At 73.3% G+C, this 56,317-nt stretch carries 49 protein-coding genes and 1 tRNA gene (2 of these 50 only partly in view); 23 read left to right on the top strand and 27 right to left on the bottom strand.

Annotated elements, in window-relative coordinates; translation table 11 throughout:
* From ACWEJ6_RS14755 to topA, 5 genes are all read right to left on the bottom strand, one after another.
* Nucleotides 1–728, bottom strand: the 5' portion of a protein-coding gene (locus ACWEJ6_RS14755; RefSeq protein ID WP_387671600.1) for a DNA polymerase III subunit delta'. The gene continues 451 nt to the left of window position 1, outside the view; 728 of the gene's 1,179 nt are visible here — the first part of the coding sequence; its start codon is at nt 726–728; its stop codon lies off the left edge, out of view.
* 9 nt (nt 729–737) lie between these two features.
* Nucleotides 738–2,774 (bottom strand): dTMP kinase, encoded by a 2,037-nt coding sequence (tmk, locus tag ACWEJ6_RS14750; protein ID WP_452424005.1) that lies wholly within the window; start codon nt 2,772–2,774, stop codon nt 738–740.
* A 141-nt stretch (nt 2,775–2,915) separates the two neighbouring features.
* On the bottom strand, nt 2,916–3,488 hold the full coding sequence (locus ACWEJ6_RS14745) for a helix-turn-helix transcriptional regulator (RefSeq protein ID WP_452424003.1): 573 nt from the start codon (nt 3,486–3,488) through the stop codon (nt 2,916–2,918).
* A 72-nt stretch (nt 3,489–3,560) separates the two neighbouring features.
* On the bottom strand, nt 3,561–4,790 hold the full coding sequence (locus ACWEJ6_RS14740; RefSeq protein ID WP_452424001.1) for a metallophosphoesterase: 1,230 nt from the start codon (nt 4,788–4,790) through the stop codon (nt 3,561–3,563).
* Nucleotides 4,791–4,803: 13 nt separating this feature from the next.
* Complete coding sequence (gene topA, locus ACWEJ6_RS14735; protein WP_452423999.1) at nt 4,804–7,488, bottom strand: type I DNA topoisomerase; 2,685 nt, start codon at nt 7,486–7,488, stop codon at nt 4,804–4,806.
* A gap of 189 nt (nt 7,489–7,677) precedes the next feature.
* Here topA and ACWEJ6_RS14730 point away from each other — a divergent pair, with 189 nt between their 5' ends.
* On the top strand, nt 7,678–7,863 hold the full coding sequence (locus ACWEJ6_RS14730; RefSeq protein ID WP_125641854.1) for a DUF5703 family protein: 186 nt from the start codon (nt 7,678–7,680) through the stop codon (nt 7,861–7,863).
* A 122-nt stretch (nt 7,864–7,985) separates the two neighbouring features.
* On the opposite strand, the gene ACWEJ6_RS14725 is transcribed toward ACWEJ6_RS14730, so the two are convergent.
* Entirely contained in the window at nt 7,986–10,148 is a 2,163-nt protein-coding gene (locus ACWEJ6_RS14725) for a chaplin family protein (protein WP_452423997.1), read from the bottom strand.
* Between the two features lie 197 nt (nt 10,149–10,345).
* Nucleotides 10,346–10,873 carry a hypothetical protein gene (locus ACWEJ6_RS14720; RefSeq protein WP_358291479.1) on the bottom strand — a complete coding sequence of 176 codons (528 nt, stop codon included), beginning with the start codon at nt 10,871–10,873 and terminating at the stop codon, nt 10,346–10,348.
* Nucleotides 10,874–11,246: 373 nt separating this feature from the next.
* Here ACWEJ6_RS14720 and ACWEJ6_RS14715 point away from each other — a divergent pair.
* Both ACWEJ6_RS14715 and ACWEJ6_RS14710 read left to right on the top strand, forming a co-directional pair.
* Nucleotides 11,247–11,332: transfer RNA gene (locus tag ACWEJ6_RS14715), tRNA-Leu, on the top strand.
* 330 nt (nt 11,333–11,662) lie between these two features.
* Entirely contained in the window at nt 11,663–13,147 is a 1,485-nt protein-coding gene (locus ACWEJ6_RS14710; RefSeq protein ID WP_452423994.1) for an MDR family MFS transporter, read from the top strand.
* On the opposite strand, the gene ACWEJ6_RS14705 is transcribed toward ACWEJ6_RS14710, so the two are convergent.
* From ACWEJ6_RS14705 to ACWEJ6_RS14695, 3 genes are all read right to left on the bottom strand, one after another.
* Nucleotides 13,144–13,797, bottom strand: a complete 654-nt coding sequence (locus tag ACWEJ6_RS14705; protein ID WP_358291475.1) for a response regulator transcription factor — start codon at nt 13,795–13,797, stop codon at nt 13,144–13,146. The two genes, ACWEJ6_RS14710 and ACWEJ6_RS14705, sit on opposite strands and share 4 nt — an antisense overlap.
* The gene (locus ACWEJ6_RS14700; RefSeq protein ID WP_452423992.1) at nt 13,782–15,113 is read right to left on the bottom strand and encodes a sensor histidine kinase; all 1,332 of its coding nucleotides are present in this window, start codon (nt 15,111–15,113) and stop codon (nt 13,782–13,784) included. Before ACWEJ6_RS14700 ends, ACWEJ6_RS14705 begins: the two co-directional genes overlap by 16 nt.
* Before the next feature lie 80 nt (nt 15,114–15,193).
* A complete protein-coding gene (locus ACWEJ6_RS14695) occupies nt 15,194–16,081 on the bottom strand; it encodes a LysR family transcriptional regulator (RefSeq protein ID WP_452423990.1) in 888 nt (295 codons plus the stop codon).
* Between the two features lie 111 nt (nt 16,082–16,192).
* Here ACWEJ6_RS14695 and ACWEJ6_RS14690 point away from each other — a divergent pair, with 111 nt between their 5' ends.
* The 6 genes from ACWEJ6_RS14690 to ACWEJ6_RS14665 all read left to right on the top strand — a co-directional run bounded on the left by ACWEJ6_RS14690 (nt 16,193) and on the right by ACWEJ6_RS14665 (nt 22,395).
* Nucleotides 16,193–17,071, top strand: a complete 879-nt coding sequence (locus ACWEJ6_RS14690) for an NmrA family NAD(P)-binding protein (protein ID WP_452423989.1) — start codon at nt 16,193–16,195, stop codon at nt 17,069–17,071.
* Nucleotides 17,072–17,150: 79 nt separating this feature from the next.
* Nucleotides 17,151–17,810 (top strand): TetR/AcrR family transcriptional regulator, encoded by a 660-nt coding sequence (locus ACWEJ6_RS14685; RefSeq protein WP_358291469.1) that lies wholly within the window; start codon nt 17,151–17,153, stop codon nt 17,808–17,810.
* A gap of 9 nt (nt 17,811–17,819) precedes the next feature.
* Nucleotides 17,820–19,022: a cytochrome P450 gene (locus ACWEJ6_RS14680; RefSeq protein ID WP_452423986.1), complete on the top strand. Its 1,203-nt coding sequence runs from the start codon at nt 17,820–17,822 to the stop codon at nt 19,020–19,022.
* 151 nt (nt 19,023–19,173) lie between these two features.
* Nucleotides 19,174–19,860 carry a hypothetical protein gene (locus tag ACWEJ6_RS14675; protein ID WP_452423984.1) on the top strand — a complete coding sequence of 229 codons (687 nt, stop codon included), beginning with the start codon at nt 19,174–19,176 and terminating at the stop codon, nt 19,858–19,860.
* Nucleotides 19,861–20,014: 154 nt separating this feature from the next.
* Nucleotides 20,015–20,257, top strand: a complete 243-nt coding sequence (locus ACWEJ6_RS14670) for a hypothetical protein (protein ID WP_387671624.1) — start codon at nt 20,015–20,017, stop codon at nt 20,255–20,257.
* Nucleotides 20,257–22,395: a peptidase domain-containing ABC transporter gene (locus ACWEJ6_RS14665; RefSeq protein ID WP_452423982.1), complete on the top strand. Its 2,139-nt coding sequence runs from the start codon at nt 20,257–20,259 to the stop codon at nt 22,393–22,395. The genes ACWEJ6_RS14670 and ACWEJ6_RS14665 overlap by 1 nt, the downstream gene beginning before the upstream one ends.
* A 5-nt stretch (nt 22,396–22,400) precedes the next feature.
* Here ACWEJ6_RS14665 and ACWEJ6_RS14660 read toward each other — a convergent pair whose 3' ends face one another.
* Genes ACWEJ6_RS14660 through ACWEJ6_RS14650 form a run of 3 tightly spaced genes read right to left on the bottom strand, consistent with a single transcriptional unit; the run spans nt 22,401 to nt 26,688 of the window.
* Nucleotides 22,401–24,632: a polysaccharide lyase 8 family protein gene (locus ACWEJ6_RS14660; protein ID WP_452423980.1), complete on the bottom strand. Its 2,232-nt coding sequence runs from the start codon at nt 24,630–24,632 to the stop codon at nt 22,401–22,403.
* Between the two features lie 40 nt (nt 24,633–24,672).
* Complete coding sequence (locus ACWEJ6_RS14655; protein WP_452423978.1) at nt 24,673–25,647, bottom strand: zinc-binding dehydrogenase; 975 nt, start codon at nt 25,645–25,647, stop codon at nt 24,673–24,675.
* A gap of 60 nt (nt 25,648–25,707) precedes the next feature.
* Nucleotides 25,708–26,688 (bottom strand): AsnC family transcriptional regulator, encoded by a 981-nt coding sequence (locus ACWEJ6_RS14650; RefSeq protein ID WP_452423976.1) that lies wholly within the window; start codon nt 26,686–26,688, stop codon nt 25,708–25,710.
* Nucleotides 26,689–26,773: 85 nt separating this feature from the next.
* Between ACWEJ6_RS14650 and ACWEJ6_RS14645 the strand changes: the two genes are divergently transcribed.
* Nucleotides 26,774–28,153, top strand: a complete 1,380-nt coding sequence (locus ACWEJ6_RS14645; RefSeq protein WP_452423974.1) for an MFS transporter — start codon at nt 26,774–26,776, stop codon at nt 28,151–28,153.
* Nucleotides 28,154–28,171: 18 nt separating this feature from the next.
* Here ACWEJ6_RS14645 and ACWEJ6_RS14640 read toward each other — a convergent pair whose 3' ends face one another.
* The 5 genes from ACWEJ6_RS14640 to ACWEJ6_RS14620 all read right to left on the bottom strand — a co-directional run bounded on the left by ACWEJ6_RS14640 (nt 28,172) and on the right by ACWEJ6_RS14620 (nt 37,873).
* Nucleotides 28,172–29,362, bottom strand: coding sequence for an alpha/beta hydrolase (locus tag ACWEJ6_RS14640; RefSeq protein WP_452423972.1), 1,191 nt, complete (start codon nt 29,360–29,362; stop codon nt 28,172–28,174).
* 45 nt (nt 29,363–29,407) lie between these two features.
* On the bottom strand, nt 29,408–32,194 hold the full coding sequence (locus tag ACWEJ6_RS14635) for a BTAD domain-containing putative transcriptional regulator (RefSeq protein WP_452423970.1): 2,787 nt from the start codon (nt 32,192–32,194) through the stop codon (nt 29,408–29,410).
* Nucleotides 32,195–32,284: 90 nt separating this feature from the next.
* The gene (locus tag ACWEJ6_RS14630; protein ID WP_452423968.1) at nt 32,285–34,000 is read right to left on the bottom strand and encodes an acetolactate synthase large subunit; all 1,716 of its coding nucleotides are present in this window, start codon (nt 33,998–34,000) and stop codon (nt 32,285–32,287) included.
* 67 nt (nt 34,001–34,067) lie between these two features.
* Nucleotides 34,068–37,358 carry a BTAD domain-containing putative transcriptional regulator gene (locus tag ACWEJ6_RS14625; RefSeq protein WP_452423966.1) on the bottom strand — a complete coding sequence of 1,097 codons (3,291 nt, stop codon included), beginning with the start codon at nt 37,356–37,358 and terminating at the stop codon, nt 34,068–34,070.
* Between the two features lie 47 nt (nt 37,359–37,405).
* Nucleotides 37,406–37,873: an ATP-binding protein gene (locus ACWEJ6_RS14620; RefSeq protein WP_358291444.1), complete on the bottom strand. Its 468-nt coding sequence runs from the start codon at nt 37,871–37,873 to the stop codon at nt 37,406–37,408.
* 195 nt (nt 37,874–38,068) lie between these two features.
* On the opposite strand from ACWEJ6_RS14620, the gene ACWEJ6_RS14615 reads away from it, so the two are divergent.
* A complete protein-coding gene (locus tag ACWEJ6_RS14615; protein ID WP_452423964.1) occupies nt 38,069–38,317 on the top strand; it encodes a hypothetical protein in 249 nt (82 codons plus the stop codon).
* Between the two features lie 35 nt (nt 38,318–38,352).
* Here the strand turns inward: ACWEJ6_RS14615 and ACWEJ6_RS14610 are convergent, their stop codons facing one another.
* Nucleotides 38,353–39,036 (bottom strand): DUF2267 domain-containing protein, encoded by a 684-nt coding sequence (locus tag ACWEJ6_RS14610; RefSeq protein ID WP_452423962.1) that lies wholly within the window; start codon nt 39,034–39,036, stop codon nt 38,353–38,355.
* Between the two features lie 61 nt (nt 39,037–39,097).
* Nucleotides 39,098–41,377 carry a xanthine dehydrogenase family protein molybdopterin-binding subunit gene (locus tag ACWEJ6_RS14605; RefSeq protein WP_452423960.1) on the bottom strand — a complete coding sequence of 760 codons (2,280 nt, stop codon included), beginning with the start codon at nt 41,375–41,377 and terminating at the stop codon, nt 39,098–39,100.
* Nucleotides 41,378–41,465: 88 nt separating this feature from the next.
* Here ACWEJ6_RS14605 and ACWEJ6_RS14600 point away from each other — a divergent pair, with 88 nt between their 5' ends.
* A complete protein-coding gene (locus tag ACWEJ6_RS14600; protein WP_387671646.1) occupies nt 41,466–41,948 on the top strand; it encodes an MSMEG_6728 family protein in 483 nt (160 codons plus the stop codon).
* Here the strand turns inward: ACWEJ6_RS14600 and ACWEJ6_RS14595 are convergent.
* On the bottom strand, nt 41,937–42,974 hold the full coding sequence (locus tag ACWEJ6_RS14595; RefSeq protein WP_452423958.1) for a carboxymuconolactone decarboxylase family protein: 1,038 nt from the start codon (nt 42,972–42,974) through the stop codon (nt 41,937–41,939). The genes ACWEJ6_RS14600 and ACWEJ6_RS14595 overlap by 12 nt on opposite strands.
* 166 nt (nt 42,975–43,140) lie before the next feature.
* Between ACWEJ6_RS14595 and ACWEJ6_RS14590 the strand changes: the two genes are divergently transcribed.
* The 3 genes from ACWEJ6_RS14590 to ACWEJ6_RS14580 all read left to right on the top strand — a co-directional run bounded on the left by ACWEJ6_RS14590 (nt 43,141) and on the right by ACWEJ6_RS14580 (nt 46,484).
* Entirely contained in the window at nt 43,141–44,271 is a 1,131-nt protein-coding gene (locus ACWEJ6_RS14590) for a sensor histidine kinase (protein ID WP_358291432.1), read from the top strand.
* The gene (locus ACWEJ6_RS14585) at nt 44,268–44,927 is read left to right on the top strand and encodes a response regulator (protein WP_397155305.1); all 660 of its coding nucleotides are present in this window, start codon (nt 44,268–44,270) and stop codon (nt 44,925–44,927) included. The genes ACWEJ6_RS14590 and ACWEJ6_RS14585 overlap by 4 nt, the downstream gene beginning before the upstream one ends.
* 147 nt (nt 44,928–45,074) lie before the next feature.
* A complete protein-coding gene (locus ACWEJ6_RS14580; RefSeq protein WP_387671653.1) occupies nt 45,075–46,484 on the top strand; it encodes an LCP family protein in 1,410 nt (469 codons plus the stop codon).
* A 77-nt stretch (nt 46,485–46,561) separates the two neighbouring features.
* On the opposite strand, the gene ACWEJ6_RS14575 is transcribed toward ACWEJ6_RS14580, so the two are convergent.
* Nucleotides 46,562–47,128 carry an NADPH-dependent F420 reductase gene (locus tag ACWEJ6_RS14575; RefSeq protein ID WP_352318322.1) on the bottom strand — a complete coding sequence of 189 codons (567 nt, stop codon included), beginning with the start codon at nt 47,126–47,128 and terminating at the stop codon, nt 46,562–46,564.
* Nucleotides 47,129–47,244: 116 nt separating this feature from the next.
* Here ACWEJ6_RS14575 and ACWEJ6_RS14570 point away from each other — a divergent pair, with 116 nt between their 5' ends.
* Entirely contained in the window at nt 47,245–48,072 is an 828-nt protein-coding gene (locus ACWEJ6_RS14570) for an alpha/beta hydrolase (RefSeq protein ID WP_452423955.1), read from the top strand.
* Between the two features lie 149 nt (nt 48,073–48,221).
* Here ACWEJ6_RS14570 and ACWEJ6_RS14565 read toward each other — a convergent pair whose 3' ends face one another.
* Nucleotides 48,222–48,392 (bottom strand): DUF3073 domain-containing protein, encoded by a 171-nt coding sequence (locus ACWEJ6_RS14565; protein ID WP_358291422.1) that lies wholly within the window; start codon nt 48,390–48,392, stop codon nt 48,222–48,224.
* Nucleotides 48,393–48,478: 86 nt separating this feature from the next.
* Here ACWEJ6_RS14565 and ACWEJ6_RS14560 point away from each other — a divergent pair, with 86 nt between their 5' ends.
* Nucleotides 48,479–48,811 carry an ArsR/SmtB family transcription factor gene (locus tag ACWEJ6_RS14560; protein WP_090938046.1) on the top strand — a complete coding sequence of 111 codons (333 nt, stop codon included), beginning with the start codon at nt 48,479–48,481 and terminating at the stop codon, nt 48,809–48,811.
* Here ACWEJ6_RS14560 and ACWEJ6_RS14555 read toward each other — a convergent pair.
* A complete protein-coding gene (locus ACWEJ6_RS14555; RefSeq protein WP_352366202.1) occupies nt 48,804–49,367 on the bottom strand; it encodes a hypothetical protein in 564 nt (187 codons plus the stop codon). The two genes, ACWEJ6_RS14560 and ACWEJ6_RS14555, sit on opposite strands and share 8 nt — an antisense overlap.
* Before the next feature lie 76 nt (nt 49,368–49,443).
* Between ACWEJ6_RS14555 and ACWEJ6_RS14550 the strand changes: the two genes are divergently transcribed.
* The 3 genes from ACWEJ6_RS14550 to ACWEJ6_RS14540 are packed head-to-tail and all read left to right on the top strand — an operon-like array spanning nt 49,444 to nt 51,797.
* Entirely contained in the window at nt 49,444–49,956 is a 513-nt protein-coding gene (locus ACWEJ6_RS14550; RefSeq protein ID WP_357702057.1) for a PadR family transcriptional regulator, read from the top strand.
* Between the two features lie 10 nt (nt 49,957–49,966).
* On the top strand, nt 49,967–50,845 hold the full coding sequence (locus ACWEJ6_RS14545; protein ID WP_352366206.1) for a 1,4-dihydroxy-2-naphthoyl-CoA synthase: 879 nt from the start codon (nt 49,967–49,969) through the stop codon (nt 50,843–50,845).
* Nucleotides 50,846–50,879: 34 nt separating this feature from the next.
* Complete coding sequence (locus tag ACWEJ6_RS14540; protein WP_452423952.1) at nt 50,880–51,797, top strand: aminoglycoside phosphotransferase family protein; 918 nt, start codon at nt 50,880–50,882, stop codon at nt 51,795–51,797.
* Between the two features lie 4 nt (nt 51,798–51,801).
* Here ACWEJ6_RS14540 and ACWEJ6_RS14535 read toward each other — a convergent pair whose 3' ends face one another.
* Together ACWEJ6_RS14535 and ACWEJ6_RS14530 are read right to left on the bottom strand one after the other, a co-directional pair.
* A complete protein-coding gene (locus ACWEJ6_RS14535; RefSeq protein ID WP_452423950.1) occupies nt 51,802–52,452 on the bottom strand; it encodes an HPP family protein in 651 nt (216 codons plus the stop codon).
* A 12-nt stretch (nt 52,453–52,464) separates the two neighbouring features.
* Nucleotides 52,465–53,325 (bottom strand): alpha/beta fold hydrolase, encoded by an 861-nt coding sequence (locus ACWEJ6_RS14530; protein ID WP_387671665.1) that lies wholly within the window; start codon nt 53,323–53,325, stop codon nt 52,465–52,467.
* A gap of 97 nt (nt 53,326–53,422) precedes the next feature.
* Here ACWEJ6_RS14530 and ACWEJ6_RS14525 point away from each other — a divergent pair, with 97 nt between their 5' ends.
* A complete protein-coding gene (locus ACWEJ6_RS14525) occupies nt 53,423–53,944 on the top strand; it encodes a CGNR zinc finger domain-containing protein (RefSeq protein ID WP_452423947.1) in 522 nt (173 codons plus the stop codon).
* A 78-nt stretch (nt 53,945–54,022) separates the two neighbouring features.
* Here the strand turns inward: ACWEJ6_RS14525 and ACWEJ6_RS14520 are convergent, their stop codons facing one another.
* Nucleotides 54,023–54,937, bottom strand: a complete 915-nt coding sequence (locus ACWEJ6_RS14520) for an NADP-dependent oxidoreductase (RefSeq protein WP_452424080.1) — start codon at nt 54,935–54,937, stop codon at nt 54,023–54,025.
* Between the two features lie 155 nt (nt 54,938–55,092).
* Between ACWEJ6_RS14520 and ACWEJ6_RS14515 the strand changes: the two genes are divergently transcribed.
* Nucleotides 55,093–55,644, top strand: coding sequence for a hypothetical protein (locus ACWEJ6_RS14515; protein WP_358291410.1), 552 nt, complete (start codon nt 55,093–55,095; stop codon nt 55,642–55,644).
* Nucleotides 55,644–56,317, top strand: the 5' portion of a protein-coding gene (locus ACWEJ6_RS14510) for a flotillin family protein (protein WP_452423945.1). 1,423 nt of this gene lie beyond the right edge of the window; the window shows 674 of its 2,097 coding nt (coding positions 1–674); its start codon is at nt 55,644–55,646; the stop codon falls past the right edge of the window. Before ACWEJ6_RS14515 ends, ACWEJ6_RS14510 begins: the two co-directional genes overlap by 1 nt.

Here is a 56,317-nt window from a genome sequence, read left to right as displayed (position 1 = left end):
CGTTCGGCGGCGGACACGCACTCGCCCACCCCGGTCAGCGTGCGTGGGATGCCGAGCACGGCCTCCCGCCGGTGGCGGGCGCCTTCGTCGAGGGCCAGTGACCGTGCCCTGCTGATGTGCCCCTGCGCGGCCCGCGCGGCGAACGCGGCGGTCTCCCACGGCACGCTGTCGCGGGTGGCCAGCACGTGCGCGACGGCCTCGGTGGACGGCGTGGTCAGCGTGACCTGGCGGCAGCGCGACCTGATGGTGATCATGAGGTCGTCGGGGGCGGGCGCGCACAGCAGCCAGACCGTGCGCGGCGGCGGCTCCTCGATGGCCTTGAGCAGGGCGTTGGCCGCCGACTCCGTGGCGCGGTCGGCGTCTTCGAACAGGATGACCCGCCAGCGGCCCTGGGTGGGCGCGCCGGCAGCCCGCAGGATGAGCTCGCGGGTCTGCTTGACGCTGTAGGACAGGCCCTCAGGACGTACGGACTCCAGGTCGGGGTGAGAGCCGATGAGCACCTGGTGGCACTGGTCGCAGTGGCCGCAACCGGCGTCGGGGCACAGCAGCGCGGCGGCGAAGGCGCGCGCGGCCTCCTCCCGGCCCGAGCCGGGCGGGCCGGTGAACAGCCAGGCATGCGTCATGCCGGCGCCGCGACCGCCCTTGACGGCCTCGCCGGCCGCCGCAGCGGCCCGCGACAGCACGGAGATCGCCTGGTTCTGCCCGACGAGGTCATCGAAAACTGTCACGGCGTAAGGCTAGTCGCGGATGGCGGGCATCGTGCCCGTGGCGTCTTCGGACTCCCGGGGCACCGGATCGGGCAGGATCTCGCGGATGCGGTCCTGGATCTGGCGGGTCAGCACCTCGGGCGGCATCGTGCCGTCGACCACGAGGTAGCGGCCGGGATCGGCGGCGGCCAGCGCGCGGAACTCCTTGCGCACCCGCTGGTGGAACTCCAGCGGCTCGGACTCGATGCGGTCGGCCGCCCCGCCCAGCCGGGTGAGCCCCACCTCGGGCGGCGTGTCGATGAGCACGGTCAGATGCGGCACGAGGCCGCCCGTCGCCCACGCGTTGATCTTGGACACGTCTTCGGGGTCGAGCGCCCGGCCGGCGCCCTGGTAGGCCAGGGACGAGTCGACGTAGCGGTCGCTGATCACCAGCGAGCCCCGGTAGAGCGCCGGGCGGATCACCTTCTCGACGTGCTCGGCCCGGTCGGCCGCGTAGAGCAGGGCCTCCGAACGGGCCGACAGACCTCGCTCGGCCGCGTCGAGCAGGATGGCCCGCAACCGCATGCCGATCTTGGTGGAGCCGGGCTCCCGCGTCTGGACCACGTCGTAGCCCTGGTCGCGCAGCCAGATGGCGATCAGCCGCGACTGGGTGGTCTTGCCCGAGCCCTCGCCGCCCTCGAACGCCATGAACAGCCCCGGCACGTGCTCGGCCGGCTCGGCGGGATAGCGCTCGCCGCGCACCGCCGCGAGAAGGTCGGCCGACAGCGAGACGCCCTGCCTGTCGTCCATGTGGCGCAGCGCCAGGATCCCGACGGCCATCGCGAGCCCGCCGCCGATGACCAGCACCAGGTTGGTGCCGTCGAAGCGGTAGGCGATGGCGCCGAGGCCGAACTCGTGGGCGCCGAAGAGCGCCGCCAGCGGGTTGGCCACCGCCACCACGAGCAGCAGGGTGACCCGCGCCGTGGACTGCAGGAACGAGAACGTGCGCCCGCGCAGCGCGTCTTCGACCTCCAGCCCGATCAGGGTGTAGCCGATGATCCACGCGATGCCCGCGCACGCCCCGAGCAGCACGGTCAGCATGACGACGATCGGCAGGTTGTGGATCAGCGCGATGGCCACGAGCACCACCCCGGCCACGGTGATGGCCAGGCCGAACAGCCGCCGCCGCGACAGCCCGCGCAGCAGCCTGAGGCCGACGAACATGCCCAGCGCCATGCCGACGAAGACCGCGCCGAACACGACGCCGTAGGCCGCGTCGCCGCCGCCGAGGGCCACCACGTAGATCTTCGCCACGCCGACCACGGCCCCGCCCGCGGCGAACGCGCCGAGCATGCCGATGATCAGGCCGCGCACGAGCCGGTTGCCGCCCACGAAACGCCAGCCCTCGACGACCTGCTTGAGCACCGAGGGCGTCGAGATCGCGCCGTCGCGCTTGGGGATGCCGCGCAACGTGAAGATCAAGAAGGCCGACACCAGGTAGGCCAGGGAGTTGACGATCAGCGCCGGAGCGGTCGGGTCCATGCCGTTGAACAGCGGCAGGACGCTGCGCCCCATGTCGCCGGCCAGGGACAGCGCGGCGAACAGCAGGGCCGCGATCGGCGCGCTGCCGTAGGTGACCAGCAGGTTGAGCCGGTTGGCGGATTCGAGCTGGTCCTTGGGCACCAGGTTGGGCACCGTGGCGTCCTTGGCCGGGACCCAGAACAGGTTGACGCACTCGACCAGGACGGTCGCGACGATCACCCACTGGTAGGTGCCGATGACCGGGATCGACAACACGACCGCGAACCTGGCCAGGTCTGCGGTGAACATGGTCAGCCGCCGGTCGAACCGGTCGGCGAACACCCCGGCCAGCGGCCCGAGCAGCACCGCCGGCAACATCTTGGCGATGAACACGCCGCCCACGGCCAGCGACTGCATGCGGTAGTCGCCCTGGTTGAGGTTTCCGGCGAGGGCGGTCAGGGCCAGGATGTTGAGCCAGTCGCCCAGACTGCACACCGACATGGCCGTCCAGAGACGGCGGAACGGCGCATGGGCCAGCACATGTGCAGCGCGCCTAGGGGCAGTCATGATTTCAGCGTATCCAGGTGTCGGCCGGACATGGGAAGGCGGGAGACAACGCGGAATTACCCGCTTGTCCGTGGCTGAGGGTATTACGTTCGCGGGTCGGCGTGCAGGTTACCCGCATGGAATAGGCCCTCGAAAACGTCGTCAATTCATTACTCCGGCCTCTTGCCTGATCTGCTCCACCAGAGGCCTCCAGGCGGCGCGGACGGCGGCCGGCAGGGCCAGCTCGCCCCAGAGCTCGACCAGCAGCGCGCCGTCGACGTGATCGAGCAGGTCGGCGGGGCCGCCCTCGCTCAGCAGCGCCGAGTAGGCCGCCCGGCGCTGGTCGCGGTCGGCCAGGTCGTAGACCCGGCCGCCGAACCGCAGGACGCCCAGCGCCGCGGCCACCGGCAGCCGCCGCAGGCGGCTCGGGACGTGGAAGCTGCGCCCGCCCGCCGACTGCACGGCGAACTCGACCTTGGGCTCAAGGGCCAGCCGGAACCCGGCCGCGTCGAGGATGCGCCCGGCGGTCTCCAGCGTCGGCGACTTCCTGCCGTGCTCGTAGGCCGACAGCGTGGTGCGCGAGGTGCCGCTCCTGCTGGCCAGCGCCTTCTGGTTCATGCTCGCCGCGTGGCGCGCCTGCCTGAACAGCAGCCCGCCGCGCCTGGCCCAGAAGGCGACGTCGGGCGCGAGCGAAGCCGCCTGACGCAACGCCCCTTCGGCCGGGGAGGACACCATGCTCACCTCCTGCGAGTATCCGGTCGGATACTACGCCAAGATGACACCACGTGGCGACCGCGTCGCGCAAAGTCAGGAGTGCAGCTCCAGCATAGTGATCTCCGGCGGCGCGCCGACCCGTACCGGCGGCCCCCAGAACCCCGCGCCCCTGGTGACGTACACCTGCACGCCGTCGACCGTGGCCAGCCCCGACACGACGGGCTGCTGCAGGCCCACCACCAGGTTGAACGGCGCGATCTGGCCGCCATGCGTGTGCCCCGACAGCTGCAGGTCGACGCCAAAGCCGGCCGCCTGGTCCACCTGTACGGGCTGGTGCGCGAGCAGCACGGTGGAGCGTCCGGGCGTCCGTCCGCCGAGCGCCTTGGCGAAGTCGGGCCCGTCGCCGACGGCCTCGCCGTTGAGGTCGTTCACCCCGGCCAGGTCGAGCACGGCGCCCTGGTGGCTGATCTCCACGCGCTCGTTACGCAACGAGCGAACGCCGAGCTGGTCGAGCTCCTCGATCCATTCCTGGGGGCCGTTCTGGGTGTAGTACTCGTGGTTACCGGTCACGAAATATGCCCCGTAGCGGGACTCAAGGCTTTTGAGGGGCTTGGCGAGGGCGCCCAACTGCGCCACGGACCCGTCCACCAGGTCGCCGACGATGGCCACCACGTCGGGACGCAGGCCGTTGATCATCCTGACGATGCGCTCGGTGTGGCCGACGCCCGTGAGCGGGCCCAGGTGGATGTCGCTCACCACGGCGAAGCGCAGGCCGTTCAGCCTCGGGTCGAGCTTGGGCAGCCGGACCCGCACCGGCTCCAGCACCGGGTCGCCCAGAGCGCTGGTCATGCCGTAACCGACCGTGCCGAGCGCGCCGACCCCGGCCACCACCGCGGTGGTGCGCCCCAGGAAGAGCCGCCTGCTCATGGGCGGCACGGTAAGGGGAACAGGCGCAGCGGCGGGCCCGGACGGCGCGGCGGCGGACGCCACCGCCGCCACCGGAACCGGCTCCTTGACCGCCACCGACCCGCGCTCGCCCCTGCGGATGATCATCGACGCGACGGCCCGCGGCACCTCCAGCACCAGCAGGAACACCACCAGGTAGAACATCAGCGCCACCCACAGGTAGCCCGGCCAGGCCAGCCAGTTGCCCAGCTCCATCCGCGTGCCCGCGAACGCGGCCACCACGAGCAGGACGAGCCCGACCAGGCCCCAGGTCAGCGCCTTGCGGGCGCGCCCGGGGCGGGTCGCGGAGCGCACCATCCGATGCCACAGATAAAGGTGCGCCACCACGACGAGAGCGACGAAGACCAGCACGATCACACGTCGATGCTACTTACGATTTGGCCGCCGGCTTCTTCGCGGTCGTCTTCTTCGCCGGGGCCTTCCGCGTGGTCTTCTTCGGCGCGGGCGCCCGATCGCGGCGCTCGGCCAGCAGCTCGGCGGCCCGTTCGATGGTGATGTCCTCGACCGTGTCGCCCTTGCGCAGCGACGCGTTCGTCTCGCCGTCGGTCACGTAGGGACCGAAACGCCCCTCCTTGACCACGACCGGCTTCTTCGAGGCCGGATCGTCACCCAGCTCCCGCAGCGGCGCCGCCGCCGCGGCCCGCCGCCCGCGCTGCTTGGGCTGCGCGAACAGCTCCTTGGCCTGCTCGATCGTGACCGTCAGCAGGTCCTCTTCCGAGGAGAGCGAGCGGGAGTCGGTGCCCTTCTTGATGTACGGCCCGAACTTCCCGTTGTGCGCCACGACCTCCTCGCCGTCGAGCTCGCCCACCACCCGGGGGATGGCCAGCAGCTTGAGCGCGTCGTCGAGGGTGATCGTGTCGAGCGACATCGTCTTGAACAGGGAGCTGGTGCGCGGCTTGGGGGCGTCTGCCTTCTTCGTCCGCTTCTTCGGCGTCTCGTCCTCGGCCGGCTCGGGCAGGATCTCCGTCACGTACGGCCCGTAACGGCCGTCCTTGGCCACGACCATGTGGCCGCTCACGGGGTCGCGCCCCAGCTCGCGGTCGCCGGTCGGCCGCGAGAACAGCTCCTCGGCCTTCTCCGCCGTCAGCTCGTCGGGCGTGGTGTCCTCGGGCACGTTGACCCGCGCGCCGTCTCTGTCCAGGTACGGCCCGTAACGCCCGACTCGCAGGACAATGTCCGTCCCCTTGATCGGGAACGAGCTGATCTCCTTGGCGTCGATGTCACCGAGGTCGGTGACCATCTCCTTCAGTCCCTCGTCGCCGTCGCCCGCGCCGTAGTAGAAACGCTGCAGCTCGGGCACCCGCTCGGCGCGGTCGTTGGCGATGTCGTCGAGCACCTTCTCCATCTCGGCCGTGAAGTCGTAGTCGACCAGGTTGCCGAAATGCTGCTCAAGCAGGTTGACCACGGCGAAGGCCAGGAAGGACGGCACCAGCGCGGTGCCCTTCTTGAACACGTAGCCGCGGTCGAGGATCGTGCCGATGATCGACGCGTACGTCGAGGGCCGCCCGATCTCGCGGTCTTCCATCTCCTTGACCAGCGAGGCCTCGGTGTAACGGGCGGGCGGCTTGGTGGAGTGGGCGGCCACGTCGAGCCGCGACACGGTCAGCGCGTCGCCCTCGGCCAGGTTGGGCAGCCGCTTCTCGGAGTCGTCGCGGTCGGTCGAGGGGTCGTCGGCCCCCTCGACGTACGCCTTGAGGAACCCGTAGAAGGTGATCGTCCGGCCCGAGGCGCTGAACTCGACGTCTTCGCCGGAAGCCGAACGGCCGCCGACCTTGACGCTGATCGACTCGCCGACCGCGTCCTTCATCTGCGAGGAGACGGTGCGCTGCCAGATCAGCTCGTAGAGGCGGAACATGTCGCCGGACAGCCCGGTCTCGCCCGGCGTGCGGAACTCCTCGCCGGAGGGCCGGATCGCCTCGTGGGCCTCCTGCGCGCTCTTGACCTTGCTGGTGTAGACGCGCGGCTTGTCGGGCACGTACGCGGCGCCGTAGAGCTTGATGGCCTGCGAGCGGGCGGCGGCGATCGCGGTCTCCGACAGCGTGATGCTGTCGGTACGCATGTAGGTGATGAAACCCTGCTCGTACAGCCGCTGGGCGACCTGCATCGTGTACTTGGCGGAGAAGCCCAGCTTCCGGCTGGCCTCCTGCTGCAATGTGGTCGTCCGGAACGGCGCGTACGGCTTGCGCGTGTACGGCTTGCGCTCGACGGACTTGACCGAGAACAACGTGCCCTGGAGCCGGCCGGCCAGCTCACCGGCGGCGGCCTCGGACAGGTGCAGCACGTCGGCCGTCTTGAGCTGCCCGGTGCTGGCGAAGTCGCGCCCCTGGGCCACCCTCTTGCCGCCTACCGAGGTCAGCGTCGCGGTGAAGTCACGCGGCCGCTCCTCGGGCTTGCCCGAGTCGAACAGCGCCTGCAGGTCCCAGTAGTGGGCGGAGGTGAACGCCATGCGCTCCCGCTCGCGCTCCACCACCAGCCGCGTCGCCACCGACTGCACCCGGCCGGCCGACAGCCGCGGCTTGACCTTCTTCCACAGGACCGGGCTGACCTCGTAACCGTAGAGCCGGTCGAGGATGCGGCGGGTCTCCTGGGCGTCGACCAGGCGGAGGTTGAGGTCGCGCGGGTTCGCGACGGCGTCGCGGATCGCCTGCGGCGTGATCTCGTGGAACACCATGCGGTGGACGGGCACGGTCGGCTTGAGCACCTCGCGCAGGTGCCAGGCGATCGCCTCGCCCTCCCGGTCCTCGTCAGTGGCCAGGTAGAGTTCGTCAGCACCCTTCAACAGCTGCCGCAGCTTGCTGACCTGCGCCTTTTTGTCGGGGTTGACGACGTACAGCGGCTCGAACTCGTGCTCGACGTTCACGCCAAGGCGCGCCCAGGACTCCTTCTTGAAGGCCTCGGGGATGTCGTCGGCCCGCTCCGGCAGGTCACGGATGTGGCCGATGCTGGACTCGACCGTGTAGCCGGCGCCGAGGTATTTCTCGATCGTCTTCGCCTTGGCGGGCGACTCGACGATCACCAGGCGTGTTCCGCCGGAGCTGCCGTTCTTGGCTGGCACGCTGCTTCCTACCTCACTGTTCGCTTGCAATCCCCCTGCCGGGAGTCGGCATAGATCTGAAAGGTAACCCGACTCGCGGAAATTTCCTTCCCCCGGGCTACCCACTAGCTTCCGGGTCCACCCACAAGCACGCAGAATAAGCCCCATCGAGCGGCATGGCGCCCTGACTCACCCTGGAGACTAATCGTTGTGCTCGACTACTCCTACATGGATATCTTCATTCCGCGCGACCTCACTCGCGAAGCCGCACGTCAACTGCTGACCGAACACGCAGAGTACGGCCAGTGGGAGCTCGCGCGGGTGCGGGTGCACCCCGACGGGAGCCGGCACGTACGGCTGCGACGCAAGGTCATCCGTGTCCGCAGCACGCTCTGAGCCTGGACATGGCTTTGCCCGCTCCGGGCCGCGCCCCCGGAACGGGCAAAGCATCTATCGCCTACCGCTCCCAGGCGGTGGAGCGGTAGCGGTATCTGTGGTTACCGACCTATGCCGTATATCTACTTACGGCCGAACCGGAACCGGCGGGCGGTCGCGAACAGCGTGGCCGACGCGGCGAACATCGAGCCGAGCAGCAGCGCGAGCAGCGAGCTGGAGTTCATCCCGGTGAGACCGGCGGGCTGGGCGGCGCTCATCAGGCCCAGGTTGCCGACCGGCAGGCCGCCGGTGGCCGAGGTCACGGCGCCGCCGACCGGGGTGGAGGAGAGCAGGTCGGTGGCCGGGGAGAGCGGCGAAGAAGGACGGGCCGGCGCCCTGCGCACGTGGTCGGTCCTGTCGGCCATGTGACGCTTGCCGGGCCGGACGGGCACCCGCTTCTCCCAGGACTTGGCCGGCGTGTCCACCTCGCCGGGCCTGGCCTGCGCCGGACCCTGCACCGGAGCCTGCGCCTGGCCGGGAAGGCCGGGCAGCTCGGGCAGGGCGGGCAGGCCCAGGGTCTTGGACGCGTCGTCCACGAGCGGCAGCGAGGACAGGCCGCCGCCGACCGGCAGGCCCGAGCCCTCCAGCTGCTGCGTCACGTTGCCGGGGAGCGGCAGGCCCGAGCTCTGGAGCTGCTGCGTCACGTTGCCGGGAACCGGCAGGCCGCCCGCCTTCGGCAGGCCGCCGACGTCGGGCAGACCGGGCACGGCGCCGGTGCCGTTGACACCGTTGAGCGCCGGGACGGCGGGCACCGCGGGCAGCAGCCCGCTCTTGGCCGCGGCCTGGTGGCCGGTGGACCGCAGGAACTGGCCGTAGCCGCCCGGGTTGCCGGGCTTGCCGACGTGCGCGCCGCCCAGGCAGCCCGCCGCGGCGTCGCCCAGCACGGCCACGGCGTTGCCGCAGACGTTGACCGGGGCCGTGATCGGCGCGATCACCTGGTTGCCGCTCAGCACGCCCGAACGCCCGGAGGTCGAGTTGCCGCCGCCGCCCACGCCGTTGTGCGGCCAGACGGCCGCGCCGCCCTTGCAGTGGGCGCTGGAGGCGCCGAGCACCGCGGCCGCGTTGCCGCAGACGTTGAGCGGCGCGGTGATCGGCGCGATCACCTGGTTGCCCGCCCCGACGCCCGACTGACCGGAGGTGTGGTTGCCGCCGGCGCCCCGGCCGCCGTTCTTGACCGAGACGACGCCCCGGCACCCGGCGAACGCCTTGCCGAAGGCGGCCACGGCGTTGCCGCAGACGTTGAGCGGAGCCGTGATCGGCGCGATCACCTGGTTGCCGCTCAGCACGCCCGAACGCCCGGAGGTCGTGTTGCCGCCCGCCCCGGAACCGGCGCGGGTGTTCAGCACCGTCGCGCCGCCCCGGCAGTTGGCCACCGCGTTGCCGACGGCGTTGCCGCAGGCCGTGATGGGCAGGTTGACGGGGGCGATCACCTGGTTGCCGCTGCCTGCGCCGTAACGCCCGTCGGTGTCGTTGCCCGTGGAGCCCGGCGCGGCCATGTGGTGCAGCCAGCCGCCGCCCGAGTTGGTGACGCTGGCGCCGCCCTGGCAGCCCGCGAACGCCCGCCCGAACACCGCCACCGCGTTCCCGCAGATGTTGATCGGCCCGTTGACCGGCGCGATCACCTGGTTGCCGCCCAGCGCGGACGAGCGCCCGGACGTCCGGTTGCCGCCCGCGTTGCCGACGCCGCTGTTGTGCACGGAGGCGCCGCCCTTGCAGCCCGCGGTCGCGTCGCCGAAGATGGCCAGCGCGTTGCCGCAGGCGTTGATCGGAGCCGTGATCGGCGCCGTGAGCTGGTTCCCGCCGATGAGGCTGGAGTCGCCCGAGGTCGTGTTGCCCCCGGCGCCGCCCTTGCCCTTGTTGTGGACGGTCGCGCCGCCCCGGCAGCCCGCGTCCGACTTGCCGAACAGGGAGACCGCGTTGCCGCAGGCGTTCAGCGGCGCGGTGATCGGGGCGTTGACCTGGTTGCCGCCCAGCACGCTGGAGTTCCCCGAGGTGCGGTTGGGGATGTCGCTCGGGCCGGCGTTCTCGACCGAGGCGCCGCCGTGGGACCCGGCGGACGACTGGCCGGCCGCGCCGACGGCGTTGCCGCTGATGTCGATGGGCAGGTTGATCGGCAGGTTGACCTGGTTGCCGCCGCCGACCGAGGAGTTGCCCGAGGTGTCGGCGAAGGCCGCACCGCTGCCGAACGACATGACCGCGACCGCCAGAAGGGCCGCAGGAGTAGATGCTCTAGCCCACGTACGCATGGTGAATGCTCCTAGTGGTTCTTGGGGGGATACCTGAAACGGTTCGCGGGCAGCCGAGGCCGTGCGAGGTCGCACACAACGGTGGCCTCGGTTCGCGAACAGGTTGACTGACGTCTCACCCGCCGGCGGAGGGGATCTGACCACGCTCCGCCGTCGCTCTCCGGACGGGACGTCCGGGGCGTGTGGAGATGGCGGGATCAGTCAGGTGAGAAGGAAGGGTCGTCCGCCGCTGTGCGGACGACGGGGGGCAGCACACGCGCCATGACGGCGGACTGGTACTGCAGCCGCGGGTCGACACCGGACCTCGCGACATCCCCCATACCGGGCCCGAACGGGCCGCTGCCACCACCGTTGGGCACCAGTCCATCGGTGTCCAAGATCTTTCCGGCGGAGGATGGTGGTGGCAGACCAGGATCCTGCTGGCTGTTGAGACCGTCCACGGTGCGGCCGGCCATCGCCTCGGCGTTGTCCGACGCCGAGAGGTAGCCGGGGACCGAAAGGGGAGCGGGGGCCGCGTCGGCGGCTCCTGTGGTGGCCGCGGTGGCATCCGCGGCCGCCGGAGCGGCGGACATGGCTCCGAACACGACGGCGAGCAGCCATCCGGCCGCCACGAGGGCGCCCATCGTGACTGCCCGCACGACAACCCTGCGGGCACCGGCCGCGAACCGCGCCATCCGGTCGGCCCGCTCGGCGGTCGTGTCCTGCTCCGGGAGCGTCGTGGGCACGCGGCGCACAGCGAGGGACGACGCCCTCGACTGCCCGACCTTCGTGCGTGCCACGTGACCTCCCAGCTTCCGGAACCGGCCTCACGTCGTGAGGCCGGTCCGTGGACTCACCCCTCAACGATCCGTAACCGTAGCAGCACCCAAAGTTGCCGCAAGGGCTTTTCAGCAGAGACCCCGAAAAAGGCCAAGGACACGCTGGTCCGCTTCACGGAAGACACCTGGGAGGGTCATCAGGACGGTCCGGCGGGTCCGCCGGCGGGCCACCGGAGAGTCGGCGCCGCTCCCCTGTGCCGATACTTGGTATGACTCACCCCCCAGAGTTTGCTAACCTTACGGAGCCGACGCGAGATGACGTCCCGCGTGCAGGCACCAAGTCCGGGTGGCGGAATAGGCAGACGCGCTAGCTTGAGGTGCTAGTGCCCAGTGATGGGCATGGGGGTTCAAGTCCCCCCTCGGACACACCGCACACATGTGGAGGCACCGGTAAACCGGGCCTCCACATTCTGCTTTCCGGGGCAGTACGTGAATCAGCCGGGGACCCCGAGCTCGCAGACTCCCTTCTCCATGACGGTGCTGCGCTGCGCCACCGTGAGCACGTTCACCTTCTCGTGAGCCAGGTCGTGGGGCGGTGAGGGCCTGGGGAGCGGAGGAGGAGGGGGCGGTTCCCGGGGGCGGCGATGAGTTTCGTCGGTGGGGGTGGTCAGTATGGGGGTGACGAGGACTGCTGAGGAAACCCATGACCGCCAGGCCGGCCGTGACGAGGTCGGGCCCGAGACCGATAGAGGTACCGTGTCCAGCCCACAACTCGAATCATCCGCCAAGGGCGTGTCCGCCGGGTCGGGCCGTACGCCCGCCGTGATCCGGTTGCTGGTGCTGGCGACGTTCGTGGTCGTGCTCAACGAGACGATCATGATCAACGCGATCCCCCGGCTGATGGACGCCATGCACATCACCGAGCAGACCGCCCAGTGGCTCTCCACGGCCTTCATGCTGACCATGGCCGGGGTCATCCCGATCACCGGCTGGTTCCTGCAGCGGGTCACCACCCGCACGGCATACACCACCGCCATGGGGCTGTTCCTGCTGGGCACGGCGCTGGCCGCGGTCGCGCCGGTGTTCGGGGTGCTGCTGGGGGCCCGGATCGTCCAGGCGTCCGGCACGGCCGTGATGATGCCGCTGCTGATGACCACGCTGATGCAGGTCGTGCCGGAGAAGGACCGGGGGCGGGTGATGGGCAACGTGACGCTGGCGATCTCCGTCGCCCCAGCCATGGGTCCGGCGATCTCCGGGGTGATCCTGCACTTCGGGTCGTGGCGGCTGCTGTTCGCGGTGGTGCTGCCGATCGCCGGGCTGATCACGTGGAGCGGCCTGCGGCAGCTCAGGAACACCGGCGAGCCCGAGGTCAGCACGATCGACTGGTTCAGCGTGGTGACGGCGGCGGCCGGGTTCGGCGGGCTGGTCTACGGGCTCAGCCGGTTCGAGGGCGGTGACGTGCGCGTCGCCGCCGCGATCACGGCGGCCGGGCTGGTCACCATCGCCGTCTTCGTGGTGCGCCAGCTCGTGCTGCAGAGGCGCGGGGCGCCGCTGATGGACCTGCGCACGTTGCGCCACCGCACGTACACGGTGGCGCTGGTGCTGATGTCGGTGGCCTTCATGGCGATGCTCGGGTCGATGATCCTGCTGCCTCTCTACCTGCAGAACGTCCGGGCGCTCAGCCCGCTGGAGACCGGGCTCCTGGTGATGCCGGGCGGGCTGGCGATGGGCCTGCTCGGCCCGGCCGTCGGCCGCGTGTTCGACAACCACGGCGGCCGGGTGCTGGTCATCCCCGGCGCGATCGGGATCATGCTCGCGCTGGCCGGGTTCACCCAGGTCACGATGACGATGCCGTACTGGCAGCTGCTGGGCCTGCACGCGCTGCTCATGGTGAGCCTGGCCGCGACCTTCACCCCGGTCTTCACGCTCGGGCTCGGGGCGGTCCCGCCGCACCTGTACCCGCACGGCAGCTCGATCCTGAGCACGCTCCAGCAGGTCGCCGCGGCGATCGGCACCGCGCTGGTGGTCACCGTGATGAGCGCGCGGGCCGACACCCTGCGGGCCGAGGGCCTCACGCAGGCGCTGGCGACCCTCGGCGGCATGCGGCTGGCGTTCGTGGTGGGCGCGGTCCTGTCGGTGGCGGTGGTGGTGACCGCGCTGCTGCTGCCGTCCCGGGCGGAGCGCGCCGTCGAGCACCAGGAGCGCGCCGTCGAGCACCAGGAGCGCGCCGTCGAGCGCTAGGGGGCGGTGGCGCCCAGGTAGGTGAGGACGGCGCGCACCCGGCGGTTGGTGTCGTCGTCGGCGGCGAGGCCGAGCTTGGCGAAGATCGTGGTCGTGTACTTGCTGATGGCGCCCTCGCTGAGGAACAACCGGGCCGCGATCGCCGCGTTCGACAGGCCCTCGGCCATCAGTTCGAGCACCGAGCGTTCGCGTTCGGTGAGGGTGGCGAGGGGGTCGGCGTGGGCGGGGCGGCCGAGCAGCTTGGCGACCACCGTCGGGTCGAGCGCCGTGCCGCCGTCGGCGACGCGGGCGAGCGCGTCCATGAACTGGCCGGCGTCGAGTACGCGGTCCTTGAGCTGGTAGCCGATGCCGCCCTGGCCGTCGGCCAGCAGTTCGCGGGCGTAGAGCTGCTCCACGTGCTGGGAGAGGATCAGCACGGGCAGGCCCGGCACCTCGCGGCGGGCGGCGAGCGCGGCCTGGAGCCCCTCGTCGGAGAAGGTCGGCGGCAGCCGCACGTCCACGACGGCCACGTCGGGACGGTGGCCGACCAGCGCTTCGAGCGCCGCGGGGCCGGAGTCGACGGCCGCGACGACGGTGTGCCCGTACGCCTGGACGAGACGGACGAGCCCATCGCGGAGCAGGAAGAGATCCTCGGCTATGACAATTCGCACGGCACCGCCACTGAGACGCGGGTGGGCCCCCCGAGGGGGCTGTCGATGTCCAGACGGCCGCCGAAAGCGGCCATCCGGCGTCTGACGCCGTCCAGCCCGGAGCCGGCGGACGCGCTCGCCCCGCCGGCGCCGTCGTCGGTGACGGTCGCGGTGAGGGTCCGCGCCTGCGGCTGGTAATCGAGCTCGACGGTCGCCCGGGTGGCGTGGGCGTGTTTGGCCACGTTCGCCAGCAGCTCGGCGACGGCGAAGTAGACCGCGGACTCGACCGGACGCTCGGGCCGCGCGGGCACGGAACTGCGTACGGCGACCTCGACGGGCGCGTCGAGCGCCAGGGCCCGGACGGCGTCGACCAGGCCGCGCTCGGTGAGCACCGGCGGGTTGATGCCGCGGACCAGTGAGCGCAGCTCGGCCAGCGCCGCGATCGACGAGGCGCGGGCGTCGGCCAGGATGGCGCGGGCGGCGGCGGGGTCGGTCTCCAGGAGATGTTCCGCGGCCTGCATCGACATGCCCATGCCGACCAGCCGCGCCTGGGCCCCGTCGTGCAGGCCGCGCTCGATGCGTTCGAGCTCGGCGGCCTGGGTCTGGGTCAGGTCGGCGCGGACGGCCTCCAGCTCCGCCACCCGTCGGCCGAGCCGCGAGTCCGGGATCGGGCCGAGGAAGCGGCCGGCCAGGGGGCCGAGGACGCGCCAGGCGAACGGCGCGGCGGCCAGCCCGGCGACGATCAGTGCCAGGCCGAGGCCGCGGAAGTCCGGGACGAGCGTCAGGTAGGCGCCGCCGGTCAGGCCGACCAGCGGCAGGGCGGCGACCGGCAGCACGGTCAGCCCGGCGAGCACGCACCACAGCCCGTCCCAGTGCAGCTGGGGGTCGTGGAAGCGGGCGTTCATCCGGGCGCGGCGGCGGGCCTCCCGTTCGGACTTGTGGTACTCCTCGCCGTCCCACCAGTGGCCGGTGGCCATGCGGGTGACCGGCGAGGGGGTGCGGTAGGCGACCTCGATGCGCAGGCCGAGCCAGCGCGCGGCGAGCCGGCGGGCGGCCTGGCTGAAGGTGCGGCTGGTCAGCGGGTGCACGACCCACAGGGCGACGGCGATCCACAGGATCACCACCAGCGTCTCGCCCAGCAGCGCCAGGGCCACGACGAACGGGGGCGCGGTCAGGTTCGCCGACCAGGAGTAGGCCAGCTCGGCGCCGAAGTGGCCGACGACGACGCCGACGACCGGCATCAGGCAGGTCAGCAGGACCAGGACGGCCGAGCGGCAGAGCCCGAGCACGATCTCGGCGCCCCAGCGCAGGGGCCCGCCCCTCGCGGGCGGTCTCACCTGCCAGCGTCCTTCGGCACGGCGCCAATTGTGCCAGGCTGCCCCTTTTGGCGAGGGCCGGGCCCTCCCCCGGTATCCCGCTACGCCCCCGTACGAAGGGGGCCCCGACCCACCGCGACGGCGACGGCGGCGCGGACGAACGCGGCCACGGCCGGCGAGCGGGACCCCTGCGGCCACCCCACGGCCAGCTCGGACGGCGACAGGTCGGCGACCTCCCGGTAGGCGATGCCCGGCCGGGGGTGCCGCCGCGCCACCGAGACGGGGACGAACCAGATGGCGCTCCCCAGTTCCACCAGGTTGCAGACCTGGGCCAGGTCCAGGCCGGTGCGGCGCGGCGGGTGGCCGGGGAGGGGTTCGGCGCCGTCCCGCTCGGCGGGGGTGCCGTCGGGCAGCGGCCGGCCGGCCAGGTCGGCCATGGCGAGGACGGGCCGGGCGGCCAGCGGGTCGGCGGCCGGCAGCGCGACCAGCCGGGGCTCGCTCAGCAGCGGCTCGGTGTCGAGGTCGCGGTCGTCGAAGGGGGTGGTCAGCAGCGCGACGTCGGCCCGGCCGTCGCGCAGGGCGGGGGCCTGCTCGTTGCGCCCGCCCAGCAGCAGCTCGACCGGGAGCGCGCCCTCCTCGTCGCGGTAGGCCGCGAGGATCCGCGGCAGCAGCCCGGCGTCGTAGTCGGCCTTGAGCGCCACCCGGAGCCCCGGCTCGGAAGGGGCCGCGTGCCGGACCCGGCGGGCCGCCGCGGCGACCGCGTCGAGGGCGGCCCGGGCGTCGCGCAGGAAGACCTCGCCCGGCGGGGTGAGCGCGACCTGCCGCGTGGTGCGCTCCAGCAGGCGCACGCCCAGCCGGCGTTCCAGCTCGCGGATCGCCCGGGACAGCGGGGGCTGCGCCATGCCCAGCCGCTCGGCGGCCCGCCCGAAGTGCAGCTCCTCGGCCACGGCCACGAAGTAGCGGAGCTCGCGCACCTCCAGGTCATTCATATCCGCAGGGTATCAATGGTGATCGGATCGGTCCTTCAGGTTCGCCGCCGCGCTCGGTTGACTGGCCGTGCCCCCCAGCACGACGTTCCCCGATTCCCCTTGGAGTTCTCCTTGATCGTCATCACCACGCCCACCGGCCGGATCGGCCGGCAGGTTCTCGACCTCGTCCTGGCCGCGGACGAGCCGGTCCGCGTCGTCGTGCGGGACCCGGCCCGGCTGCCGGCGGCCGTGCGGGAGCGGGTGGAGGTCGTGCCGGGTTCGCACGGCGACGCCCGCGTCGTCGAGGAGGCGTTCGCGGGCGCCGACGCCGTGTTCTGGGTCGTCCCGCCGAATCCGCGGGCCGTCGGACTCGACGCCGCCTACCTGGACTTCAGCCGTCCGGCCTGCGAGGCGTTCGTGCGCCGCGGGGTGGGCCGGGTGGTCGGGGTCTCGGCCCTGGGCCGCGGCCTGCCGCTGAACGCCGGTCTCGTGACGGCCTCGCTGGCCATGGACGACCTGATCGCCGCCACGGGCGTGCCCTACCGGGCCCTGACAATGCCCTCGTTCATGGACAACCTGCTCGACCAGGCGGCGGTGATCAGGGACCAGGGCGTGTTCTTCTCGCCGGTCCACGGTGACCTGAAGGCCCCCGCCTGCGCCACCCGTGACATCGCGGCGGTGGCCGCCGGGCTGCTGCTCGACCGCGACTGGACCGGGCGGGCCGACGTCCCGGTGCTCGGTCCGGAGGACCTGTCGGGCGAGGACATGGCGCGGATCATGTCGGAGGTGCTGGGACGGCCGGTCGGCCTGCGGCACGTGCCGATGGCGGCGTTCAGGGCCATGCTGGCCGAGCAGGGCTGGTCGGAGGCGATGGCCCAGGGGATGGCCGACATGATGGAGGCCAAGAACCAGGGGCTGGACAACGCCGAGCCGCGTACTCCGCAGGCCACCACGCCCACCGGTTTCCGCCAGTGGTGCGCGGACGAGCTGCGGCCGGCCGTCCTGGGGTGAGCGGCCCCTTGTGCGGGGCGCGGGTGCGGCGTAGCGTGACTGATGACCAGATTTCATATCCAGTCATGAGGTGTGGCGCATGGCGGAAAGGGCGGACCGGATCCTCGACGCCGCGGGCGAGCTGCTCCTGCGTCACGGCTACCGCAGGGTCACCGTCGACGACATCGCGGGCCGCGCCGGGGTCGGCAAGGGCACCATCTACCTGCACTGGCGGACCAAGAACGAGCTGTTCGAGGCGCTGCTGCTGCGGGAGTCCATCGAGGTCGTGGAGGAGTTCGCGGCGCTGCTGCGGCACGACCCCGCCCAGGTGCTGCCGCATCGTTTCTCGCGGGCGGCCTTCGTCTCCATGAGCCGCAGGCCGCTGCTGCGGGCGCTGTTCACCACCGACATCGAGCTGCTGGGCAAACTGGCCAAGCACCCGCTGCGCAGCCACGACGTCCTCGCGGCCGAGCGGTTCCAGCGGGTGGCCGACCGGTACGGCCTGCTCAGGCCCGACATGCCGCACCCCCGGTACACGCTGAGCGCCGCGTCCACGGGTTTCTACCTGCTCGGCGGCATCGACACCGTCGGGACGGAGCTGAGCGTCGAGGAGCAGGCGGACGCGCTCGCCTTCACCGTGCGCCACGCCTTCGAGCCCGCCGTGCAGCCGTCCGCCGAGGTTCTGGAGGCGGCGGCGGCGGAGTACGTCGCAATTCTCGAGGAACTGATCCCGCCCTACCGAAAGTGGATCTACGACTAAGGAGAGGCGATGTCCGACATCGTCGAACGGTACAACATCTCCAAGCAGCACTTCTGGCTGCACGGGCCGCGATCGGGCCCGTCCGTCGAGTACGACGCCGCCGCCGGGATGTACAACGTCCACGGCTACCAGGAAGTGCACGACGTGCTCGCCGACCCCGTCACGTTCTCCTCCGACACCATGCGGCTGGTCCCCAAGGGGCTGCTGCCGGAGGGCGAGGACTTCTCGCTGAAGGGGTTCATCACCCAGATCGACCCGCCGGAGCACGGCAAGCTGCGCAAGCTGGTCAGCAGCGCGTTCACCCGCAAGGTCGTCGCGGACCTCGAACCGCGGATCGCCCAGCTCACCCACGAGCTGCTCGACGCGGCCGACGGCCGCGACCGCCTGGAGCTGGTGGCCGACCTGGCCTACCCGCTCCCCGTCATCGTCATCGCCGAGCTGCTGGGGGTGCCGAGCAGCGACCGCGCCCTGTTCAGGCAGTGGGCCGACGGGCTGTTCCAGCGTGACGCCAAGGTCTCGCTCGCCGAGCCGGTGGAGAGCCAGAGCGCGAACGTGGCGAACACCCTCAAACCATGGCGGGAGATGACGCAGTACCTCGCCGGGCACGCCGCGGAGCGCCGCGCACGGCCCCGCGCCGACCTGCTCACCAAGCTGGTCGAGGCCGAGGTGGACGGCGAGCGCCTGCCCGACGACCAGGTCGTCAACTTCGCGATACTGCTGCTGCTCGCCGGGCACATCACCACGACGATGCTGCTCGGCAACACGGTGGTGTGCCTGGACGCCTTCCCCGGCCAGCAGGACAAGGTACGGGCCGACCGCTCCACCGTGCCGGCCGTGATCGAGGAGTCGCTGCGGCTGTTCACCCCGTTCGCCGGGCTGGCCCGGTCGACCACCCGCGAGGTCGAGTTGGGCGGGGTGACGATCCCGACCGACAAGATGGTCATGCTCTGGCTCGGCTCGGCCAACCGGGACCCCAAGCAGTTCCCCGACCCCGACGTCTTCGACGCCGGCCGCGACCCCAACCCGCATCTCGCCTTCGGCCGCGGCATCCACTTCTGCCTGGGCGCTCCGCTGGCCCGGCTGGAAGGGCGGGTGGCGCTGAACATCCTGCTCGACCGGGTCGGCGTCCTGCGCACCGATCCCGGCGACCCGGTGGTCTTCATGCCCACGCCGACCATGACGGGGGTGAACCGGCTTCCGCTCGTGCGGTGACCCGCCGCCGCGCGGGGGCCGGTTCCCGCCCTCGTCAAGCGCGGGTCCAGGACGCGGCAAAGTGCCGCGCGTCGCCGTGGGCGTCCCGTCCTGTGGGGGCCAAGGTGGCTTGTTCACCTTCGTCGCACCACAAGAGGGGACGATCCTGGCTATGAGCGGCAAGCAGCGGAAGCTGGAGCTGAGCGTGCCGCAGATCGTGGGAAGCGCCCTGGCCGCGGTCACCGCCGCGGTCGCGGCCTCCTACCTCGGGACGGCGGGGACGGTGATCGGCGCCGCGATGATGAGCGTGGCCAGCACCGTCATCGCCGACGTCTACACGCATTACCTCAAGCGCACGGGCGACAGGGTGAAGCAGCGCACGGCGGTCGCCCTGCGCGGGAAGAGGCCGCGGTGGGCCAGGGTGGGCGGCGCCGCGGCCCTGGTGTTCACCGTCAGCATGGGCAGCATCGTGATCTACGAGGTCATCGCGGACCGCACGGTGGCCGACCAGGTAGCCGGACGGACCCCGGGCCAGGCCGGCAAGGCCCCCGGCCGCAAGGACCGCCGGGACGGGCGGGCTGCCGGGGAGCCGCGGCACGAACGTCCCGCGACCCGGCCGCCGAGCCCGACGCCGTCACCCGGGCCGTCCACCGGCCCGTCCGCGACGCCCACGCCGTCCGTGCCGGTCACGGTCACGCCGACGCCCACGCCGGGCGGGACGGGTTCGGCCGGCCCGTCCCCCACGGCCACGCCGGACGCCACCCCCTCGGACCCCGTCCCCACCGCCCTGCCCTCGCCGACCGACAGGGACCCGGGCGAGCCGGCCGACCCGAACTTCGGCGACCTCCTCTTCCGCTGACCCGGCTGTCGGGCGGTCGCCGGCGGGCGGTGCGCCGAGCAGTGGATCCCAAGTGGCTTCCAAGTAGGCGTTCCTAGGCTTGCCGGGAGCTGAGTGGAGAGGCGGGTGAGCCATGGGGGTGGCGGGTGACGGTTCCAGGCGGGGGGCGCCGGCCTTGAACGATCCGTACGGCAGGACGCGCCCCGCCCCGCGCCACGCGGCACCCCCCGCGCGGGACCCGCGGGAAGGGCAGGGCATCTACCGGGAGGAGGCGTTGCGGCACCGGGCGATGTCGCGGGTCACCCGGATGCCGCCGGTGATCAGCACCCCGTCGTTCCTCGCGCTGTGGCTGCTGGTGGCCGCGCTCCTCGCCACCGGCCTCCTGCTGACCATGGCCGCGGTGGAGGCGGTCGCCTGATGTTGCGCCGCCTGCCCGTACTGCTCCAGAACACCGACACCGAGTGCGGCGCGGCCTGCCTGGCCATGGTGCTGTGCCACCACGGGCACCGCACCACGCTCCACCAGGTCGCCGAGCGCCTCCAGGTCGGCAGGGACGGCCTGAGCGCCAAGGCCGTCGTGGACGGCGCCCGCGACCACGGCCTCAAGGCCCGCGCCTTCTCCCTGGCCCCCGAGGACCTGGCCCGCGTGCCGCTCCCCGCCGTCGCGCACTGGGAGTTCAACCACTTCATCGTGGTCGAACGCTGGTCCCCCGACCGCGTGGACGTCGTCGACCCAGGGCACGGCCGCCGCAGGCTGACGCCGGAGGAGTTCGGGGCCGGGTTCACCGGCGTGCTGCTGGTGTTCGAGCCGGGCGAGGGGTTCCGGCGCGGCACGACCTCGGCGGCGAGCGCCTGGCGCAGGGAGTTCGTCCGGACGCTGTTCCGGCGGCGCAGGGGGCTGCTCGCGCAGCTCATCGCGGCCTCGTTGCTGCTCCAGGTGCTCGGGCTGGCGCTGCCGATGTTCTCGCAGCTCCTCCTGGACTCGATCGTGCCCAGGCGGGCGGTGGACGTGCTGTCCCTGCTGGGCGTCTCCGTGCTGCTCGCGGGGGCGGCCCAGCTGGTGATCGGGTACCTGCGGGCGGCGCTGCTGGTCGCCGTACGGGCCCGTGCCGACCAGGAGCTCACCGAGAGCCTGGTCAGCCATCTGGTGGCGCTGCCGTACCGGTACTTCCAGCAGCGCGGCAAGGGCGACCTGGTGACCAGGGCGGGCAGCGTCTCGACGCTCGGCGACATCCTCACCGGGCAGGTCGTGGCGGCGCTGCTGGACGGCCCGCTGGCCGTGGGCTACCTGGTGCTGGTCTACCTGTGGGACCCGGTGTTCGGGCTGGCGCTGACCGGGCTGGCCGTGCTGCAGACGGTCCTGCTGCTGGCCACGACCAGCCGGATCGCCACGCTCACCCGGCAGGAGCTGACGGCGCTGTCGGCGTCCCAGACCAGCCTGATCCAGACGATCACCGGCATCGAGACGCTGAAGGCGTCGGGCGCCGAGAAGCGGGCCGTGGACCAGTGGTCGTCGCACTTCGCCAGGCAGCTCAACGCGGACGTGCGGGCCGGGCTGACCAGGGGGCTGCTGGAGTCGGCGCTGGCCGCGATCCGGGTGACGGCGCCGCTCGGGCTGCTGTGGCTGGGCGCCTGGCGGGTGCTCGACGGGCAGCTCACGGTGGGCGCGCTGGTGGCGCTGAACGCCATCGCGCTCGGCGCGCTGACCCCGCTCGGCTCGCTGATGACCGGGCTGCAGAGCCTCCAGCAGGCGGGCGCGCACTTCGACCGGCTGTCCGACATCCTGGCCTCGGAGCCGGAGCCGAGCAACGGCATCGAGGTGCTGCGGCTGCGGGGCGCGGTCGAGCTGCGCGGGGTGAGCTTCCGCCACGACCCGCGCGCCCCCTGGACCGTGCGCGACGTCTCGGTCTCCATCCGCCCTGGTCAGAAGGTCGCCCTGGTGGGTGCGTCCGGCTCGGGCAAGAGCACGCTGGCCCGGCTGCTGCTCGCGCTGCACACGCCCGTGCTCGGCGAGATCCGTTACGACGGCGTCCCGGCGGCCGAGCTGAACCTGCGCACGCTGCGCCGCCAGTTCGGGGTGGTCACCCAGGATCCGTCCCTGTTCAGCGGCTCGATCAGGGAGAACATCGCGCTGAACGAGCCAGGCGCGTCCCTGGAGCGGGTGGTCGCCGCGGCCCGCCTGGCGGCGCTGCACGACGAGATCATGGACATGCCCATGGGGTACGAGACGATGCTCACCGACGGCGGCGGCCTGTCGGGCGGCCAGCGGCAGCGGCTCGCCCTGGCCCGCGCCGTCCTGTCGCGCCCGAAGGTGCTGCTGCTCGACGAGGCCACCAGCAACCTCGACAGCGCCACGGAGGCGGCCATCGAGGCGAACCTGAGCCGGCTCGTCCAGACCAGGATCGTGATCGCCCACCGGCTCAGCACGGTCAGGGACGCCGACCTGATCCTGGTGATCGACGCGGGCCAGGTGGTGCAACGCGGCACCCACGACGAGCTGACGGCCATCGGCGGCAAGTACGCCGAGCTGGTCGCCGCCCAGGCCGTGCTCTCCTGACCTCGTCACGACAGCCGGACGGTCACCGTCACCGAAGCGCCCTCCAGGTCGGCCGTCGGCCCGAAGGCGAGCCTCAGCCGGTCGCCCGTCGCCGCCCCCGTGAGCAGCGGGTGGCCGCGCAGCACGCCGGTGACCGGCCGGTCCCAGGTCACGGTGAGCCCGTCCAGGTCGCGCCGGGGGTCGGCCACGGTGACGGTGGCCGTGCCCGCGGCGTCCTCCCTGACCAGCACGGCGCAGGGCGCGGAGGCGGCGAGCGGGCCGGCGGCGCCCTCGTTCCAGAAGGCGGCCGCGGTGACGCCCAGCGCGTCCACCCGGACGGCCTGCCGCCGCGCGGTGTTGGCGAGCACGCGGGCCCACCCGGGATCGGCGGCCCTGGCGGCCGTGCGCGCGCGGCTCGCGCCCGGCATGAGCAGGTAGACGTAGTCCGCCTGGTCCGGATCGACGCCGTGGTCGAGCAAGAGCGTGACGTAGTCGCGGTCGCCGCGCCGTTCGCGCAGGGTGCGCAGGCCGTCCGGCACCACGTAGCCGCCGTGGCCGTCGAGGTGCGCCCACCCCGCCCGGAAATCGGCGGTCAGGGGGGCGGCGGTCCTGCGGTTGTCCACGATCGTCTCGACCGGCACGCCGTCCGCGGCGCTGATCCCCGCGCCGAGGCAGACCACGGCGTCGTCGAGGAAGAACCACGACTTGAACGACTCCATCGTGCTGTCGAGGCCGTTCAGGTGCTGGCCGACGACGGCGTACGTGCCGTCCGTGGCGCCGCCGACCCAGCGGCCGGGCGGGCAGGTGTCGCCCCAGGCCGGGCCCGCGCCGTCGGGCAGCCGCCGGGTGGAGACGGTCGTGCCGGGCAGCCGGTAGGGGTCGACGGTCGTCCAGAACGAGTCGGAGTACTGGTCGGCGTGGCCGTCGGCCCACCAGTAGAGCATGCCGGAGCCGGTGTGCCAGCCGCGCGGGTTCTCGCCGTTGCCGTGCTCGTAGTGGCCGATCGTGGCGGAGGCCATGCTGAGCGCGGCGCACCAGCCCGGCCGGCGGTGCACGGCCCGCGCGCTCATCGGGAACAGCCGGTGGCCGACGGGCTCCGGCGCGGCGGGCACGGCGTCGTCGGCCAGGACGGCGGTCAGGCGGGCATGGAAGGCCGGGCCGGCCTCGTCCTGCATGGGACGGCACGTCTGGCGTACCGCCCAGCCCTTGACCATCGCCTGCCAGCGGGCCCGGTCGGCGGCCGGGGCCACCTCGCCGAGCAGCAGGATCGCGGCGGCCAGCTCGCGGCCCCTGTCGTGGTCGCCGAACGGCTTCCTGCCGATCCCCCTGCCGCGCACCAGGTCCATGCAGAACCCGTCGTGCACGAACGGCGCGAACGACCGCTCCACCATGGCGAACACGGTCGGGTCCACGACCTCCCACGGCGTGCCGCGCAGCACCGCGAACAACGTCGCCAGCCCGGTGAGCAGCGTCACCCCGTAGCCGCCCTGGTACGGCACGGTCGAATGCTGGACGAAGGACCCGTCCCGGTAGAAACCATCTCCCTCGGCGACCACGCGGAACACCGGGGCGAGCGCCGAGGCCGCCAGCGCCGCCTTGCCGGGGTCGGCCCTGAGCATGGCGCGCAGCAGCATCACCACGCACAGGTCCACCCGGTTGGCGGCGGTGCTGGTGCCGCTGTAGTCGCCGAGGCGGCTCTCGGGCACGAAGTGGTCGACCGCGTCCCGCAGCGCGGCGCCGCGCCGCTCGCCCAGGTGCGGCCCGACCAGCACGGCCGCGTCGAGCAGCGCCTTCGGCACGCCGATCTCCCAGTGCCACCAGTTGCCCGCCGGGTCGGCGCCGGCGGCGTACACGTGGCGGCGGTAGTGGTCGATCCCGGCGGCGACGGCGGCGGCCAGGGTGGCGTCGCCGGTCAGCCCCGTCCCCGGCAGCGCGTACGCGCGGGCCATGGCCAGCAGCCGCCCCGGCGTCGCGGCGAACGACGGGAACGGCTGGTCCGCCCAGAGCGACGTGCCCGTGTACGCCATGGCCGCGCGGTACCGGGCCGCCCGCCGCCCCGTCTCGGCCAGCCGCGTCCGGTACGGCTCCGCGCCCGCGTCGAACCCCGACCCAAGCGTCACCTCGCGCCACTGGCGGCGCAGCCTGACGAAGGAGTCGTCCGGCGTGTGGGCGGGCTCGGACCGGGCGAGCGCCCCCGCCACGGCGGCCACGGCGACCGCGCCCGCCTGGAAGAGGAGTCGCCTGGACGGCCGGTGCACGCCTCGATTATGGCCCCGGCATCCCAGGGCCCGCGGGCGGTCAGACCTCCAGCAGGGTCTTGCCGTTCACCGCGCGGGCCTCGATCGCCGCGTGCGCCTCGGCCACCCGCTCCAGCGGGAACGTGCGCCCGACGACCGCCTTGAGCCGCCCGGCCGCCGCCTCGGCGAGCGCGTGCACGGCCCGCTCGTTCCCGTCCTGGCCCAGGGCGGCCAGTTGCTCCAGGCCGATCACGGTGACGCCCCGGCGGTCGGCCTCCGCCGGATCGACGGTCGTGGCGCTGCCGCTGGACGCGCCGTGCACGGAGAACCGCCCGCCGCGCGCGGTCACCTCGAACGCCTGGCGGCCGAGCTCGCCGCCCACGCCGTCGAAGACCACGTCGAGGCCGTGCCCGCCGGTCGCGTCGAGGACCTCCTGGGTCCAGCCGGGACGCGAGTAGTCGACGGTCGCCTCGGCGCCGAGCCCGGCGACCACCGCCAGCTTGGCCGCGCCGCCCGCCGTCCCGATGACCCGGGCGCCGGCCGCGCGCGCGAGCTGCACGAGCAGGCTGCCGAGCCCGCCGGCCGCGGCCTGGACGAGCACCCGTTCGCCGGGCCGGATCGCGGCGTTCGCGACCAGGCCCACGGCCGTGTTGCCGTCGATGAGCAGCGCCGTGGCGTCGGCCAGCGCGAGCGCGTCCGGCACCTCGATCAGGTCCGCGGCCCTGGCCACGACCAGTTCGGCGTTCCCGCCGCCGAAGCCCGGCGTACGGGTCACCACCCGCCGCCCCACCAGCCCGGCATCGACGTCATCGCCCACCGCCAACACGAGCCCGCCGACGCCCGCACCCGGCACGTACGGCGGCTCCGGCAGCGGCGGCCCCGGCGTGATCCCCCGCCTGAGCTGCGTCTCGATGAAATTGATCTCGGCGAAGCGGACCTTCACCACGACCTCGCCCGGCCCGGCCACCGGGTCCGGGACGGTCCGCGTCTCCAGCACCTCGGGCCCGCCGAACCGCGTCACCTGCACCACTCTCATGACCACTCCTCATCCCGGAAAACGTCCACGGCCAGCGTGCAACCTCAAGACGACTTGAGGTCAACTCGTCAGCCCGGCGCCCGCCCGCTTGATGGTCCTGATGATCGGCGCGGTCTCGATGTGCCGGATGGCGGGCAGCGCGCCCAGGCTGTCGGTGAGGTAGCGGTAGAAGGCGGTGTCGTCGCGGCACACCACGCTGGCCGCGAGGTTCGTCGGGCCCGTGGTCGCCCCGGCGAAGGCGACCTCCGGGTGCTCGGCCAGCGCGCGGCCGGTGGCGTCGAGGTCGGCGGGCGGCACCGACATCCACAGCTGGGCCTCGACCCGGTAGTCCAGGAGCCGGGGCAGCACGTCCATGTCGAAGAACAGGGCGCCGGCCGCGCACAGCTGTTCCATCCGCCGCCGGACCGTGGACTCCGACCAGCCGGTCGCCGCCGCCAGGTCGGCGTGGCCGGTGCGGCCGTCGCGGGACAGCTCGGCCAGCAGCGCGTCGTCGCCGGGGCCGAGCGTCACGTCCTCGCCGGTGTCGCGGGGGGCGTACACGCGGCCGGCCCGCAGGTGGGCGACCTGGTCGGCGGTGAGCGCGGCGAGCCCGGCCCAGCCGATGCGGCCGCCGACGAACATGTGCAGGGTCCGGTGCGCCGACACCGCGAGCACCCGGTTGGTCCTGGCCAGCTTGGTCAGCAGCAGCGGCTCGCGTTCCCGGTCGAGGCGCTGGATGGCGCCGCAGGAGATCTCGGTGCCGCCGGACAGCAGGTGCACCCAGAACGTGTCGGGCCGCCGTCCGAGTGCCTCGGCGATCGAGGCGCCGGCGTCGGGCGTGCAGCGCAGCCGGATGGCCCACGACTGGTGGCCGAGCCGCTGCCGGTCCACCACGCCGACGACCCGGATCCCGCCGCCGGAGCGCAGCCGCCGGTAGCGGCGGGCCACCCGCTGGTCGGACACCCCCAGCACCTCGGCGATCCGGCTGAACGAGGCCCGCCCGTCCACCTGCAACGCGTGCAGCAGCCCGCGGTCGACCTCGTCGAGCGTGACGTTTTCCACCAGATCAGGCTACTGAGCGCGGAAAACCGGCAGAAGAGCCTCGACGGCTAGGGTCATCCCCCGTCCGGGCCGGACCCTTGCCGCCATGAACACGACACTGACCCGTACGAGCTGGTGGCCGCTGGCCGCCGCCTGCCTGGGCGCCTTCATGCTCCTGGTGGACGTGACCATCGTCATGGTGGCCCTGCCCGGCATCACCGCCGACCTGAAGATGTCCTTCACCGACGCCCAATGGCTCCTGGACGGCTACGCCCTGGCCCTGGCCGCGCTGCTGCTGGCGGCCGGCTCGGTCGCCGACCACGCAGGGCGGCGCAAGGTGTACCTGATCGCCCTCTGCGTGTTCGCGCTCGCCTCCCTGGCCTGCGGCCTCGCGCCCACCGGGGGCCTGCTGCTGGCGGCCCGCGTGCTGCAGGGGGCGGGCGGCGCCGCCATGATGGCCACGACGCTGGCCCTGATCAGTGCCACCTACCACGGCCGAGAGCGCGGCATCGCGTTCGGCGTGTGGGGCGGCGTGAACGGGGCCGCCGCGGCGCTCGCCCCCGTGCTCGGCGGGCTGCTCACCGAGCACCTGCACTGGCGGGCCGTCTTCCTGGTGAACCTGCCCATCAGCCTGGCCGCCGCCTGGATGACCTGGCGCACGGTCGGCGAGTCCCGCCTGCCGGGCGGGGGCCGGCTGGACCTGGCCGGGATGGGCACGTTCACCCTGGCGGCGGGCGCGCTCACCTACGGGCTGATCGAGGCCGGGCCGAACGGCTGGACGTCGGCGCGCACGCTGGTGCCGCTAGCCGTGGCGGTCCTTGCGTTCACCGCGTTCGTGCTGGTGGAGTCGCGCAGCGCGCACCCCATGGTGGACCTGCAGCTGTTCGCGAACAAGGCGTTCAGCGGGATCATGGCGGGCGCCGGGCTGCTCATGCCGGCCGCGTTCGCCTGCCTGGCCTTCACCTCGCTGTGGTTGCAGCAGGCCGGCGGGCTGGGGCTCGGGCCGGTCCAGGCGGGGCTCGCGCTGACGCCCATGGCCGGCACCTCGCTGGTCGTCTCGGTCGCCGCCGCCCGCCTGCTCCCCCGGCTGACGGCGCGCGCCGCGGTCGGCGGCGGGCTGCTGCTGATCGCCGCGGGCGCGCTGCTGCAGGGCATGCTCGACGAGCACTCCACGTGGACGGCGCTCGCGCCAGGCCTGGTGGTGACCGGGATCGGCGTCGGCCTGGCCATCCCGGCCCTCAGCTCGGCCGCCATGGCGCACGTCCCGCCGCACCGGGCCGGGATGGCGGCGGGCGCGGTCAACACCGTCAGGCAGCTCGGGTACGCCCTCGGCATCGCCGCCTTCGGCATCCTGTTCCAGGACGGCATGACCGGGCCGGGTTCGTTCCCCTCGGCGCTGAACGCCGTCTACCTGGCCGCCGCGGTCACCGGGCTGTTCGCCGGGCTGCTGGTGCTGGCCGCCGTCCGGCCGGCGCGGTCAGCGTGAGCGGGGGAGCCGGCGCGGTCAGCGTGCGCGGGGCAGCGGCTGGCGGGCCAGCCAGGTGAGGGCGGCCAGCAGGTGCACCCGCCACCAGTAGCCGTCGTGGCCGCCGATCCACGCCGTGCAGCGGTGGGCCACGCCCGCCCCGGCCAGGCGCGCGGCCAGCGAGCGCGCGCAGTCCAGCGAGGCCGGTTCGAGGGTGCCCGCCGCGAGGTACCGGGGCACCCGTACGGAGCTGTCGAGGAGCTGCGGCAGCAGGTCGGGGCTGAGGGCGACGACCGCGGCGATCCGGCCGGGACACCGGTCGGCGGCGGTCAGCGCGAAGGCCGCGCCTTCGGAGAAGCCGGCGCTGATGACGTGGCTCGCCTCGGGGAAGCCGGGCAGGACCTCGCCGACGACGAACGCCAGGTGCGCCGCGAAGCGCCGCGGGTCGGCGTAGGGCAGGTACTCCCTGGCCCGCCCGTCCGGGTACGGCCCCGGCGCGCCGGCGGCGTGCGGACCGGCCAGGATCAGCGGCGGCAGCGCGCCGGCCAGGATCGCCGGCTCCAGCACCCGGGCGTGCGACTCGGCGGCCTGCCCGTCGGCCAGCAGGCACAGGGGCATCGGCCGGATCGGGCCGGGCGGCCGGTAGACGGTGATCGCGCGGCGCTCGCCCAGGTGGACGCTGCTGATCTCGCGGGTGACCAGCGTGCCGGCGAGCCGGGCGGCCGTCGCGGGGGCGGGGGCGGCGCGGGAGCCGTGCCAGATCCGCTCCACCGGCCGGCCGCCGGGAGGCACCGCGGTGACGCCGATCACGGCCCGGTCCAGGTGCCGTACGCGCAGGGACAGCTCCCACAGGTCGGCCGCCCCCTTGACCGGCCACATCGGGAACCGCACGCCGCCGACGAGCTGGGCGTTCGGCCCCTGCCAGAGCACGTGCAGCACGTCGTCGTCCTCGCCCCAGACGGCCAGCGGCCCGCCGGTCAGCACGGGCCGCAGCTCGGCCAGGGCGCGCCGCCGCCACACGCGTGCGAAGTGCACGCCGTCGGGCAGCTCGTGGGCGTAGCGGCGCCTGGCCCGGCGGCGGTTGCCCCGCAGCAGCGCCTGGTTGCGCTGGGCGAGCGTCTCGCGGCCGGCGGCGGCGCGTTCCTCGTCCGTCACGCCGGCCTCGCCGAAGGCGACCTTGTCACCGTGGAACTCGATGGTCTGCACGGCGAGCCGATCACCTGGGGGCATACCTGTACCAAAGCCTGCCGGCCCGCCCTGCGCAAGAATCCCAGGTCAGTGGACGCGGCTCCGGATCAAACGGTCGAGCAGGCCGTGCACCTGGGCGGGTGACAGGGCGGCGCCCTCGCGCAGGCACTCGGCCAGCTCGGCGGCGGGCAGCGCGCGCCGGATCAGCTCCTCCCGCTCGGCGCCGTCGGCCGGGTCCAGCTCCGGCGGCGAGAAGCCGACCCGGGCCCCGACCGCCTCGACCGCGCCGAGCAGGCGGGCGCCGTCCCGCGGCAGCCCGCCCGCGGTGAGCACCCCGGCCAGCGTGTGCGCCATGACCAGCCAGGACGTGACGTCCTTGTCCTCGTCGAGCATGCGCAGGATCGGCAGCCCGGACGCCAGCGGCCGGTCGGTACGGCCCCCCAGCAGGTCGATCTTCATCAGCAGCCAGGTCGAGGAGGCGGTGACGAAGCGGTGTCCCGTCCTGGTGGCCACCTCGATCGACCGGGTCAGCCAGCCGGCCGCCTCGCCCGTCTCCCGGGCGAACACCAGCAGCATGCCGAGCACCATCAGCGCCTCGGCGTGCAGCCACGCCATGCCGGCCACCTCGGCCAGGTCGAGCGCGGCACGGGCGTCGGCCAGGGCGTTCGGCGCCCCGCACAGGCCGCCGAACAGCGCGCGGTAGGTCAGGGCGCGCCCCTCGGCGACCAGGTCGTCGGCCAGGCGGGCCATCTCGGCCGCCTCCCTGGCCCGCCGGCTCGCGGCGACGAAGTCGCCGGCCAGGTAGTGCAGCCCGGCCATGCCGATCAGCGCCTGGGAGCGCACGCCGGGCTCGGCGTCGGGGTAGAGCTCCATGGCCGCCGACAGGCTGGCCAGCCCCTCGGCGACGTGGCCCCGGCGGTACCAGAACCACGACAGCAGGCCGGTGAGCCGCAGCGCGTACCCGCCGTCGCCGGCCAGCATCGCCGAGGTGAACGCGGCCCGGTGCTCGGCCTGGTCGGCGAGGAGCACCTCCATCGCGGCGGTCGCCCCCTCGCCGCGGATCCTGGCGTCGGCGGCCTCGGCGCGGGTCAGCACCCAGGCCCGATGCGCGGCCTGGGCCTCGGCCAGCTCGGCCGGGTCCTGCCGGGCGCGGGCGAACTCCTTGATCGTCTCCAGCAGCCGGTAGCGGCGCGGCGAGGTGCCGGGCTCGACGGCGACCAGCGACTTGCGCACCAGCGCGCCCAGGCCGCCCAGGACCGGCCGCCCGCACACCGCGGCCGCGGCGTCCAGGTCGAAGCCGGAGGCGAACGCGCCGAGCCGGTGGAACAGCTCGCGCTCGGCGGGTTCGAGCAGGTCGTAGCTCCACTCCACGGTACGGGCCAGCGTGCGGTGCCGCTGCGGGCCGGCGCCGTCGGTGAGCACGCTGAACCTGTCGTCCATCGAGGTGAGGATCTGCTCGACCGACAACATGCGGCACTGCCCTGCAGCCAGCTCGACCGCCAGGGGCAGCCCGTCGAGCCCCAGGCAGAGGCGTTCGGCGTTGGCCAGTTCGGCGGGCGTCGGCTCCCAGCCAGGCGCGGCGGCCCTGGCCCGGCTCAGGAACAGGTCGCGGGCGTCCGCCGTGGACAGCGGCGGCACGTCGTACAGGGCCTCGCCCGGCACGCCGAGCGTCTCGCGGCTGGTGGCCAGCACGCGTACGCCGCCCGCCCCGGCCAGCAGCTCGGACACCGTGTCGCGGACGGCCGTCACGAGGTGCTCGCAGTTGTCGATCACCAGCAGCGGGCTGCGGCCGCGCAGCGCGTACGCCAGGCGTTGCCCGGTGACCGGCCCGGTGAGCCCGAGCACCTGGGCGATGGCCCCGGCCACCAGCGAGGGGTCGGCCAGCCCGGCCAGCTCGACCAGCCATGGTCCGTCGGCGTCGTCCCTGGCCCGCGCGGTCTCCAGCGCCAGCCGGGTCTTGCCGATGCCGCCCGGCCCGCTGAGCGTGACCAGCCGGTGCTCGGCGAGCAGCGCGGCCACCTGCTCGACCTCGGCCGCCCGGCCGACCAGCGCGGTCACGGGGAAGGGCAGGTTGCCGCCGCGTTCCGGCAGCGGCGCGGCGCCGCCGGGACGCAGCGCGTCGTCCTGAGCCAGCACCGCCGCCTCCAGCTCGCGCAGCCCCGGCCCCGGATCGATGCCCAGCTCCTCGGCCAGCACGCGGCGGGCCGAGCGCAGCGCGGCCAGCGCGTCGCCCTGGCGGCCCGACCGGTACAGGGCCAGCACCAGCAGCTCCCAGCCGCGCTCGCTCATGGGCTGCTCGGCGGTGAGCTTCTCCAGCTCCGGCACCACGGCCGCGTGCCGTCCGAGGGCGAGCTGCGCGGCGAACAGGCTCTCCCGCGCCGACAGGAACAGCCCCTGGAGCCGCGCGATCTCCGGGACGGCGAAGGCCGCGCCCGCGAACTCCCCGTACGGCTGCCCGCCCCACAGCTCCACGGCCTCGCTCAGCACGGCCAGCGCCGCGCTGTGGTCGCCCGACTCCAGCAGGAGCTGCCCTTCCGCGACCTTGCGGGCGAACCGCTCGGCGTCCACGGCGTCGGGCTCGACGCGCAGCGTGTAGCCGTTGCCGACGCGGGCCAGCACGCTCTGCGGCGCCCGGCTGGTCCGGCCGGGTTCGAGTGCCTTGCGCAGCCTGGTGATGTAGGAGTGCAGGGTGGGCATCGAGGCGGGCTCGCCCTCGTCCCAGGCGGCGTCGAGCACGCGTTCGGCCGAGACCACCTGCCCGCGCGCCGCGACCAGCACGGCGAGCACCGCGCGCTGTCTCGGGCCGCCGAGCGCGACCTCCACCCCGTCGATCTCGGCCACGATGGGCCCCAGCACCTTGACGCGCAGCGCCACTTTCCACCTCGGTTCCGCGGCCCGGGCCGCCCCGGGTCAAGGAAGCTTAGATGAGGTTCGGCACCTTTGGCTGCTTTGTTACGACTTGACTCATTCGTCATCTCCCCAGTTCGGAGCCAGGTCCCTGGCGATCCGGATGTCGTCGTTGCTCGTGCCGGCGGGCACCATGGGCCACACCATCGCGTCCCGGTGCACGACGAAGTCCACCACCACCGGCCGGTCGTCGATCGCCATGGCCTGCTCGACGGCCGCGTCCACGTCCTCGGGGCGTTCGCAGCGCAGGCCGTGGCAGCCGTACGCCTCGGCCAGCGCGACGAAGTCCGGGATGCGGCGGGCGGCGCGCAGGTCGGTGTTGGAGTGGCGGCCGTCGTACATGAGGGTCTGCCACTGGCGGACCATGCCGAGGCTGCCGTTGTTGATGACGGCCACCTTGATCGGCACGCCCTCCAGCGCGCACACGGCCAGCTCCTGGTTGGTCATCTGGAAGCAGCCGTCGCCGTCGATCGCCCACACCGTGCGGTCCGGGCAGCCGATCTTGGCCCCCATCGCGGCGGGGATCGCGAAGCCCATCGTGCCCGCGCCGCCGGAGTTGACGAACGAGCCCGGCCGCTCGTGGGCGATGAACTGGGCGGCCCACATCTGGTGCTGGCCCACGCCGGAGGTGTAAACGGCCTCAGGACCGGCCAGGGCGCTCAGCCGCTGCATGACGTACTGCGGGGCGAGCGCGCCCTCGACCGTCTCGTAGCCCAGCGGGTACGTGCGCCGGTACCCCTCCAGCGTGCGCAGCCAGTCCGCGCGGTCGCCCGGCCGGCCGTCCAGGGCGGCGGTCAGCTCGGCCAGCACCTCCTTGCAGTCGCCCACGACGGGCACGTCGGCGTGCCGGTTCTTGGAGATCTCGGCCGGGTCCACGTCGGCGTGCACGACCTTGGCGTGCGGCGCGAACGTGCCCAGGTCGCCGGTGACGCGCTCGTCGAACCGGGCGCCGAGCGCGACGATCAGGTCGGCCCGCTGGAGGGCTCCGACGGCCGCGACCGAGCCGTGCATGCCGGGCATGCCCATGTGCAGCGGGTGGCTGTCGGGGAACGTGCCGCGGGCCATGAGCGTGGTGACGACCGGGATGCCGGTCAGCTCGGCCAGGCGCAGCAGCTCGGCGGACGCGCCCGCCTTGTGCACGCCGCCGCCGACGTACAGGACCGGCCGCCGGGCCGTGGCCATGAGCTCGGCGGCCGCCCTGATCTGCCGGGCGTTCGGCCGGGTGACCGGGCGGTAGCCGGGCAGCCGCATGACCGGCGGCCAGACGAAGGCGGTCTCGGCCTGGAGCGCGTCCTTGGTGATGTCCACCAGCACCGGACCCGGACGGCCGGTGGAGGCGAGGTGGAACGCCTCCATGATCGTGCGGGGGATGTCGGCCGCGTCGGTGACCAGGAAGCTGTGCTTGGTGATCGACAGGGTGATGCCCGTGATGTCGGCCTCCTGGAAGGCGTCCGTGCCGATCTGCGAGCTGGGCACCTGGCCGGTGATCGCGACGATCGGCACCGAGTCCATGTAGGCGTCGGCGAGCGGCGTCACCAGGTTCGTGGCCCCGGGGCCGCTGGTCGCCATGCAGACCCCGACCTTGCCGGTGGCCTGCGCGTAGCCCTCGGCCGCGTGCCCGGCGCCCTGCTCGTGCCGGACCAGCACGTGCCTGATCGAGGTCGAGCGGTACAGCGGGTCGTAGGCGGGCAGGACGGCGCCGCCGGGGATGCCGAACACGGTGTCCACGCCGACCCGCTCAAGCGCCCGCACCAAAGCCTGCGCACCCGTCATCCCGCACTCCCCTCCCGGCGATCGACTCCCCTGGCGATCGTCAGGAGAGTCGATCAGGGGGCCCTTGTCATCCGCTGGTGGCCAGTTGCAGGTGCTTGCGGCCGGGCCCCCGGCGGGCCTCGGCCGCCCGGTCGCGCCACCAGGTCAGGCCGTTGCGGGCGGCCAGCCGTTCGAGCTCGGTCAGGTGCCGGACCGCGCTCTCGTGCCGGCCGGTCGCCTCGGCCAGCAGCGCGAGGTGCCAGTCCACCGGCCCCATCCAGGCGCAGGCCGACAGGACGGTGATCCGGCCGCCGAAGGGCAGCAGCGCCTCGTAGAGCAGGCGGCACTCGTGCACCCGGCCGAGCGCCGCCGCGGCGGCGGCCCGCAGGCACAGGGTGGACGGGCGCGACCGGTCGAGCAGCGGTTGGCCGTCCAGCTCGCGGGCCTCGTCCAGGCGGCCCTGGGCGTGCCGGTGGAGGGTGCGGGCGGCCTGGTCGAGGGCGTGGTTCGCGCCGCGCAGGACGTCGATGAGCGGGCCCGCGGCGGCCATCGTGCCCCGGTGGTAGTCCAGGGCCAGGCGGCCGGCGGTCACCGCGCGGGTGGCGTGCCAGATGCCGAGGCCGGACGCCTGGTCGGCGGCGTCGGCGTACAGGTCGTCCGCCTGGTCGAAGTGGCCGCCGAGCACCAGCCGGCCCGCCCGCCAGAGCGTGTGCTGGAAGCGCGGCCAGGGCAGCGGGAGCCGGTCGAGCAGGTCGTCGCAGCGGGCCGCGGCCAGGTCGGCGCCGGTGACGTCGAACAGCTCCAGCCGGTTGTGGGCGTCCATCATGTTCGCCAGCAGCTGGTAGGCCGGCTCGCCGTCCGCCAGTTCGTGCAGCTCGGCGGCGAGGTCCGCCAGCTCGTGCACGTGCAGCGGACGCGGCAGCGACAGGTGCCTGGCGTTGAGCGCGCGCATCAGCAGCCGCCGGTCGCCCAGCCGCCGGGCCATGGCCACGGCCTGCGCGGACAGCCCCTCGGCCCGCGGGTCGCCGGAGGCGTCGTAGAGCTCCTGGGCCAGCCCGGCCAGCAGCATCGCGCGCTCGGGGCCGTCCGGTTCCGGCAGCTCGCGCAGCGCGTCCTCGAAGCGGCGGACGAGCAGCGGGTCGGCCGCGCCGTACGGGTCGCGCAGCGTCCAGATCGTCGGCGTGTCGAACGAGGTCAGCGCCCGGACCCGGAGCGCCGCTCCCCCGTCCGTGATGCGGTCGGCCGCCCGCACGGCCTGGTCCCTGACCCGGCGGGCGGCGGCCGGCTCGCCCGCCGCGAGCAGCGCGCGCACCTGCCGCAGCAGCAGCTCCACGTGCTCGGCCGGGTCGCCGCCGCAGGCGTCGTGCGCGGTCACCGCGTGCCCCAGCCAGGACGCGGACTCGGCGTAGCCCAGGCGCAGCTCGGCCTGCTCGGCCGCGGCCCGCGCCCACCGCACCGCCTCCCCGTACGCCACCGGCCCGGCCTGCACGGCGTGGTGGGCGATCACCTCGACGTCGGTCGCCGGACGGGCGGACAGCGCGGCGGCCAGGTCCCGGTGCAGCGCCGCCCTGCGCAGCGGCGGCAGGTCCCTGACGAGCGCCTCGCGCACCAGGTCGTGCACGAACGCCAGCCGCCCGCCGGCCCGCGCCGCCAGCAGGCCGCCGCGCACGGCCCGGTCGAGCGGCTCGTACGCCTCCTCCCCCGCGACCCGGGCCACCACGGCCGGGTCGAACTCCCGGCCGGCCAGCGCCGCGACCGCCAGCACGTCCGTGACCCCGGCGAGCGCGTCCAGCCGCAGGCGGACCAGCTCGGTCACCGCCTCGGGCACCTCGTCCACGTCCGGGTTCTGAGCGAGCAGCCTGATGCTCTCGCGCAGGAAGAACGGGTTGCCGCCGGTGCGGTCGGCCATCCTGGCGCACGACTCGTCGTCCAGCTCGACGCCGAGGTCGGCCGCGATGGCCCGGACCGCCTCGGGGCCGACGCCGGTCAGGCGCACCCGCGACAGGTCGTAGCGGACCAGCCGCCCGAGCACGTCGCCGGTCCCGGTGCGGAAGGCCGCGACCAGCGTGACCGCGCCGCCGCGCAGCAGCATGACCAGATGCCTGAGCAGGTCGAGCGAAGCCGGGTCGGCCCATTGGAGATCGTCCAGGACGATGACGAGCGGCTGGGCGCGCGAGGCCGTGACCAGCCATCGGGCGGCGGCCTGGTTCCGGCGCGACAACAGGGCCTCGGCCGGGCCACCGGCGTCCGGCGGCGCTTCGGGGCGGGCGTCGAGGAGGCCGGACAGGGGCTCGCGGTCCGGCGGCGGGCAGTGCGGCTCCAGCGCCTGGAACACCTGCGTCCACGGCCACAGCGCGGGCGTGCCCTCGGCGTCGTGGCAGCGTCCGCGGAGCACGAGCCGGCCGAGCCGCGCGCAGTGCTCGCCGAACGCCTCCAGCAGCCGCGTCTTCCCGATCCCCGGCTCACCGCTGACCTCGGCGACCGCGAGCCCGGCGGGCGCGGCCCGCTCGGCCACCGCCACCAGCTCGGCCAGCTCGGCCTCCCGCCCGTGCGGGACGTCCAGCGGGCGTGGCTCGGCCACCAGCGCCGGGGTGTCGTCCACCGGCGCGAGCGAGCCGGCCTGGCGCAGGATGTCCGACTCCAGCGACCGCAGCTCGGGCCCGGGATCGAGGCCGAGCTCCTCGGACAGCCGCCTGGCCGCCGTGCGCAGCACGGCCAGCGCCTCGGCCTGGCGGCCGGTGCGGTACAGGGACAGCGCGAGCAGGCACCACAGGCGCTCGCGCAGCGGGTTGGCGACGGTCTCGGCCTCCAGCTCAGTGATCAACGCCTGCGGACGGCCCAGGTCGAGCAGCGCGCGGGCCCGCCGCTCGACCGCGACCAGGCGCAGCTCGCGCAGGCGGCTCACCTCGACGATCGTCCACGGCTCGTCCTGGAACTCCTCGTACGGCGAGCCGCGCCACAGCCCGAGCGCCTCCTCCAGGCAGGCCAGCGCCTCCTCGGCCGACCGGAACTCGGCCCGGTTCACCAGCTCGGCGAAGCGGAGCGCGTCCACGTCGGCGGCGGCCAGCAGGTAGCCGGGCGGGCGGGCGATCAGCGTCCTGGGCCGGGCGCGCGGCCCCCGGTCCGGCTCGATCGCGCGGCGCAGGTTGGAGACGTAGGAGTGCAGGGTGGGCAGGGCGCTGGGCGGGGCGGCGTCGCCGTACAGGTCGTCGATCAGCGTCTCGGCGGGGACCACGGCCCCCTGCGCGACCAGCAGCCGGGCCAGCACGGCTCGCGGACGGGGGCCGCCGAGACCGACCGCGCCCCCGTCGGCGTCGCGGACCTCCAGCGGCCCCAGAACTCGGAATTCCACGTTGTCCCACTCATCGGCTTCGTCCAAATCGATCACAGTATGGTCGGGCCGACTTGCAGGAGACTGGAAGCCCTCTACGTGCCCGCCCTGATCGGGACGACGTTGCCGGGCCCGCCGCGGCGTGGCAGCGCGAACCAGGTGGCCTTGCCGACCAGGTCGGGGTGGGTCAGGTACCGCTGGGGATGGCAGCCGTAGAAGCCGTCGGAGAGCCGGGCGACGATGCGCAGCCCCCGTCCGTGCTCGGCGGACGGGTCGGGGACCGAGGGGGCGGGCAGGGGCGGGCCGGCGTCCACGACGACGCACATGACCTCCTTGGCGTCCACGTGCAGGAGCAGCTCGTAGGGGCCCTCGCCGTACATGAACGCGTTGGTGACCAGCTCGCTCACCATGAGGACGGCGTCGTCCACGACGTCGTCGTGCAGGTCGAGCCCGGACAGCTCCTCCCGGACGATCGACCGGGCGTGGCCGACGGTCCGGGCGTCCGGGCGCAACGGCCATACGTACTGCATCCGGCTCCGCCGGGCCGACCGCAGCCTGGACATGGCCTCTCCATCCTGGGAAGGGCGGCGACGAATGCTCGTTTCAGTCAACACGAGACCTGCCTCCGAGTTGTCGGACATGCGGCTGTCCAAACCTGTACGCACGCAAGGGCCGTTCGGGTCGAACGTTTTCCGAGAAATCCCGACTTTCTTCGCGGTCCGACATGTCTTCCCAGGTCAGCGGGTACGGACAGGGCCATGAGCAGTCCTGACGAGAACACCCCCGAGACCGACACCACGCCGCTCCTCGACGCGGCCAGGCGTCCGGCCGAGCGCCCGGGTGGACGTCCGGGTGAGCGCCCGGCCGGACGTCCGGGCGTGGCGGGGAGGATCCCGGCGGAGCACAAGACCGCCGGGCAGGCGGCGCTGGAACAGGCCCTGTCGCAGTCGGGCAAGCACCTGGAGGACCTGACCGGCGAGACGACGCCCGACCGGCCGCGCGGCTAGCCAGGCCCGCGCCCCGAGACCGGCCGGGCCCGCGGCTACGGGCGGCCGATGCCGGCGCCCACCTCCTCGATGAGGTCGTCGACCCGCCTGGCCAGCTGCACGTCGAGGGCCGTCACCGCGCCCACGGAGACGGTCCTGACCACGATGGCCAGGCCGTCGGCGGTGTCGTGGAGCTGGGGCTGCCGGCCGTAGGTGGCCTTGAGCCGGTCGAGCGCGCGGCGGACGGCACGCAGGTTCTCCCGCGGCAGGGGGATCTCGCGGCGCAGCGCCGAGCGGTCGCCGGTCCACAGCGGCAGGGTGGCGAGGGCCGCGGCGATCTCGTCGGCGGTGAGCGGGGCGGCGTGCCCCTTGGGGCCGGTGATGCCGCCGCCGCTGTCCGGCGGGTCGAACAGGGGGCGTACCTGCTCGGGGATGTGCAGCCGGGCGATCAGCTCGGGGTCCTGCTCGGCGACGGCGGCCAGCACGGCCTGGGCCCTGATCCTGGCCTGCTCGGGCGGACGGCGGCCGAGCAGCGCCGCCTGCCGGACGAAGCCCTCCTCGGTGCCGTCGTTGCGCGGATGGTCCATGGGGAAGTCGTTGGTCAGCTCGGGCGGCAGGGCGTCGAGGAGCTCGCGCCGGTCGTCGTCGTCGAGTGTGCGGGCGAGCGTGGTCAGCGTGGCCTCCGCCGCCGCTCTGGCCGGGCCGGCGCCCAGGCCCGTCATGCGGCCGATGGACGCCAAGAGTGCACGATATTCCATGATTCGTCCCCCGATCCGAACCTTCAGGCTCCTCGTGCCCAGGTCAGAGGTGCCGACACCTCCACACGGCCTGAGGGGTGAGGGGCACGTCGGTGACACGTCCGGCCAGCTCGGGCATGGCGGCGGCGACCGCGTTGCCGATGGCGGCGGGCGGGCCGATCGTGCCCGCCTCGCCCGCCCCCTTCATGCCGCCCGGGGTGAGCGGCGAGGGGGTCTCCAGCAGCACGACCTCGATGTCGGGCACCTCGCGGGTTGTCGGCAGCAGGTACTCGGCGAGCGGCTGCCCGTCCTCGGTGTGGACGATCTCCTCGGTCAGCGCCATGCCGATGCTCTGCGCGACCCCGCCGCGGATCTGGCCCTCGACCACGGACGGGTTGACCAGCGTCCCGGCGTCGTTGACCACCCAGTAGCGCTCCACCTCGACCGCGCCGGTCTCGGGGTCCACCGCGACGGCGGCGGCGTGCGCGCCGTAGGCGAAGGTGTAGGCGGCCGGGTCGTAGCTGACCCGCTCCTCCAACCCCGGCGTGACGCCTTCGGGCAGGTCCCAGGCCCGCCAGGCGGACGTGGCCAGCTCCCGCAGCGACACCGACGCCCGCGGGTCGCCCTTGACGCGCACGCACTCCTCGGCGATCTCCAGGTCGCCGGGCGCCGCCTCCAGCCGGTGGGCGGCGATGGCCAGCAGCTTGTCCCGCAGCCGGGCGGCGGCCTGGACGAGCGCCCCGCCGCCGACCGCCAGCGACCGGCTGGCGATCGACCCGATCGACGAGTACGGCGTCGCCGCCGTGTCCCCCAGCACCACCCGCACCCGCTCGATCGGCACCCCCATCCGGTCGGCCGCGACCTGGGCCAGCGCGGTCTCGATGCCCTGCCCGATCGAGACCACCCCGGACGACACCACCACCGACGCGTCCGGCTCCATGCGCAGCACCGCCGTCTCGTAGCCGCCCGCCTGGATGCCCGACGCCTTCATCTCCATCGACGGGCCCAGACCGGTGGTCTCGACGTGGCAGGAGTAGCCGACGCCGCGAAGGCGGCCGTCGTCCACGCCGGTGACCGGGGTGACCAGGTCGCGCAGGGTGCGCAGGGCCCGGGGGTAGTCGCCGGAGTCGTACTGCTGGTAGACCCGGCTCGTGCACGGCAGCTCGTCCGGCGTCAGCATGTTGCGCAGCCGCAGCTCGACCGGGTCGAGGCCGAGCCGCCGGGCCGCCTCGTCGATCAGGCGCTCCCTGGTCCAGGTGCACTCGGGCTGCCCGAAGCCGCGGTAGGAGCCGGTCGGGGTGGTGTTGGTGACCACCCCGCGCACCCGTACGCCGACCCGCTCGAACCTGTAGGGCCCCGGCAGCAGGGTGGCCGAGACCGCGAAGGGCGAGATGCCCACGTTCGAGGGATGCGCGCCGAGGTCGCCGAGGATGTCGGCGTCCAGGGCGACGAACCGGCCCTGGCCGTCGAGCGCCAGCCTGGCCCGGTGGACGGCGGCCCGCGCGGGCAGGGTCGCCGCCAGCCGGTCGCCGGGCGACTCGGTCCAGCTCACCGGGCGGCCCGTCCGCATCGCGGCCAGGCAGACGAGCGCCTCGTCGGGGTAGACGTGCTCCTTGCCGCCGAACCCGCCGCCGACGTCCCGGCTGATCACGCGTACCCGGTCGTGGGTGAGCCCGAACGCGTCGGCCAGGTGCTCGCGCACGTGGTGCGGGGCCTGGGAGGAGGTGTGCACGGTCAGCTCGTCGTCGGCGTAGGAGGCCACCACGCCGCGCGGCTCGACAGGATGCGGCGAGATCCGCCCCATCCTGAACGTCATCTCGACGACGTGCTCGGCGGACTCGACGAACTCCGCGCAGTCGGCGTCGCCGAGCAGGAAGTCGGTGACCAGGTTCGTGCCCCACTCGGGGTAGAGCAGCGGCGCGTCCTCGTCGAGTGCGCGTTCCGCGCCGACGGTCGCGGGCGACTGGTCGAGCTCCAGGTCCAGCAGGTCCGCGGCGTCGCGGGCGGCGGCGGGGGTGCCGGCCACGACGACGGCGATCGGCTGGCCGGCGTACCTGATCGTGTCGTCGAGCACCCGGTAGGCGGTCAGCCGCTGGCCGGGGGCGAGGGTGACGCAGGGCAGCAGCAGCTCCGCGGCGTCGGCCGGGGTGATGACGTCGAGCACCCCCTCGACCGTCCAGGCCGCCTTGGCGTCGCAGCCGAGGAGCCGTCCGTGCGCGACGGGGCTGCGCACCACCACCGCGTACGCCATGCCGGGCAGGCGTACGTTGCCGACGTATCTCCCCTTTCCGGTCAGCAGTCTGGCGTCTTCCCTGCGAGGCGTCCGCGCGCCGACATAGCCCATGGGCCGATTGTGCGCGCCGCGAGGCGTGCGGTCCATATACGATCTCGCGGGGCGGCAGGCGGGAAAGACCAGGTCAGCGGGGGCATAGATGCAGACATTTCTTCCGTATCCGGATTTCGCGGCCAGTGCCGGGGTCCTGGACGCGCTGCGGCTGGGCAAGCAGCGGGTGGAGGCTCTGCAGGTGCTGCGCGCCCTGATCGTCCCCGGCTACGGCTGGCGCCACCACCCCGCCGTCAAGATGTGGGCCGGCTACGAGGAGGCCCTGGTCCGCTACGGGCTCGACGTGTGCGAGCGCTGGTGCTCGACCGGCCGGGCCGACACCTGCGCGGCCACGATGTCCGTCGAGCTGGGCCGCGCCTGCGGCACCCCCGTCATCCGCACCCAGCACGAGCTGGCGGCGGCTGGCGAGCTGCCGCCCTGGCTCGGCGACGACGCCTTCCACCTCAGCCACCGCTCCGCCCTCCTGCGCAAGGACCCCGATCACTACCGCCCGCTCTTCGGCGACGAGCCCGACGACCTGGAATACGTCTGGCCCGCCTCGGGCCGCCCGCCCGCCTGCCTACCGGCCTGACCGCCCGCCCGCGCCCGCGCGGGTCCCGGTGAGGACGCCCTCCGCGTGCCGCGTCGCCGTGGCGGCGCCGAAGGCGACGAGCCGCACCAGGTCCTCGTCCGTCGTCGCGGCGCCGCGCCAGGCGGCGACGTCCGCGTCGGTGACCCGGTAGGGGGCGAGGGCGGCGAGCAGCGCGAGCCTGGCTCCCGGCCGTTCCTCGCCGGGCACGCCCGTCAGCGGGCCCGAGAGCCAGTCGCCGCCCATCGGCGGGTGCTCGCCGTCCCAGGCCGCGACCGCCTCGGTGACGGCAGTCCGCGCCGGCTCGCCGAGCAGCTCCCCGCCCGTCGCCGCGACGGCCATGAGCGTGGCGTACGCCGTGCCGACCGGCGTGCCGGCCGCCCAGGCGGGCTCGGGCGGGGAGGGCAGGCCGTCCAGCACGTCCAGGCCCGCGCCGGGCGGCAGCTCCCTGCGCACCGTCCGGGACATGGCCCGGCCGCCCACGCTGCGCACCAGGCGCGACTTCTGCAGGTTGCCCGGCAGCAGGTTCTCGGTGAGCAGGGACGAGGCGATCCGGTTGACGAAGTGGAAGGTCAGCGCGGTGCCGACGTACGCGGGCGCCTCGTCCGCGGGGAAGGGCGCGGGCACGCGCCGGTCCTTGGCCCACCGCAGCAGCGCGGCGTGCCCCGGATCCGCCGGCACGCCCCCGGCCGCGACGGTCTCGGCCAGCCTGTGGTCGCCGGTGGCGTGCAGCAGCGTCGTGTGCGCGGCCACGCAGAACGGGCACCGGTTGGCCAGCGACACCCCCAGCGCCACCACCTTCCTGCCGGTCCTGGACCCCGGCCCGGCCAGCAGCGACTCCCGCAGCAGCGCCCAGGTCCCGGCCAGCACGGCGGGCGCGGGCGACAAGGTCAGGAAGACCGCCATGCGGGCCATGCCGAAGTCGTCGGCGAGGCGGGCGTAGACCTGGGCCACCCGGCCCGTGGCGTCCTGCGGCCGGACGGGCGTGACGTAGCGGAACTGGCCTGCGGCCGTCTGCGTCGTGTTCATGGCCGCCATGGTGGGCCGCGGGACGGGCCGGAGTCGTCCTGCCCTGGATGACTTCCGCGGCTACGGCGCGGGGCGCAGAGGCGGACGGCGTACGACGGCGGGAGTAGTCCCCCATTCCGCCCATGTGAGGACGATTATCGACACATCAGGCTCTACTGTGCTTGGCATGAGCTTGCGATGGCACCCCGCCGTCATGGACGCGGCCCTCGCGGCGGTGGTGGCCGTGCTGCTGACGGCGACCGTGGTGGCCACGCCGGACGCGGGGCCCGCGGACTACGCCGCCGTGCTCGCCGGGTCGCTCGCGCTCGTCGCCTGGCGGCGGGCGCCGGTCCCGGCGCTGCTGGTCACCACGTTGTGCATGCTGGTCTACTCCGCGCACGCCCAGCCCGGCCCGCCGGCCGCCTTCCCCGTGATGGTGACCGTGTTCGCCACGGTCAGGGCCGGTCACCGGGCGCTCGCGGCGGCGGCCGGCGCGGTGTTCCTGGGCGGGACCCTGGCGGTCAACCTGGCCACCCCCGACGGGCAGACCGCGCAGGAGATCGTGCAGAAGACGACGCTGCTGCTCGGCTGGTTCCTGGCGGCCGGGGTGACCGCGACCGTGACCCGGCACCGGCAGGCGTACCTCGTGCAGGTCGAACAGCGGGCCGCCGAGGCCGAGCGGACCCGCGAGGAGGCGGCGCTGCGCCGGGCGGGCGAGGAGCGGCTGCGCATCGCCAGGGAGCTGCACGACTCGCTCACCCACACCATCTCGGTCATCAAGGTGCAGGCGGGCGTGGCCGTGCACCTCGCGCGCAAGCGCGGCGAGGAGGTGCCGGCGGCGCTGCTGGCCATCCAGGAGGCCAGCGGCGAGGCCATGCGCGAGCTGCGCGCCACGCTGGAGGTGCTGCGCGAGGACGACGACGCCCCCGCGGCCAGCGGCCTCGACCGGCTCACCCACCTGGTCGAACGGGCCCGCTCGACCGGCGTCCCGGCCACGGTGACGGTCACCGGCGACCGCCGCGACCTGCCGGCCGAGGTCGACCGGGCGGCCTACCGGATCGTCCAGGAGGCGCTGACCAACGTCTCCAAGCACGCCGGTCCCGCCACCGCCTCGGTACGCGTCGACTACGGCAAGGAGGAGCTGATCGTGCAGGTGGACGACGACGGCCGCGCGAACGGCGGCCCCTGCGACCCCGGCGTGGGCCTGCTGGGCATGCGCGAGCGCGTCACGGCGCTCGGCGGGCGGCTGGCGACCGGGCCGCGTCCCGAGGGCGGGTTCACCGTGCGCGCCGAGCTGCCGCTGCAGGAGGCCCGGTGATCCGCGTGCTGCTGGTGGACGACCAGGCCCTCATCCGCGGCGGCTTCCGCGCCCTGCTGGAGGCCGAGGACGACATCGAGGTCGTCGCCGAGGCCGCCAACGGGGAGCAGGCGGTCGCCCTCGCCCTGGAGCACCGCCCCGACGTGGCGCTCGTGGACGTGCAGATGCCCGTCATGGACGGCATCGAGGCCACCAGGCGGATCGCCGCCGACGAACGCCTGGCCGAGGTCCACGTGGTGATCCTGACCAACTACGGCCTGGACGAGTACGTCTTCCACGCCCTGCGCGCCGGCGCCAGCGGCTTCCTGGTCAAGGACACCGAGCCCGCGGACCTGCTCCAGGGCGTCAGGGTGGCCGCCCGCGGCGACGCCCTGCTCTCCCCCGCCATCACCCGCCGCCTGATCGGCGAGTACGTCGCCCGCCGCCCCGAACCCGAACCCCAGGGCCTGGACGTGCTCACCAACCGCGAACGCGAGGTGACCGCCCTGGTCGCCCGCGGCATGTCCAACGACGAGATCGCCGCCCAGATGGTGATCAGCCCGACCACCGCCAAGACGCACGTCAGCCGGGCGATGACCAAGCTGCACGCCCGCGACCGCGCCCAGCTCGTGGTCTTCGCCTACGAGTCCGGCCTGGTGACCCCGCGCGAGCGCTGACCCGAGGCTTGACCGTCGAGGAACGCGGTCCCTCCGCATACCCGTCCCGGACTGAGTACACTCGGGCACGTTCAACGGCCGAGACTTGTACGGCGAGGCTCTTGGCCCGGGGCGGTGGCCCCTCGGCCCCCGTCCCTCTGGAGTCACGTGAGCAGCGGGCTTGTCGATGCTCCGCCCTCCAGCGACCCCGGCGCCCCCAAGAGGCGCCACGGGCGCTGGCTACGCTGGGTGATCGCGATCGCGGTCGCCGTCGTCCTCCTGGTCGCCGGCGTGGCCGTCGGCGTCACCGCGAAGCTCAGCGGCAACCTCAAGCGCTCCACGGTCACCAAGGAGGACCTCGGCGAGACGCGGCCCCCCAAGGTCGCCACCTCGGCGATGAACGTCCTGATCGTGGGCTCCGACCAGCGCGACGGCAAGAACGCCAGGTACGGCCGCCGCATCGCGGGCGAGCGCACCGACACGATCATGCTGGCGCACGTGTCGTCCAAGCGGGACAACGCCATGGTGATCAGCTTCCCGCGCGACTCGCTGGTCCAGCTCCCCGCCTGCCGGGCCACGGGCGGCCTGCCCGGCCAGCAGCCGCACCTGGGCATGATCAACGAGTCGTTCAACTCCGGGGGCATCGCCTGCACCTGGAAGACGATCGAGTCGCTCACCCGCATCCACATCGACCACTTCGTGAAGGTCGACTTCACCGGCTTCAAGAGCATGGTCAACGCCGTGGGCGGCGTCGAGGTCTGCCTGCCCTCCCCGGTGAACGACAAGAAGGCCCTGCTCCACCTGCCCGCCGGGCGGCAGACGCTCAACGGCGAGCAGGCGCTCGGCTACGTCCGCGCCCGCTACAGCCTCGGCGACGGCTCCGACATCGGGCGCATCCAGCGGCAGCAGATGTTCATCGCCTCGATGCTCAAGAAGGTGATGAGCGGTGAAACGCTCACCGACCCGTCCAAGCTGTTCGGCTTCCTCGACGCCGGGACCAAGTCGGTGACCGTAGACGACGACCTGTCGGTGGGCGTCATGAAGGACCTCGCCACCAGCCTCCAGGGCCTCAACGCCGGGCAGATCCGGTTCATCACCACCCCCTGGCACTACTCGCTGACCCAGCCGGGCCGGGTCGAATGGGTGCAGCCGCAGGCGGGCCGGCTGTTCCAGATCGTCGCCAGGGACCAGAGCGTCCAGGGCGTCAAGGGCGGCCAGGCCAAGGTGGGGCGGTCGAAGATCCAGATCGAGCTGCGCAACGGCACCTACCGCGGCGGCCTCGGCACGCAGGTGGCCGCCTTCCTGGAACAGCGCGGCTACCACATCAGCAAGATCGGCGACACGGCCAGGAAGCCCCAGGCGAAGACCACGCTGCTCTACGGCCCCAACGCCGAGACGCGGGTGCCCACGCTCACCAACGACCTGCTCGCCGCCACGCCCAAGCTGGTCGCCGGCGCCCGGACGAACCACCTGGTGCTGGTGATCGGCGACGACTGGAAGGGGCTCAAGCCGCTGCGCGCCGACGACACCGAGGCGATCAAGGGCTTCGACGCCACCCACGACACCTGCGCGGCCTGACCCGGCCCACCCTCGGCTCACCCAGGCCCGTCCCGGCTCACGTAGGGCCGGCCGGGCCCAGCCCGGCTCGGCCCGGCTCACAGGGCGTCGGCGAGCCCGCCTCCGTCGATGGCGGTGAAGCCGGCGTCCTCGATGAGCGGCACCACGGCCTTCTTGGCGGCCTCGTCGTCGCCCCAGTAGGGCATGTCGGCCCGCGGGCCGCCCCGCTGCCCGGCCGTGCCCAGGTCCAGCAGCTCGTTGGGGTACTTGGTGTTGAACGTGCGCACCAGCCGCACCTCGCGGCCGAGCACATGCTGCTGGTACTGCGGGCTGGTGAGCCCGTCCGGCACGGCCACCACCGCCTCGGCACCGTCGAGCCGGGTGATCGGGTTGCTGGGGTCGATGACGATCTTGCCGCCCAGCGCCGCGCCCAGCTCCTCGACCACGGTGGGGAACGCCTCCCACCACACCGCCATGACGACGACCTCGCCGAAGCGCGCCGACTCGATCGGCGAGCCGACGCCCGACTGCCCCTCGGCGGCGGCCGCGGCCTCCTCGGCCAGGGCCGGCCGGGCGTCGCTGAAGAGCACGTCGTGACCGGCCGCCGCGAACAGCCGGCCGAGCGGCGCGCCGAGCCGGCCCGAACCCACGATTCCTACGCGCATGTCTGGATCTCCTTGTCGGCCGATCGGCACCTGCCCATCGGCCTTCCCCGCATGCCCGGCTTTGCGCCTGCGCCGCGAGATCTTTTGCCCGCCGGTGATCCCTACACTCGTCGTCCATGAACGATCCCGATGTCCACGAGCTGCGCAGGGGCAGCGCCGAGCGGGCGCACCTGCGTGCGCGGGGGCCCGAGCTGCCGCAGGTGAGCGACCTGGCCGGGCCGCGCGGGCTGCCGCTGCGGCACTATCGGCCCGCGCGGGAGCGGCGGCCGCTGGTGGTGTACGTGCACGGCGGCGCGTGGGTGCTCTGCGACCTGGACACCCACGACCGGATCTGCCGCCTGCTGGCCCGCGAGTGCGAGGTGGAGGTGCTGGCCGTGGACTACCGGCTGGCGCCCGAGCACCCGTACCCGGCGGCCGTCGAGGACGTCGTGGACGTGCTGCGCGAGGCCCGTCCGGTCGCGGTGGCCGGGGACAGCGCGGGCGGCTACCTGGCCACGATGGCCTGCCTGGCGCTGCGGGACGCGGGCGACCCGTTGCCCGCCGCCCAGATCCTGGTCTGCCCCAACACCGACCTCACGCTCTCCTGCCCCAGCGTGCGGGAGAAGGGCACCGGTCACGGCCTCGACGAGAGCTTCCTCGCCTGGGCCGTGCGGCAGTGGGCGCCCGATCCGGCGCGGCGCGCCGACCCGAGGCTGAGCCCGCTGCTCGTGCCCGACCTGAGCGGGATGCCCGCCACGCTGGTGGTCACCGCCGAGCACGACGCCCTCAGGGACGAGGGCGAGGCGTACGCCCGCCGGCTGGCCGAGGCGGGCGTGCCGGTCACGTGCCGCAGGGAGCCCGGCCTCACGCACGGATTCCAGCAGAACGCCGACCCGGTGTCGCAGGCCGCCACCGGCCGCCTGCTCGCCGACGCGCGCCGCCTGCTCGAAGCGGTGACGGGCTAGCCCGTCGGACCACCGTGGCCCGGCCCGCGCCCTGCGGCACGCCGCCGGGCGGGCACGGGAACACCGCCTGGAACTCGCGGCGACCGGTCAGGCGCCGGAGGCCAGGCGGCCCGAGAACGTCGCGGACGCCCCCGCGAAGCCGGCGCGCGTCATTGCGCGCGCTCGGACTCCTGCTCGGACGCCGTAGACGTGTACATCTCCTCGCGCGGCGTGTCCGCGCCCAGCTCCTCGCGCAGCCGGTCGTAGTCGATGTTGTGGTTGGCGTACTTCAGCTGGCGAGCGACCTTCGTCTGCTTCGCCTTGGCTCTTCCTCGGCCCATGGCTACTCCCTAGTCCCCGCTGTCATGCTATCCAACAACGTTACGACTTGAAGAATTATGCAACTGCGCTCGATTAGTCTTGCAATATGCACGTGGAGGTCCACCAGGCCAAGGCCGACTTCTTCAGGACGCTCGGCCACCCCGCTCGCATCAGAGTGTTGGAGCTACTCCAGGAAGGTCCGCTGCCCGTCAGGGACCTGCTGGCCCAGATCGACATCGAGGCGTCGAGCCTCTCACAACAGCTGGCGGTCCTGCGCAGGGCCGGGATCGTGAGCGCAATCCGCGAAGGCAGCACGGTGGTCTACACCCTGGCCACTCCCGAGCTGGCAGACCTGCTCGGGGCCGCCCGCCGCATCCTCACCGACATGCTGGCCGACCAGGGGGAGCTCCTGGCCGAGCTGCGGGCGGAGGTCACTTAGCGGCGGCCTCGGCGCGGCGCCTGACCACCTTCGGGTAACGGGCGGTGAAGACGGCGGGGACGACGAACGAGAGCACCTTGATCGCGATGACGACCGTGGTGGCGTGGGGGGCCGCGGCCAGCACGAACGTCAGCGAGACGGCGGCGAGCGTGAACGCCACCGCCCACACCGTCGTGATCACCACGTTGACGCGGCGGAACGCCTGGGTCTCCCAGATCTCCTTCGGCGCCATCGTGCGCGCGATGCCCAGCGTGAACGGCTTGCCGATGGCCAGCGAGCCCCAGGCGGTGCCGGCCAGCCAGACGTTGACCAGCGCGGGCCCGTACGGCGTGAGCGGCGAGTGCGGGGCCGCCAGGGAGAGCACCGTGAGCAGGGCGAAGAAGGCGGCGGCGCTCGTCTCGATCACGATCTCGTCCCAGGCCCGGCCGGACCGCCGGTCGATGACCACGAGGGCGAGGGCGATCACGAGGCCGGTGATGGCGCCCCAGCGCCACTCGTCGCCGGTGGCGATGACCGCGTAGACGACCCAGGGGAGGAAACCGAGCAGACCGCGCATCGCGCAACTCCTTTGACATTCCTAAGTAGACATGTCGAATGTAGAACCTCCTGTGGAGATATGTCAATATAGGAATATGAGCTTGAGACACGCCGTGCTTGGTCTGCTCGCCGAGGGGCCGGCCAGCGGCTACGACCTGCTGAAGACCTTCGACGTCTCATTGTCCAACGTCTGGCCGGCCACGCAGAGCCAGCTCTACGCCGAGCTCGGCAAGCTGGCCGACGCCGGTCTGGTGAGCGTCGCGGCCGAGGGCCCCCGTGGCCGCAAGGAGTACGCGATCACCCAGGAGGGCCGGGCCGAGCTGCGCCGCTGGATCACCGAGGTCGAGCCCGTCAGGGTCGGGCGCAGCGACATGCTGCTGCGCGTGTTCTTCCTCGGCCAGGTCGATCCCGAGCAGGCCCGCGCCTACCTGCGCCGCCAGGCCGAGGTGGTGGGCAAGCACCTGGAGCACATGGAGGCCATCAAGGGCTTCGTCGAGAGCGGCCAGGACAACCTGTCGGTCTACGGCCGGCTCGCCCTGGAGTACGGCCTGCGGCTCGGCGCCGTGCAGAAGGAGTGGGCCGAGTGGGCCGAGGGGCAGATCCGTTAGGCTCGCCCCCATGGTCTCCGAGCTGTTCGATCCGAAGATGTGGCAGGTCGTCGAGGGCTTCGACTTCACCGACATCACCTACCACCGGGCCCTCGACCAGGGCACGGTGCGGGTCGCGTTCAACCGGCCCGAAGTGCGCAACGCCTTCAGGCCCCAGACGGTCGACGAGCTCTACCGGGCGCTCGACCACGCCAGGCAGGCCACCGACGTCGGCTGCGTGCTGCTCACGGGCAACGGCCCCTCGCCCAAAGACGGCGGGTGGGCCTTCTGCTCCGGCGGCGACCAGCGCATCAGGGGCAAAGACGGCTACCAGTACGCCGACGGCACCCCCGCCACCGGGCGCCTGCACATCCTGGAGGTGCAGCGCCTGATCCGCTTCATGCCCAAGATCGTGATCTGCGTGGTGCCCGGCTGGGCCGCGGGCGGCGGGCACAGCCTCCACGTCGTGGCCGACCTCACCCTGGCCAGCGCCGAGCACGCCCGCTTCAAGCAGACCGACGCCGACGTGGCCAGCTTCGACGGCGGCTTCGGCTCGGCCTACCTGGCGCGGCAGGTCGGGCAGAAGTTCGCCCGCGAGATCTTCTTCCTGGGCGACACCTACAGCGCGGCCGACGCCCACCGCATGGGCATGGTCAACGCCGTCGTGCCGCACGCGGAGCTGGAGGCCACGGCGCTGGAGTGGGCGCGCAAGGTCAACGGCAAGTCGCCCACCGCGCAGCGCATGCTGAAGTTCGCCTTCAACATGATCGACGACGGGCTCGTCGGGCAGCAGGTGTTCGCGGGCGAGGCGACGCGGCTGGCGTACATGACGGACGAGGCGGCCGAGGGGCGCGACTCCTTCCTGGAGAAGCGGGCGCCCGACTGGTCGCCCTTCCCCTGGCACTTCTAGCCGCGGGCGCCCCGGCCGGAGGCAGACTGGGGCGATGAGGATCATGGTTCCCGAGGCGTTGACCGCATCGCATGTGAAGATCGACGGCGAGCGGGGGCGGGCCTGGTCGGCCGGCCTGCCCGCGCTGGCCGAGCGTTACCTGGAGGAGTGGGGGCTGCGGCTGGACGAGGGCCGCCCCATGCACGGCGTGGTCTCCCTCGTGCTGCCCGTCGTACGGGAGGACGGCACCAGGGCGGCGCTCAAGCTCCAGCCCGTCACCGACGAGAACGCCACCGAGGCGCCCGGCCTGCGCACGTGGGCCGGGAAGGGCTCGGTCCTGCTGCTCGACGACGACCCCGAGACCGGCACCCTGCTGCTGGAACGCCTCGACTCCGGCCGCCCGCTGTCGGCCGTCCCGGACGACACCGAGGCGCTGACGATCCTGACCGGGTTGCTGGGCCGGTTGACCGCCCTCCCCGCCCCGCCGGGGCTGCGCCGGTTGGGCGACATCGCCGCGCAGATGCTGGCCGACGTCGACCGCGCGACGGCCGCGCTGCCCCGCGAGCAGGACAGGTACTGGCTGCGCTGGTGCGCCGACGCGGTCGCCGAGCTCGTCGCCGAGCCGGGCGACCGGCTGCTGCACTGGGACCTGCACTACGACAACGTGCTGGCCGCCGAGCGGGAGCCGTGGCTGGCCATCGACCCCAAGCCGCTGGCCGGCGACCCGGGGTTCGACCTGTGGCCCGCCCTGGACAACCGCTGGGACGCCGTCGTCGCCACCGGCGACCCGATCAGAGGCGTGCTGCGGCGGTTCGACCTGATGGTGGACGGGCTGGGCCTCGACCCCGCCAGGGCGGCCGGCTGGACCCTCGGCCGGATCCTGCAGAACGCCCTCTGGGACGTCGAGGACGGCGAGCACGAGCTCAACGAGGTCGCCCTGGTGATCGCCGAGGCCATGCGCCACCGGCAGTGACGGTTCACCGCCAGTAGGCGGGATATCTGTGGCCCGGCAGCGCCCGTCCGAGCGCCACCCCGGCGGCGATCACCACGACGCTCGCGACCAGGACCGGGTCGAGCAGGTACACCGGGTCGGGGGCGGTGAGCCCGATCAGCGCCGCCGTGGCCCCGGCCGGCAGGTGAGGGGCCCGCAGCAGCAGCATCGGGGCCGTGGAGAGCGCCGCCGCAGCGACCGCCGTCCACACCGAGGGGCCGGTGAGGGCGGTGAGCGCCAGGGCGAGCGCGGTGGCGCTCAGGTGGCCGAGGAGGATGCTGCGCGGCTGGGCGAACGGCGCGGCGGGCGCCAGGGCCACGATCCCGGCGGTGGCGGCGAACGGCAGCGCGAACAGCTCCATGCCGGTGAGGCCGGCCAGCAGGGCCAGTAACGACAGTCCGGCCAGCGCCGCCGCGGTGGCCAGGGCCACCGCCCTGCCGGACGGACGGGCGGGCGCCCCCGACGTCCCGGCCCACCCCCACCTCCGGGTGGGCGGCGGCCCGGCCGTCGGGCCCGCCGCGCGCCCGTGGGGGGCGGGCGTGCGGCGGGAGCTCAGGGATCGGTGCGTGTGGACGGCGGCGGCGGCGGACAGGCCTGGGCGGGCCGTGGTGTTCCCGCGGCGGCGGGGCTGGGCCATCGGAGGCTCCCGTCAGTCGGAGAGGCGGCGGAGGAAGTCGCGGACCAGCGCGGCGATCTGCCGGCCACGGGTCTCCAGGGCGAAGTGGCCCGCGTCGATGAGCTGGATCTCGGCGCGCTTGGTGTCCCGGTCGAAGGCGAGGGCGCCGTCGGGGCCGAAGATCTCGTCGTGCCGCCCCCACACGGCCAGCACCGGCGGCTGGTGCGTGCGCAGGTACTCCTGCCACTGCGGGTAGAGGCCCGGGTTGCGGCCGTAGTCCACGAAGAGGGCGAGCTGGACGGCGTGGTTGCCGGGCCGGTCGAGGCGGGCCTGGTCGAGGGCGGCCTTGTCGGGGTTGACCATGGCGGCGTCGGGGACGCCGTGCGTGTACTGCCAGTGGGTGGCCTCGGGGGTGAGCAGGCCGAGCAGCGCGGAGGTGTTCTCCTCGGAGGGGTCGGCCCACGCCTTGCGCAGCGGCTCCCAGAACGGCGTCAGGCCCTCCTCGTACGCGTTGCCGTTCTGGGTGACGATGCCGGTGATGCGCTCCGGGTGCCGGACGGCGAGGCGGAAGCCGACGGGGGCGCCGTAGTCGTGCACGTAGAGCGCGTACTTGGTGACGCCCAGGGTGTCCAGGAGGCTGTCCACCACGTCGGCCAGGTGGTCGAAGCTGTACTCCCACTCGTCGGCCGCGGGGGCCGAGCTGTGACCGAAGCCCGGGTAGTCGGGCGCGATCAGGTGGAACTCGTCCGCCAGGTCGGCGATCAGCTCCTGGTAGGCCACCGACGAGGTCGGGAACCCGTGCAGCAGCACCAGCGTGGGCGCCGACGGGTCACCGGCCTCCCGGTAGAACACGTCGAGGCCGTCCACCACAGCGGTGCGGTACCGAACAGTCATCTCATCCTCCAGCTATAACCGGCTAAATCCGTTTTGCTGGTTAAGTGATAGCATGGCGATCGATAACCAGTCAAATCGCTTTGGGGGGTTAGAGGCAGTGAGGATACGGCCGCTTCGTGACGAGCCCATGGCGCTCGACCTGGTCGACACCGTCTGGGTGGAGCACGGCGCCCTGCTCGACCAGTTCGACGACCTGGAAGGCGTGCGCTCCTGGCTCGGCGACCACGGCCTGCCGGGCGAGGACGATCTGGAACGGGTGCGCGACCGGCTCGTCCGGACGCGGGACGCGCTGCGCGGCTCGCTCGAAGGCCGGGGGCACGACGCGCTCAACGCGGTGCTCGCCGAGGGCTCGACCAGGCCGCGGGTGGACGCCGACGGGCCGCGCGAGACCGTCGTGGTGAGCGATCCGGCCTGGGAGGCGGCCTGGACGGCGGCCGCCGACTTCGTCCGGCTCCTGCGCGAACGTCCCGAACGGCTGCGCAAGTGCGCGAACCCGGCCTGTGTCCTGTGGTTCCTCGACGTGAGCAAGAACGGCAGCCGCAGGTGGTGCTCGATGGAGGTGTGCGGCAACCGCGCGAAGGCGGGCCGGTTCAACCAGCGCCACAAGAACGCCGTCTGAACCGCGAAGGCGGGCCGGCTCGGCCGACGCCACAGGAACGCCGCCCGAACCGGCCCGCCCGGAGATCGTGGCGGACCTCTAGTCCGTCACCAGGACGACCTTCCCCCGGCCGTGTCCGGTCTCGATCTCGCGGTGGGCGTCGGCGGCCTCCTCCAGCCGGTACGTCCGCCGCACCGGGAAGGCGAAGCGGCCCTCGGCGTACAGGGCGGCGTACCGGCCGAGCCGTTCGGCCGTGCGCTCGCCCTGGACGACCTTGACGCCCAGCTCGGCCGCCCGGCCGTGCTCGACCAGCGTGACGATGCGCCCGCGGTCGGCGACCAGGTCGAGCGAGACCTCCAGGGCGTGGCCGCCGGCGCCGTCGAGGGCCGCGTGCACGCCGCCGGGGGCGAGCGCGCGGACCCGGTCGGCGAGCCCGTCACCGTAGGCGACCGGGATCGCGCCGAGGTCGCGCAGGTGGTCGTGGTTGGCCTCGCGGGCGGTGCCGATCACCGTGGCGCCGCGCATGCGGGCGATCTGCACGGCCGCCGTGCCCACCGACCCGGCCGCACCGTGCACGAGCAGCGTCTCGCCGGCGCCGACCGCCAGGGCGTCGAGGGCCAGCTCGGCCGTCTGCACGCCGGAGGTCAGCCCGCCGGCCACCTCCCAGGGCGTCCCGGCGGGCTTGGGGGCCACGTCGGCCGCCGGGACCACGATGTACTCGGCGTAGGCGAACAGGCGCGAGAAGCCCAGCACCTCGTCCCCGGCCGACACCCCGGCGACCCCGTCGCCCACCTGGTCGACCACGCCGGCGAACTCGTTGCCCGGGATGCGCGGCCACGGCACGTCCCCCAGGTACGGCGGCAGCCACCCCGCCCGTACGGCCGCGTCGAACGGCTGCACGCCGGCCGCCCGCACGCGGACGCGCACCTGTCCCGGGCCCGCCTGCGGCGCGGGCACCTCCATCACCTTCAGCACCTCGGGGCCGCCCGGCTCGGCGAACGCCGCCGCCCTCATCACGTCAGTCATGCCGTCGAGCGTGCTACCTCAACCGCCCTTGAGGTCAAGTCGGCTAACTTTCGATATGAAGTCGGGAACTTTCCGCTTTAGTCGCGCTTTATATGTATATAGTCCGTCAGGACACACCGGGGGATGGGGCAAACCGAGGGCTGATGACCGAGTTCTTCCACGCCGCTCTGGGCTTTCCGACCGTCATTTTCACTTTCCTCCTCGCGGCGGTCCTGGCTTATTGGCTGGCCGTCATCGCGGGCCTGCTGGACCTCGACCACGACGCGCCATGGCTGGGATTCGGGGGCGTCCCCGCCGGGATCGTCATCTCCCTGCTGGTCGCGGTCGCCTGGCTGCTGAGTCTGGTCGGCGGCCAGGTGCTGCCGGACGCCGCGCTGGCCGCCGTGCCCTTCGCCGCGGCGGCGGGCGGCTGGCTCGCCACGCGCGCCCTGATCGGGCCGCTGCGCAGGGCTTTCCAGGACGGCGGGCAGCACTCGCGCGGCGACCTCGTGGGCCGCCCGTGCGTCATCCGCACCGGTGCCGCCACCCCCGACTTCGGCCAGGCCGAGGTCACCGCCGAGGACGGCTCGACCGCGGTCGTCCAGGTCCGGACGACCGGGCGGGACCGCCTGGGCCGCGGCGACAAAGCACTCATCTTCGAATACGACAAAGACGGCGAATTCTTCTGGGTCATGCCCTACGAAAGCGAGATCTGATGGACGTCATCTCCACGGGCTTCGGCGTATTTCTCGCCGTCGTCCTGGTCATCGTGATTGGCCTGCTGGTCATCATCGGCCGCCTTTTCCGCAAGGTGGAACAGGGCAAGGCGCTGATCGTGTCGAAGGTCAACAAGGTGGACGTGACGTTCACCGGCGCCATCGTGCTGCCGGTCGTCCACAAGGCCGAGACCATGGACATCTCGGTGAAGACCATCGAGATCACGCGTACCGGCCGTGAGGGGCTGATCTGCCGGGACAACATCAGGGCCGACATCAAGATCACCTTCTTCGTCCGGGTGAACAAGACCGCCGAGGACGTCATCAAGGTCGCCCAGGCCATCGGCACCGCGCGGGCCAGCGACGAGAACACCCTCCAGGAGCTGTTCAGCGCCAAGTTCTCCGAGGCGCTGAAGACGGCCGGCAAGCAGCTCGACTTCGTCGACCTCTACACCAAGCGGGACGAGTTCCGCGACGAGATCATCCGGCTCATCGGCACCGACCTGAACGGCTACAGCCTCGAAGACGCCGCCATCGACTACCTGGAGCAGACCGCGCTCACCCAGCTCGACTCCAGCAACATCCTGGACGCGCAGGGCATCAGGAAGATCACCGAGCTGACCGCGCTGGAGCACGTACGGACCAACGAGTTCCAGCGGGCCGAGGAGAAGGA

The organism is Nonomuraea sp. NPDC004702 (genome assembly GCF_053601695.1).
The sequence above is the reverse complement of the archived record's forward strand: the minus strand, read 5'-3'. Positions and strand labels throughout refer to the sequence as shown.

Bases quoted from the DNA above. Each gene is read 5' to 3' on its own strand.
- tmk (WP_452424005.1), bottom strand. From the start codon at position 2,774: ATGACTGCCCCTAGGCGCGCTGCACATGTGCTGGCCCATGCGCCGTTC.
- ACWEJ6_RS14745 (WP_452424003.1), bottom strand. From the start codon at position 3,488: ATGGTGTCCTCCCCGGCCGAAGGGGCGTTGCGTCAGGCGGCTTCGCTC.
- ACWEJ6_RS14725 (WP_452423997.1), bottom strand. From the start codon at position 10,148: ATGCGTACGTGGGCTAGAGCATCTACTCCTGCGGCCCTTCTGGCGGTC.
- ACWEJ6_RS14695 (WP_452423990.1), bottom strand. From the start codon at position 16,081: ATGAATGACCTGGAGGTGCGCGAGCTCCGCTACTTCGTGGCCGTGGCC.
- ACWEJ6_RS14685 (WP_358291469.1), top strand. From the start codon at position 17,151: ATGGCGGAAAGGGCGGACCGGATCCTCGACGCCGCGGGCGAGCTGCTC.
- ACWEJ6_RS14680 (WP_452423986.1), top strand. From the start codon at position 17,820: ATGTCCGACATCGTCGAACGGTACAACATCTCCAAGCAGCACTTCTGG.
- ACWEJ6_RS14675 (WP_452423984.1), top strand. From the start codon at position 19,174: ATGAGCGGCAAGCAGCGGAAGCTGGAGCTGAGCGTGCCGCAGATCGTG.
- ACWEJ6_RS14665 (WP_452423982.1), top strand. From the start codon at position 20,257: ATGTTGCGCCGCCTGCCCGTACTGCTCCAGAACACCGACACCGAGTGC.
- ACWEJ6_RS14655 (WP_452423978.1), bottom strand. From the start codon at position 25,647: ATGAGAGTGGTGCAGGTGACGCGGTTCGGCGGGCCCGAGGTGCTGGAG.
- ACWEJ6_RS14645 (WP_452423974.1), top strand. From the start codon at position 26,774: ATGAACACGACACTGACCCGTACGAGCTGGTGGCCGCTGGCCGCCGCC.
- ACWEJ6_RS14640 (WP_452423972.1), bottom strand. From the start codon at position 29,362: ATGCCCCCAGGTGATCGGCTCGCCGTGCAGACCATCGAGTTCCACGGT.
- ACWEJ6_RS14630 (WP_452423968.1), bottom strand. From the start codon at position 34,000: ATGACGGGTGCGCAGGCTTTGGTGCGGGCGCTTGAGCGGGTCGGCGTG.
- ACWEJ6_RS14620 (WP_358291444.1), bottom strand. From the start codon at position 37,873: ATGTCCAGGCTGCGGTCGGCCCGGCGGAGCCGGATGCAGTACGTATGG.
- ACWEJ6_RS14615 (WP_452423964.1), top strand. From the start codon at position 38,069: ATGAGCAGTCCTGACGAGAACACCCCCGAGACCGACACCACGCCGCTC.
- ACWEJ6_RS14605 (WP_452423960.1), bottom strand. From the start codon at position 41,377: ATGGGCTATGTCGGCGCGCGGACGCCTCGCAGGGAAGACGCCAGACTG.
- ACWEJ6_RS14600 (WP_387671646.1), top strand. From the start codon at position 41,466: ATGCAGACATTTCTTCCGTATCCGGATTTCGCGGCCAGTGCCGGGGTC.
- ACWEJ6_RS14595 (WP_452423958.1), bottom strand. From the start codon at position 42,974: ATGAACACGACGCAGACGGCCGCAGGCCAGTTCCGCTACGTCACGCCC.
- ACWEJ6_RS14590 (WP_358291432.1), top strand. From the start codon at position 43,141: ATGAGCTTGCGATGGCACCCCGCCGTCATGGACGCGGCCCTCGCGGCG.
- ACWEJ6_RS14575 (WP_352318322.1), bottom strand. From the start codon at position 47,128: ATGCGCGTAGGAATCGTGGGTTCGGGCCGGCTCGGCGCGCCGCTCGGC.
- ACWEJ6_RS14570 (WP_452423955.1), top strand. From the start codon at position 47,245: ATGAACGATCCCGATGTCCACGAGCTGCGCAGGGGCAGCGCCGAGCGG.
- ACWEJ6_RS14565 (WP_358291422.1), bottom strand. From the start codon at position 48,392: ATGGGCCGAGGAAGAGCCAAGGCGAAGCAGACGAAGGTCGCTCGCCAG.
- ACWEJ6_RS14560 (WP_090938046.1), top strand. From the start codon at position 48,479: ATGCACGTGGAGGTCCACCAGGCCAAGGCCGACTTCTTCAGGACGCTC.
- ACWEJ6_RS14555 (WP_352366202.1), bottom strand. From the start codon at position 49,367: ATGCGCGGTCTGCTCGGTTTCCTCCCCTGGGTCGTCTACGCGGTCATC.
- ACWEJ6_RS14550 (WP_357702057.1), top strand. From the start codon at position 49,444: ATGAGCTTGAGACACGCCGTGCTTGGTCTGCTCGCCGAGGGGCCGGCC.
- ACWEJ6_RS14545 (WP_352366206.1), top strand. From the start codon at position 49,967: ATGGTCTCCGAGCTGTTCGATCCGAAGATGTGGCAGGTCGTCGAGGGC.
- ACWEJ6_RS14540 (WP_452423952.1), top strand. From the start codon at position 50,880: ATGAGGATCATGGTTCCCGAGGCGTTGACCGCATCGCATGTGAAGATC.
- ACWEJ6_RS14535 (WP_452423950.1), bottom strand. From the start codon at position 52,452: ATGGCCCAGCCCCGCCGCCGCGGGAACACCACGGCCCGCCCAGGCCTG.
- ACWEJ6_RS14530 (WP_387671665.1), bottom strand. From the start codon at position 53,325: ATGACTGTTCGGTACCGCACCGCTGTGGTGGACGGCCTCGACGTGTTC.
- ACWEJ6_RS14520 (WP_452424080.1), bottom strand. From the start codon at position 54,937: ATGAGGGCGGCGGCGTTCGCCGAGCCGGGCGGCCCCGAGGTGCTGAAG.
- ACWEJ6_RS14515 (WP_358291410.1), top strand. From the start codon at position 55,093: ATGACCGAGTTCTTCCACGCCGCTCTGGGCTTTCCGACCGTCATTTTC.